Origin of the sequence: Nocardia aurea (assembly GCF_003123685.1) — a bacterium.
Lineage (GTDB): Bacteria > Actinomycetota > Actinomycetes > Mycobacteriales > Mycobacteriaceae > Nocardia > Nocardia aurea.
In genome coordinates this window covers 170,111-227,504 of record NZ_QCYJ01000172.1, presented here as the reverse complement: position 1 = coordinate 227,504, position 57,394 = coordinate 170,111, and the positions used below count along the sequence as shown (strand labels likewise).

At 67.5% G+C, this 57,394-nt stretch carries 55 protein-coding genes (2 of these 55 cut by a window edge); 33 read left to right on the top strand and 22 right to left on the bottom strand.

Translation table 11 applies throughout. The features are described from left to right. The 3 genes from DAT37_RS42260 to DAT37_RS42250 form a co-directional block, all read left to right on the top strand. Window positions 1–8,008, top strand: the 3' portion of a protein-coding gene (locus DAT37_RS42260) for a non-ribosomal peptide synthetase (RefSeq protein WP_232840328.1). It extends 5,636 nt beyond the left edge of the window; the window shows 8,008 of its 13,644 coding nt (coding positions 5,637–13,644); its start codon lies off the left edge, out of view; its stop codon occupies window positions 8,006–8,008. A 9-nt stretch (window positions 8,009–8,017) separates the two neighbouring features. Continuing rightward, window positions 8,018–9,013: an ATP-binding cassette domain-containing protein gene (locus tag DAT37_RS42255; RefSeq protein ID WP_109530568.1), complete on the top strand. Its 996-nt coding sequence runs from the start codon at window positions 8,018–8,020 to the stop codon at window positions 9,011–9,013. A 71-nt stretch (window positions 9,014–9,084) separates the two neighbouring features. After that, entirely contained in the window at window positions 9,085–9,900 is an 816-nt protein-coding gene (locus DAT37_RS42250) for an ABC transporter permease (RefSeq protein ID WP_198654721.1), read from the top strand. Between the two features lie 100 nt (window positions 9,901–10,000). Here DAT37_RS42250 and DAT37_RS42245 read toward each other — a convergent pair whose 3' ends face one another. Then, window positions 10,001–10,336, bottom strand: coding sequence for an RNA polymerase-binding protein RbpA (locus DAT37_RS42245; RefSeq protein WP_109530567.1), 336 nt, complete (start codon window positions 10,334–10,336; stop codon window positions 10,001–10,003). Between the two features lie 254 nt (window positions 10,337–10,590). Here DAT37_RS42245 and DAT37_RS42240 point away from each other — a divergent pair, with 254 nt between their 5' ends. Continuing rightward, window positions 10,591–10,944: a hypothetical protein gene (locus tag DAT37_RS42240; protein WP_109530646.1), complete on the top strand. Its 354-nt coding sequence runs from the start codon at window positions 10,591–10,593 to the stop codon at window positions 10,942–10,944. Here DAT37_RS42240 and DAT37_RS42235 read toward each other — a convergent pair. Together DAT37_RS42235 and DAT37_RS42230 are read right to left on the bottom strand one after the other, a co-directional pair. Beyond that, window positions 10,916–11,998, bottom strand: coding sequence for a hypothetical protein (locus tag DAT37_RS42235; protein ID WP_332873398.1), 1,083 nt, complete (start codon window positions 11,996–11,998; stop codon window positions 10,916–10,918). The genes DAT37_RS42240 and DAT37_RS42235 overlap by 29 nt on opposite strands. A 227-nt stretch (window positions 11,999–12,225) precedes the next feature. Then, window positions 12,226–12,960, bottom strand: coding sequence for a M23 family metallopeptidase (locus DAT37_RS42230; RefSeq protein WP_109530566.1), 735 nt, complete (start codon window positions 12,958–12,960; stop codon window positions 12,226–12,228). A gap of 183 nt (window positions 12,961–13,143) precedes the next feature. Between DAT37_RS42230 and DAT37_RS42225 the strand changes: the two genes are divergently transcribed. Then, the gene (locus DAT37_RS42225) at window positions 13,144–13,479 is read left to right on the top strand and encodes an ArsR/SmtB family transcription factor (RefSeq protein ID WP_109530565.1); all 336 of its coding nucleotides are present in this window, start codon (window positions 13,144–13,146) and stop codon (window positions 13,477–13,479) included. A 19-nt stretch (window positions 13,480–13,498) separates the two neighbouring features. Here the strand turns inward: DAT37_RS42225 and DAT37_RS42220 are convergent, their stop codons facing one another. Beyond that, window positions 13,499–14,479: a glycosyltransferase family 9 protein gene (locus tag DAT37_RS42220; protein ID WP_109530564.1), complete on the bottom strand. Its 981-nt coding sequence runs from the start codon at window positions 14,477–14,479 to the stop codon at window positions 13,499–13,501. 201 nt (window positions 14,480–14,680) lie between these two features. On the opposite strand from DAT37_RS42220, the gene DAT37_RS42215 reads away from it, so the two are divergent. From DAT37_RS42215 to DAT37_RS44675, 7 genes are all read left to right on the top strand, one after another. Beyond that, the gene (locus DAT37_RS42215; protein ID WP_109530563.1) at window positions 14,681–15,094 is read left to right on the top strand and encodes a VOC family protein; all 414 of its coding nucleotides are present in this window, start codon (window positions 14,681–14,683) and stop codon (window positions 15,092–15,094) included. An 88-nt stretch (window positions 15,095–15,182) separates the two neighbouring features. Beyond that, complete coding sequence (locus DAT37_RS42210; RefSeq protein ID WP_109530562.1) at window positions 15,183–15,761, top strand: HdeD family acid-resistance protein; 579 nt, start codon at window positions 15,183–15,185, stop codon at window positions 15,759–15,761. Between the two features lie 145 nt (window positions 15,762–15,906). Further along, window positions 15,907–17,310, top strand: a complete 1,404-nt coding sequence (locus DAT37_RS42205; RefSeq protein WP_109530561.1) for an amidohydrolase family protein — start codon at window positions 15,907–15,909, stop codon at window positions 17,308–17,310. A gap of 9 nt (window positions 17,311–17,319) precedes the next feature. After that, on the top strand, window positions 17,320–18,264 hold the full coding sequence (locus tag DAT37_RS42200) for an antibiotic biosynthesis monooxygenase (protein ID WP_109530560.1): 945 nt from the start codon (window positions 17,320–17,322) through the stop codon (window positions 18,262–18,264). A gap of 84 nt (window positions 18,265–18,348) precedes the next feature. Then, window positions 18,349–18,723 carry a hypothetical protein gene (locus DAT37_RS45970; protein WP_232840327.1) on the top strand — a complete coding sequence of 125 codons (375 nt, stop codon included), beginning with the start codon at window positions 18,349–18,351 and terminating at the stop codon, window positions 18,721–18,723. 15 nt (window positions 18,724–18,738) lie between these two features. Next, a complete protein-coding gene (locus DAT37_RS45965; RefSeq protein WP_232840326.1) occupies window positions 18,739–18,933 on the top strand; it encodes a hypothetical protein in 195 nt (64 codons plus the stop codon). Between the two features lie 50 nt (window positions 18,934–18,983). Next, window positions 18,984–19,127 carry a hypothetical protein gene (locus tag DAT37_RS44675; protein ID WP_157978982.1) on the top strand — a complete coding sequence of 48 codons (144 nt, stop codon included), beginning with the start codon at window positions 18,984–18,986 and terminating at the stop codon, window positions 19,125–19,127. Window positions 19,128–19,179: 52 nt separating this feature from the next. Here DAT37_RS44675 and DAT37_RS42190 read toward each other — a convergent pair whose 3' ends face one another. Together DAT37_RS42190 and DAT37_RS42185 are read right to left on the bottom strand one after the other, a co-directional pair. Then, entirely contained in the window at window positions 19,180–20,304 is a 1,125-nt protein-coding gene (locus DAT37_RS42190) for a fatty acid desaturase family protein (protein WP_232840325.1), read from the bottom strand. Between the two features lie 276 nt (window positions 20,305–20,580). Beyond that, on the bottom strand, window positions 20,581–22,203 hold the full coding sequence (locus tag DAT37_RS42185) for an alkaline phosphatase D family protein (RefSeq protein WP_109530558.1): 1,623 nt from the start codon (window positions 22,201–22,203) through the stop codon (window positions 20,581–20,583). A gap of 146 nt (window positions 22,204–22,349) precedes the next feature. On the opposite strand from DAT37_RS42185, the gene msrB reads away from it, so the two are divergent. From msrB to DAT37_RS42170, 3 genes are all read left to right on the top strand, one after another. Beyond that, window positions 22,350–22,802, top strand: a complete 453-nt coding sequence (gene msrB / locus DAT37_RS42180) for a peptide-methionine (R)-S-oxide reductase MsrB (protein ID WP_109530557.1) — start codon at window positions 22,350–22,352, stop codon at window positions 22,800–22,802. After that, entirely contained in the window at window positions 22,799–23,314 is a 516-nt protein-coding gene (gene msrA, locus DAT37_RS42175; protein ID WP_198654713.1) for a peptide-methionine (S)-S-oxide reductase MsrA, read from the top strand. The genes msrB and msrA overlap by 4 nt, the downstream gene beginning before the upstream one ends. Window positions 23,315–23,463: 149 nt before the next feature. Further along, window positions 23,464–24,108 (top strand): hypothetical protein, encoded by a 645-nt coding sequence (locus DAT37_RS42170; protein ID WP_109530556.1) that lies wholly within the window; start codon window positions 23,464–23,466, stop codon window positions 24,106–24,108. A gap of 246 nt (window positions 24,109–24,354) precedes the next feature. Here DAT37_RS42170 and DAT37_RS42165 read toward each other — a convergent pair whose 3' ends face one another. After that, complete coding sequence (locus tag DAT37_RS42165; RefSeq protein ID WP_232840324.1) at window positions 24,355–25,698, bottom strand: glycosyltransferase 87 family protein; 1,344 nt, start codon at window positions 25,696–25,698, stop codon at window positions 24,355–24,357. A 445-nt stretch (window positions 25,699–26,143) separates the two neighbouring features. Here DAT37_RS42165 and DAT37_RS42160 point away from each other — a divergent pair, with 445 nt between their 5' ends. The 10 genes from DAT37_RS42160 to DAT37_RS42115 all read left to right on the top strand — a co-directional run bounded on the left by DAT37_RS42160 (window position 26,144) and on the right by DAT37_RS42115 (window position 38,636). Continuing rightward, window positions 26,144–27,802, top strand: coding sequence for an ABC transporter substrate-binding protein (locus DAT37_RS42160; protein ID WP_109530555.1), 1,659 nt, complete (start codon window positions 26,144–26,146; stop codon window positions 27,800–27,802). Between the two features lie 5 nt (window positions 27,803–27,807). Further along, window positions 27,808–28,761, top strand: a complete 954-nt coding sequence (locus DAT37_RS42155) for an ABC transporter permease (protein WP_109530554.1) — start codon at window positions 27,808–27,810, stop codon at window positions 28,759–28,761. Then, entirely contained in the window at window positions 28,758–29,621 is an 864-nt protein-coding gene (locus DAT37_RS42150; RefSeq protein ID WP_109530553.1) for an ABC transporter permease, read from the top strand. Before DAT37_RS42155 ends, DAT37_RS42150 begins: the two co-directional genes overlap by 4 nt. Continuing rightward, window positions 29,621–31,258 carry a dipeptide ABC transporter ATP-binding protein gene (locus tag DAT37_RS42145; RefSeq protein WP_109530552.1) on the top strand — a complete coding sequence of 546 codons (1,638 nt, stop codon included), beginning with the start codon at window positions 29,621–29,623 and terminating at the stop codon, window positions 31,256–31,258. Before DAT37_RS42150 ends, DAT37_RS42145 begins: the two co-directional genes overlap by 1 nt. A gap of 97 nt (window positions 31,259–31,355) precedes the next feature. Next, window positions 31,356–32,549, top strand: a complete 1,194-nt coding sequence (locus tag DAT37_RS42140) for an acyl-CoA dehydrogenase family protein (protein ID WP_198654712.1) — start codon at window positions 31,356–31,358, stop codon at window positions 32,547–32,549. Then, complete coding sequence (locus DAT37_RS42135) at window positions 32,546–33,886, top strand: LLM class flavin-dependent oxidoreductase (RefSeq protein WP_109530550.1); 1,341 nt, start codon at window positions 32,546–32,548, stop codon at window positions 33,884–33,886. The genes DAT37_RS42140 and DAT37_RS42135 overlap by 4 nt, the downstream gene beginning before the upstream one ends. Continuing rightward, entirely contained in the window at window positions 33,886–35,229 is a 1,344-nt protein-coding gene (locus tag DAT37_RS42130) for an NtaA/DmoA family FMN-dependent monooxygenase (RefSeq protein ID WP_109530549.1), read from the top strand. The genes DAT37_RS42135 and DAT37_RS42130 overlap by 1 nt, the downstream gene beginning before the upstream one ends. A gap of 10 nt (window positions 35,230–35,239) precedes the next feature. Further along, entirely contained in the window at window positions 35,240–36,283 is a 1,044-nt protein-coding gene (locus DAT37_RS42125) for an aldo/keto reductase (RefSeq protein ID WP_109530548.1), read from the top strand. Beyond that, window positions 36,280–37,326: an aldo/keto reductase gene (locus DAT37_RS42120; protein WP_109530547.1), complete on the top strand. Its 1,047-nt coding sequence runs from the start codon at window positions 36,280–36,282 to the stop codon at window positions 37,324–37,326. Before DAT37_RS42125 ends, DAT37_RS42120 begins: the two co-directional genes overlap by 4 nt. Before the next feature lie 215 nt (window positions 37,327–37,541). Then, entirely contained in the window at window positions 37,542–38,636 is a 1,095-nt protein-coding gene (locus tag DAT37_RS42115) for a mechanosensitive ion channel family protein (protein WP_109530546.1), read from the top strand. 9 nt (window positions 38,637–38,645) lie between these two features. Here the strand turns inward: DAT37_RS42115 and DAT37_RS42110 are convergent, their stop codons facing one another. After that, window positions 38,646–39,566, bottom strand: a complete 921-nt coding sequence (locus DAT37_RS42110; protein ID WP_232840323.1) for a DAPG hydrolase family protein — start codon at window positions 39,564–39,566, stop codon at window positions 38,646–38,648. A gap of 155 nt (window positions 39,567–39,721) precedes the next feature. After that, the gene (locus DAT37_RS42105) at window positions 39,722–40,456 is read right to left on the bottom strand and encodes a glucose 1-dehydrogenase (protein WP_109530545.1); all 735 of its coding nucleotides are present in this window, start codon (window positions 40,454–40,456) and stop codon (window positions 39,722–39,724) included. Between the two features lie 111 nt (window positions 40,457–40,567). Between DAT37_RS42105 and DAT37_RS42100 the strand changes: the two genes are divergently transcribed. Continuing rightward, entirely contained in the window at window positions 40,568–41,665 is a 1,098-nt protein-coding gene (locus DAT37_RS42100) for an NAD(P)H-dependent amine dehydrogenase family protein (protein WP_109530544.1), read from the top strand. 52 nt (window positions 41,666–41,717) lie between these two features. On the opposite strand, the gene DAT37_RS42095 is transcribed toward DAT37_RS42100, so the two are convergent. Next, the gene (locus DAT37_RS42095; protein WP_109530543.1) at window positions 41,718–42,455 is read right to left on the bottom strand and encodes a sulfite exporter TauE/SafE family protein; all 738 of its coding nucleotides are present in this window, start codon (window positions 42,453–42,455) and stop codon (window positions 41,718–41,720) included. 437 nt (window positions 42,456–42,892) lie between these two features. Here DAT37_RS42095 and DAT37_RS42090 point away from each other — a divergent pair, with 437 nt between their 5' ends. Further along, window positions 42,893–43,231 (top strand): hypothetical protein, encoded by a 339-nt coding sequence (locus DAT37_RS42090; RefSeq protein ID WP_109530542.1) that lies wholly within the window; start codon window positions 42,893–42,895, stop codon window positions 43,229–43,231. 340 nt (window positions 43,232–43,571) lie between these two features. Here the strand turns inward: DAT37_RS42090 and DAT37_RS44670 are convergent, their stop codons facing one another. The 5 genes from DAT37_RS44670 to DAT37_RS42065 form a co-directional block, all read right to left on the bottom strand. Next, entirely contained in the window at window positions 43,572–43,826 is a 255-nt protein-coding gene (locus DAT37_RS44670) for a hypothetical protein (RefSeq protein WP_157978981.1), read from the bottom strand. A 204-nt stretch (window positions 43,827–44,030) separates the two neighbouring features. Then, complete coding sequence (locus tag DAT37_RS44665) at window positions 44,031–44,651, bottom strand: hypothetical protein (protein WP_157978980.1); 621 nt, start codon at window positions 44,649–44,651, stop codon at window positions 44,031–44,033. A gap of 543 nt (window positions 44,652–45,194) precedes the next feature. After that, window positions 45,195–45,737 (bottom strand): hypothetical protein, encoded by a 543-nt coding sequence (locus DAT37_RS42075; RefSeq protein WP_109530539.1) that lies wholly within the window; start codon window positions 45,735–45,737, stop codon window positions 45,195–45,197. Window positions 45,738–45,883: 146 nt separating this feature from the next. Further along, the gene (locus DAT37_RS42070) at window positions 45,884–46,429 is read right to left on the bottom strand and encodes a TetR/AcrR family transcriptional regulator (protein WP_109530538.1); all 546 of its coding nucleotides are present in this window, start codon (window positions 46,427–46,429) and stop codon (window positions 45,884–45,886) included. After that, entirely contained in the window at window positions 46,426–48,318 is a 1,893-nt protein-coding gene (locus tag DAT37_RS42065; protein ID WP_109530537.1) for an MFS transporter, read from the bottom strand. The genes DAT37_RS42070 and DAT37_RS42065 overlap by 4 nt, the downstream gene beginning before the upstream one ends. A 352-nt stretch (window positions 48,319–48,670) precedes the next feature. On the opposite strand from DAT37_RS42065, the gene DAT37_RS42060 reads away from it, so the two are divergent. Beyond that, complete coding sequence (locus DAT37_RS42060) at window positions 48,671–48,970, top strand: hypothetical protein (RefSeq protein ID WP_157978979.1); 300 nt, start codon at window positions 48,671–48,673, stop codon at window positions 48,968–48,970. Window positions 48,971–49,000: 30 nt separating this feature from the next. On the opposite strand, the gene DAT37_RS42055 is transcribed toward DAT37_RS42060, so the two are convergent. Then, window positions 49,001–49,792 (bottom strand): PucR family transcriptional regulator, encoded by a 792-nt coding sequence (locus DAT37_RS42055; RefSeq protein ID WP_157978978.1) that lies wholly within the window; start codon window positions 49,790–49,792, stop codon window positions 49,001–49,003. Between the two features lie 94 nt (window positions 49,793–49,886). After that, on the bottom strand, window positions 49,887–50,009 hold the full coding sequence (locus DAT37_RS42050) for a hypothetical protein (protein ID WP_408637497.1): 123 nt from the start codon (window positions 50,007–50,009) through the stop codon (window positions 49,887–49,889). Between the two features lie 456 nt (window positions 50,010–50,465). Here DAT37_RS42050 and DAT37_RS42045 point away from each other — a divergent pair, with 456 nt between their 5' ends. Further along, window positions 50,466–51,266, top strand: a complete 801-nt coding sequence (locus DAT37_RS42045; RefSeq protein ID WP_109530534.1) for an alpha/beta fold hydrolase — start codon at window positions 50,466–50,468, stop codon at window positions 51,264–51,266. Between the two features lie 209 nt (window positions 51,267–51,475). Here DAT37_RS42045 and DAT37_RS42040 read toward each other — a convergent pair whose 3' ends face one another. Beyond that, window positions 51,476–52,264 (bottom strand): oxygenase MpaB family protein, encoded by a 789-nt coding sequence (locus tag DAT37_RS42040; protein ID WP_109530533.1) that lies wholly within the window; start codon window positions 52,262–52,264, stop codon window positions 51,476–51,478. 23 nt (window positions 52,265–52,287) lie between these two features. After that, the gene (locus tag DAT37_RS42035; protein ID WP_109530532.1) at window positions 52,288–53,145 is read right to left on the bottom strand and encodes an oxygenase MpaB family protein; all 858 of its coding nucleotides are present in this window, start codon (window positions 53,143–53,145) and stop codon (window positions 52,288–52,290) included. Between DAT37_RS42035 and DAT37_RS44660 the strand changes: the two genes are divergently transcribed. Then, window positions 53,139–53,417: a hypothetical protein gene (locus DAT37_RS44660; protein WP_157978977.1), complete on the top strand. Its 279-nt coding sequence runs from the start codon at window positions 53,139–53,141 to the stop codon at window positions 53,415–53,417. The two genes, DAT37_RS42035 and DAT37_RS44660, sit on opposite strands and share 7 nt — an antisense overlap. After that, a complete protein-coding gene (locus DAT37_RS42030; RefSeq protein WP_232840322.1) occupies window positions 53,414–54,412 on the top strand; it encodes a phosphatase PAP2 family protein in 999 nt (332 codons plus the stop codon). The genes DAT37_RS44660 and DAT37_RS42030 overlap by 4 nt, the downstream gene beginning before the upstream one ends. A 7-nt stretch (window positions 54,413–54,419) precedes the next feature. Here the strand turns inward: DAT37_RS42030 and DAT37_RS42025 are convergent, their stop codons facing one another. Further along, window positions 54,420–54,986: a TetR family transcriptional regulator gene (locus DAT37_RS42025; RefSeq protein WP_232840321.1), complete on the bottom strand. Its 567-nt coding sequence runs from the start codon at window positions 54,984–54,986 to the stop codon at window positions 54,420–54,422. A gap of 82 nt (window positions 54,987–55,068) precedes the next feature. Here DAT37_RS42025 and DAT37_RS42020 point away from each other — a divergent pair, with 82 nt between their 5' ends. Together DAT37_RS42020 and DAT37_RS42015 are read left to right on the top strand one after the other, a co-directional pair. After that, window positions 55,069–55,545 (top strand): DUF4334 domain-containing protein, encoded by a 477-nt coding sequence (locus DAT37_RS42020; protein WP_109530642.1) that lies wholly within the window; start codon window positions 55,069–55,071, stop codon window positions 55,543–55,545. After that, window positions 55,539–56,627, top strand: coding sequence for an NAD(P)-dependent alcohol dehydrogenase (locus tag DAT37_RS42015; RefSeq protein ID WP_109530531.1), 1,089 nt, complete (start codon window positions 55,539–55,541; stop codon window positions 56,625–56,627). The genes DAT37_RS42020 and DAT37_RS42015 overlap by 7 nt, the downstream gene beginning before the upstream one ends. Before the next feature lie 6 nt (window positions 56,628–56,633). Here the strand turns inward: DAT37_RS42015 and DAT37_RS42010 are convergent, their stop codons facing one another. Together DAT37_RS42010 and DAT37_RS42005 are read right to left on the bottom strand one after the other, a co-directional pair. Continuing rightward, entirely contained in the window at window positions 56,634–57,092 is a 459-nt protein-coding gene (locus tag DAT37_RS42010) for a hypothetical protein (RefSeq protein WP_157978976.1), read from the bottom strand. Between the two features lie 78 nt (window positions 57,093–57,170). After that, window positions 57,171–57,394, bottom strand: partial view of an MFS transporter gene (locus DAT37_RS42005; protein ID WP_157978975.1) — the end only. The gene runs 1,252 nt beyond the window's last position; 224 of the gene's 1,476 nt are visible here — the last part of the coding sequence; its start codon lies off the right edge, out of view; its stop codon occupies window positions 57,171–57,173.

Sequence of the window (57,394 nt, the reverse complement as noted above, 5' to 3'; positions counted from 1 at the left end):
TCCGCTCGGACGGCGCGGCGAACGGATGTACCGCACCGGTGACCTGGTGGTGATCGATCACACCGGGCATCTGCGCTTTCTCGGCCGAGCCGACGATCAGGTCAAGATCCGTGGTTTCCGGATCGAACTCAGCGAGATCGACCATGTGCTGCGCGCGCATCCGGGGGTGCAGTTCGCGCTCACCATCGTGCACACCGACGAGCACGGCCAGCCCCGCCTCGCGGCCTATGTCACCGCGGACGACGGCGTCGACGCGATCGCCGTCGCCGATACCGCGCGTGCGCGGCTGCCCGGATACATGGTGCCCGCGTCGATCACCGTGCTCGACGACATGCCGGTCACGCCCGCGGGCAAACTCGACCGCAAGGCGTTGCCGGAGCCGGTCTTCGTCGCGATCGGCAGTTCGCGGGCACCGGAATCGGCCGCGGAGTTCCGCGTCGCCGCCGTCTTCGGCGAGGTGCTCGGCAGGCCGGTCGAGGGCGCGGAGGACAGTTTCTTCGACGTCGGCGGCAACTCGCTGCTGGCCACCCGCCTCGCCGCCGCGCTGCACACAGAATTCGGCGTCGATCTGCCGGTGCGGGAGATCTTCGAGGAGCCGACCGTGTCCGGGGTGGCCAGGCGGATAACGGAAGCGCCCCGGACGCAACGGATGGCGCTGGCGGTACACACCCCGCGCCCGGGACGCCTTCCACTGTCGCTGCCGCAGCAGCGACTGTGGTTCCTCAATCGATTCTCACCCGAATCGAGCGCCTACAACATCGCTTTCGTCATTCGCATCGATGGTGAACTCGATATCGACGCGCTCGGCGCCGCGCTGACCGATGTGGTCGACCGGCACGAGGTGTTGCGGACGATGTTCCCCGAGGACACCGAGGGGCCCCAGCAGGTCGTACTGCCGATCTCCGAGGCCGCGCCCGTCCTGCACCCGATCACGACCGACGACGAGGGCGCGCAGCGGGCACTGCACACCATGGCGCGCAGCGGATTCGACCTCACCCGCTCGACACCGCTGCGTATCTCGTTGCTGCGCACCGCATCCGACCGCCACCTGCTCGGCATCGTGATCCACCACATCGCCGCCGACGGGTGGTCGCTCGGTCCGCTGACCCGCGATCTCGCGGTCGCCTACGCGGCACGGCAGGGGGGCGCCGCGCCGGTCTGGGCGCCGCTTCCTGTGCAATACGCCGACTTCGGGCTGTGGCAGCGGGCCTGCCTGGGCGACGAATCGGATCCGGCGAGCGTCGCGAGCACACAGCTGGAATTCTGGCGCACCGCCCTCGCCGACGCGCCGGAGGAACTGCCGCTGCCCTACGACCGTCCGCGCCCGGCGCAACCGACGCACGCGGCGGGTTCGGTACGGCTGTCCGTCCCGGAGCCGGTGCGACACGGCCTGACCCGGCTGGCCGCCGAACAGGGCGTCAGCATGTTCATGGTCCTGCGTTCGACCCTGGCGGTCCTGCTGCGCGTCGTCACCGGCGGCCGCGACGTCGTGATCGGCACGCCGGTCGCGGGCCGCACCGACACCAAACTCGACGAGCTGGTCGGCATGTTCGTCAACACGCTGGTGCTGCGCTCCGATGTCGATCCCGACAGCTCCTTCGCCGCGCTGTTGAAGACCGATCGCGACACCGAACTCGCGGCCCTGGCCCACGCGGACCTCCCCTTCGAACGGGTCGTCGACGAATTGGGCAAACAGGCGGGCACGGGTAGCCGTCCGCCGCTGTTCCAGGTGGCGCTCACCGTGGACGACAACCCGGTGCCGTCGCTGCGTCTGCCGGGACTGGCGTTGCGCGCCGAGGAACTCGATATCGCGCTGGCCAAATTCGATCTCGAACTGCGTGTCACGAGCACCGGTGACCAGGCCGACCACGCGCTGGGATTCGAATTCCTCTACGCGGCCGAACTCTTCGACAACGCCACGATCGAGATACTGGCCGATCGCTTCCTGCGGGTGCTGTCGGCGGTCACCGGGAATCCGCGGGTGCTCATCCGCGATATCGACGCCAGGACCGAACAGGAACGCCGAACGCTCGCACCGGCTTCGGGCGGCCCGACCGTGCCCCCGCGCACACTCGCCGCCTACTTCACCGGAACCGCGCAGCGGTATCCGCAGCGCACCGCGGTCGTCTTCGCGTCCGCCGACGGCGAGGCACTGACCTACTCGGAGCTGGACCGCCGTTCGAACAGCATGGCGCGGGCCTTGATCGCGCGTGGCCTCGGCGCGGGCGATCGGGTGGCGCTGGGCCTGACCCGTTCCATCGAATCCGTCGTCACGATGCTGGCCGTCACCAAATCCGGCGCGGCGTTCGTCCCGGTCGACCCGAAGTACCCGGCCGACCGGATCAGGCACATGCTGACCGATTCCGGCTGCCTGGTCGGTCTCACCGATTCGACCTACGCCGACACCTTGCGCGCCGCGGGGCACGAACCGGGGACGACGGGCCCGGTCACCGACTGGCTGTTGCTCGACGAGCCGGGATTCGCGGCCGAACTCACGGCCCGTGACGGAAGCACCATCGAGGACGGCGAGCGTCTGCGCCCGGCCAGGATCGCCGATCTCGCGTACCTGGTGTACACCTCGGGTTCCACCGGCAAACCCAAGGGCGTCGCGGTCACCCACGCCGGGTTGTCCAATCTCGCCGACGAATTCAGCGAACGTCTGGACGTGGGACCGTTCGCGCGCACACTGCACTTCTCGTCGCCGAGTTTCGACGCGGCGATCCTGGACCTGCTGCTCGCGCTCGGCGCGGGCGCCGCGATGGTGATCTGCCCACCGGATATCTTCGGCGGCGACGAACTGGCCGAACTGCTCGAGGGCGAGCGGATCACCCATACGTTCATGACACCCGCCGCGCTGGCCACCATCGACCGCGATCGCTGGGAACTGCCGCATCTGCGCTCGCTGCTCATCGGCGGCGAGGCGTGCAGCCCCGATCTGGTGGCTCGGTGGGCGCCGGGCCGCAACCTCTTCAACGGGTACGGGCCGACCGAGACCACGGTCGTGGTCACCATGGCGCAGGTGGACGTCGGCCTCCCGATCACCATCGGTTCGCTGGTGCGCGGCGCGCACGCGGTGATCCTGGACGAGCGGATGCGTCCGGTGCCCGTCGGCGTCCCGGGTGATCTGTACCTGGGCGGACTCGGTGTGTCACGCGGCTATTTCGAGCGTCCCGCGCTGACCGCGGGCCGTTTCGTCGCCGACCCGTACGGGCCCGTCGGCGCGCGGATGTACCGCACCGGCGACGTCGTGCGCTGGGACTCGGCGGGGGAGATCGTCTACCTCGGCCGCAGCGACCACCAGGTGAAGATGCGCGGATTCCGCATCGAACTCGGCGAGATCACCTCCGCGCTGAGCGGACACCCCTCGGTCCGGTTCGCGCACACCGAGGTCCGCCGGATCAACGACGCGGACCGGATCGTGTCCTTCGTCCACCCGACCGACGAAGCGGCCGGGATCGACATCGACGCGGTACGCGCGCATGTCGCCGGACTGCTTCCGGTCCATATGGTTCCGGCCGCGATCACGCTGCTCGACCGGATTCCGCTGACCCCGACCGGAAAACTGGATATCGCCGCCCTGCCCGAGCCGACCTTCGGCGCCGCGCGGTCGGCCCGTGAACCCGCGACCGAGGCCGAGCGGCTCGTCGCCCGCATCATGGGCGAACTGGTCGGCGCGCAAACCGTGAACGCCGACGACAGCTTCTTCGAGATCGGTGGAAACTCGCTGCTGGCAACACAATTCGTCGCCAGGCTGGCGGCGGCCACCGATACCAGGATCGAGGTGCGCACGGTCTTCACCTCGCCCACCGTCGCCGAGATCGCCGCGCTGCTCGATCCGTCGACGACGGCGCGGGCGGAGGAGGAGCAGCGGGAGACCCGTCGCGACGATCGTCCGGCCCTGGTCCGCCGGGTCCGCCCGGAGCGCATCCCGCTGTCGGCGGCGCAGCAACGACTGTGGTTCCTCAACCGCTTCAACGACGGGGACGATTCCGATCACGCCGCGGGCGCGTACAACATCCCGGTCGTGCTGCGGCTGCGCGGCGCGCTCGACGCGCGGGCGCTGGTCGAGGCACTGCACGCGGTGCAGCGCAAACACGAGACGCTGCGCACGGTGTTCCCGGAGATCGCGGGCGCACCCGTGCAGCAGGTACTCGATCCGGTCGACGCGGCGATCACGCTGTCGCGCGTCACGGTCGCGGCCGACCGGGTCGTCGACGAGGTGCGTCGAGTCGCCTCGCCCGGATTCGACCTCGCCGACACGGTGCCGGTGCGAGCCGCGCTGATCACCGTCTCCGAGGACGCCTATGTCGACGCCGGGGTGGGTTACGAGCACGTGCTCGTGCTCGTCGTGCACCACATCGCGATGGACGGCTGGTCATTGGAACCCCTGGCCGCCGACTTCGTCGAGGCGTACAGCACGATCGTCAGCGGCGCGGAACCCGCGTGGCTCGCGCCGGAGGTGCAGTACGCCGATTACACCCTGTGGCAGCGCGACGTACTCGGCACCGAGGACGATCCCGATTCGGTGATCAGCAAGCAACTCGCCTACTGGCGCGAGACCCTCGCCGACAATCCGGAACTGCTGAGCGTGCCCGCTGACCGACCGCGTCCGCCGGTGCCCTCCTACCGTGGCGGCATCGTGGAATGCCCGATCGACGCCTACACCCACCGGGAACTGCAGACGGTCGCCAATGCCAACGGCGTCAGCATGTTCATGGTGCTGCACACCGCGCTGGCGGTGCTGTTGCACCGGATGACCGGGGTGGACGACATCACCGTCGGCACCCCGATCGCGGGGCGCGGACATCCCGCGCTCGACCGCATGATCGGCATGTTCGTCAACACGCTCGTGCTGCGCACGCGGGTACGCCCCGACGCGCCCTTCACCGATCTGCTCCGGGCCGTGCGCGATACCGACCTCGACGCGTTCGCCCACGCCGACCTGCCGTTCGAGCGCATGGTCGAGGTGCTCAATCCCGCGCGGTCGCGTTCACACCATCCGCTGTTCCAGGTGATGCTCTCGGTGCAGAACCAGCCGGTCGGCGCGGTCGAACTGCCGGGTCTGCGCATCGAGGCCGGCGATGTCGACACCGGCATCGCCAAATTCGATCTGCAGTTCACGCTGACCGAATCGCACAGCTTCACGGCGGGTCAGCGGCAGCCCGACGGTATCAACCTGGCGGTGAACTACGCCGCCGATCTGTTCGACGCCGCGACGGCGCACCGGCTCGCCAAGCGGCTGGCCCGCCTGCTGAGCGCGGTGGCGGCCGGTCCGGCCACACCGGTCGGCGATCTGGAACTGCTCGACCCGGCCGAATGGTCGGGGCTGGCCCCGGTCAGCGGCGCCGAGGCGGATCGACCGCTCACCCTGCCCGCGGTCTTCGCGGCCGCGGCCGCGGTCGATCGCGACGCCGTGGCACTGCGGTCGCACGGCACCAGGATCACCTACGACGCGCTCGATCGCTGGACCAACCGGCTCGCCCGCGTACTGATCGGCTACGGCGTCGGTCCGGAAACCCTGGTGGCGCTGGGCATTCCGCGCTCGGTGGAATCGGTGGCCTCGGTACTCGCCGTCGCCAAGGCGGGCGCGGCGTTCGTCCCGGTCGATCCGCTCTACCCGGCCAGTCGGATCAATCACATGCTGTCGGATTCCGGTGCGGCACTGGGCATCACCCTCGCTGACTACCGTGACGAACTGCCCTCCGACGACGCCGAGTGGATCGTGCTCGACGACAACGATTTCCGCGCCGCGGTCATGGCCGCCTCCGACGCGCCGATCACGCAGGCGCACCGGGTCACCGAGTTGCGGGTCGAGAATCCCGCCTACGTGATCTACACCTCCGGCTCGACCGGCACCCCGAAGGGCGTCGTCGTCACCCACGGCGGGCTGTCGAATTTCGCCGCGGAGACCGCGCAGCGTTTCGACGTCCGGCCCGGTTCGCGTGTCCTGCATTTCGCGACGCCGAGTTTCGACGCCGCCATGCTCGATCTGCTGCTGGCACTGGGCGGCGCGGCCACCCTGGCGATCACTCCGCCCGGCGTGGTCGGCGGCGCCGATCTCGCTCGCGTCTTCATCGAAGAGCGAATCACCCACGCCTTCATCACCACCTCGGCGCTCGGCACCGTCGACCCGGCCGGTGTCACGGAACTGGCGCACGTACTGGTCGGCGGAGAGGCGCTGCCGCCGGATCTGGTGACCCGCTGGGCGCCGGGACGCAATCTCTACAACGTGTACGGCCCGACCGAGACCACGATCGTCACGGTGATCGGTCAGCCGCAGGTGCCCGGTGGTCCGATCACCATCGGCGGCCCGATCCGCGGCGTCGGCGCCACCATCCTCGACGCGCGCATGCACCCGGCCCCGGTCGGTGTGACCGGCGAACTGCATCTGGCGGGTAACGCGCTCGCCCGCGGCTACCTCAACCGGCCCGGATTGACCGCGCAGCGGTTCATCGCCAACCCGTTCGGCAAGCCCGGCGAGCGGATGTACCGCACCGGTGACCTGGTGCGGTGGTTCGCCGGTGCGCGGCAGGCGCCGATGACGCGCGATCTCGCGCACGCCGCCGAGGAGGAACGCGCGATGCCTCGGGCCCGCGAGATCGAGTACGTCGGGCGTACCGACCATCAGGTGAAGATCCGGGGCTTCCGGATCGAACTCGGCGAGATCGACACGGCGCTTTCGCGTCACGATGCTGTTGAATTCTCGACCACCGTCGGCCATCGCACACCCGCGGGCGTCACCGCTCTGGTGGCGTATGTGAAACTTCGTCGCGGCAGCGGGGTCGCGGTCGCCGAACTCGTGTCGCACGTGTCGGCGCTGGTGCCGAATTACATGGTGCCGCAGTCGATCATGCTGCTGGACGAGGTGCCGCTCAGTCCGGTCGGCAAACTCGATCGCAAGGCGCTGCCCGAACCCGTCTTCAGCGCGACCGGCGGCTACCGGGCACCGAGCACGGCGACCGAAGCGGTGTTGTGCGCGGCGTTCGCCGAGGCGCTCGGCGCGGAGACCGTCGGCGTCGACGACGGCTTCTTCGAACTCGGCGGCAACTCCCTGCTGGCCACCAAGGTGGTGTCGTCGGTGCGCGAGGCCGGAATCGAACTGTCGGTGCAGATGATGTTCGGCGAGGCCACCCCGGCCGCGATCGCCGCCAGGATCGACGGCGACATCGATCCGGCCGTGGCCATGGCGGCGGCCCTGGCGCCGATGCTGCCGATCCGACCCACCACCGGATCGTCGCGGGCGCCGCTGTTCTGCGTGCATCCCGCGATCGGGTTGTCGTGGTGCTACTCGGGTCTGCTCGCCCATCTCACCCCGGACCGCCCGGTGTACGGATTGCAGTCCCCGCACGTGGCGGGGGAGCCGGGATTCGGGTCGATCGTCGAAGCCGCCGGACACTACGTGGACAGGATCAAGTCGATCCAGCCGTCCGGCCCCTACCACCTGCTCGGCTGGTCGCTCGGCGGTCTGATCGCCCACGAGGTGGCGGTGCAGTTGCAGCGGGCCGGAGACGAGGTGGCGATGCTGTCGATGATGGACAGCTACCAGCTCTCCGACGAACTGCTGGAACACGCGATCCCAGGCGTCGCCGAAATCGTCGCGGAATTCGGCAGCGACCTGCTCGACGGCGGCGAACTCGATCCGGGGATGGATCTGCGCGCGGCGGCGGATCTGCTCCGCTCGCGGCCGGGCCCGTTCGCGGCGCTCACCGTCGACCATCTGGAAAGGCTGTACGAGGGATACGCCAACGGCACGGTGCTCGCGCACGGTTTCCGTCCGCGCACCTTCGTCGGCGACCTCGTCTTCTTCAGCGCGGCGGACGACGAGATCAATCGGGCCGATCCGGCCCGCCGGGCGACGGCGTGGGAGTCCTTCGTCACCGGGACCGTCCACGATCACCCGCTCCCGTGCCGCCACGCGGCAATGACGACCCCCGAATCGCTCGCTGTCATCGGTCCGGTGCTGCACCGGCATCTGGACGGCGCCGCCGGAACCGCAAAGGACAGGTGAGGTGCGCTCATGAGTTTCGCCGTAGAAGTGCAGGGACTGTCGAAGAATTTCGGCAAGGTCCGCGTACTCGACGATATCGACCTGCAAATCCCCGCGGGCACCGTCATGGGCCTGCTCGGACCCAACGGCGCCGGTAAGACCACGACCGTCCGGATCGTCACCACACTGCTCGCGCCGTGCGCGGGATCGGTGCATGTGGCCGGTGTCGACGTCCTGCGCGATCCGGCCGGAGCGCGACGGCGTATCGGGCTCTCTGGCCAGTACGCCGCGGTGGACGGCAACCTGACCGGATACGAGAACCTGCGCATGGTTTCCCGGCTGTACGGCATGTCGCAGCGGCAGGCCTCGGCGCGGGCGGCCGAACTGCTCACCGCCTTCGGCCTCGACCACGCGGCGCATCGCCGCGCGGGCACCTACTCCGGAGGTATGGCGCGCCGCCTGGACCTGGCGGGCGCGCTGGTGGCCCGGCCCGCCGTGGTCGTGCTCGACGAGCCGACCACCGGACTCGATCCACGCGGACGCCTCGATATGTGGCAGGTCATCGGTGATCTCGTCGACGACGGCACCACCGTGCTGCTGACCACCCAGTACCTGGAAGAGGCCGATCTGCTGGCCGACCGGATCACCGTCATCGACAAGGGCAAGGTCATCGCCAGGGGTTCGGCCGACGAGCTGAAGACCTCTATCGGCGGCGACCGGCTGACCGTCACCCTGGCCGCCGGTCAGCGGATGGCGCCCGCGTTGCGGGTACTCGCCCAGGTCGGGGTCGGCGAACCGCTGCACGAGCCGGGCACCGACGAGGCGTCGGTGGTCGTCGGCGACGGATCGCGCACCATGGTCGAGGCGCTGCGCAGACTCGACGACGCGGGCGTGTGCGTCCTCGACGCGAATGTGCACCGGCCGAGCCTGGACGACGTATTCCTTTCTCTCACCGGAACTCCCGCCGACGACGCGGTCGCGCGGGAACCGGAAACCGATGACGTACAAGAGGAGATCATGTCGTGAGTGTCGCCGGTACCGTCGTGAAAGACGAAGCGCCGCGCGCGGATTCCGCCGTCGATACGGCGAAGACGCGGGTGAACACCGAGATCACCGCGCCGCGCGTGCGGGTCTTCCGTGACAGCGCGATCGTGGCCTACCGCAATCTGCTGACGATCCTGCGGGTGCCGACGCTGCTCGTGACCGCGACGATCCAGCCGCTGATGTTCGTCTTCCTCTTCGCCTACATCTTCGGGGCGTCGCTGGGCGGCAGTCAGTACCGCGAATTCCTGCTCGCGGGCATCTTCGCGCAGACCGTCGCCTTCAACGCCGCGTTCACCACCGTCGGTCTCGCGGGCGATCTGCATCAGGGCATCATCGACCGCATGCGCACGCTGCCGATGTCACGGCTCGCGGTGCTGATGGGACGCACGCTGTCCGATCTGGTGGTCAACATCTTGAGCTTGATCGTCATGGTCGGCTGCGGCTACGTGGTCGGCTGGCGGATCAACGGCAGTGTCGCCGACGCGGCGCTCGCCTTCGGCGTCATCCTGCTCTTCGCGTTCGCGATGTCGTGGGTCGGTGCGCTGACCGGGCTGATGTCGCCCACCGTCGAGGTGGCGCAGAGCGCGGGGCTGATCTGGTTGTTCCCGCTGTCGTTCATCTCCTCGGCGTTCATCTCCGCCGAGACGCTGCCGGGCCCGCTGCGCACCATCGCCGAGTGGAATCCGATCACCGCGGTCGCGGGAGCCGGACGCACACTCTTCGACAACGGCGCGCCGCCCACCTTCACACCCGCCAGCGGGTGGGCCGCCGATCACTGCGTCTCCTATGCGATCGCCTGTTCGCTGGTGATCCTGGCCGTCGCCGTGCCGCTTGCCCTGTTGCAGTACCGCAAGGTCGCCAGTCACTGATCGTCCGCCGAGGTGACGGGCGGAGGCGTCCGAATACGAGAAAGGCCGCGTCCCCGAGGGGAGCGGCCTTTTTCCGACTGTCTACCGACGCCGGACGCGATCAGACGCGGCGACGAGTCTTCAGCAGGTCGAGCCGCTCCTTGAGCAGCTCCTCCAACTCGTCCTTGCTGCGACGCTCGAGCAGCATATCCCAGTGTGTGCGCGGCGGCTTGACCTTCTTGGTCTCCTGGGTGGTGCCCTCGAGCAGGATGCCCTCCTGGCCGTTGCGGCACAGCCAGTTCGGGGGGATCTCGGCATCGTCGGCGAAGGGAACGTCGAATTCCTCGCCGTTGTCGGTGCGGTACCGGGCGATCCGACGCGGCGCCAAGTCGTGGTCGCGATCGGTCTCGTAGCTCACCGCTCCGAGCCGACTGCCCCGGAGTACGCGATCTGCCATGGTGTGCCTCTCCCTGTGTGCTCGAGTCCGTGTTGCGTTGCGGGTCGTGTTCGGACGAGCACGTCGCGCGCTCACCGGACCTTCGGTACAACGAACGGGTCTGCCTGAATAGTTCCCGCCCCGGCGACGGTGAACCGTGCAATTGTAGTGGTCGCGCCCCGTTCGTGTGCACTCGCCCCGGGATATGTCCTGGATTGCCAAGCCTCACAACGGCAATTACCACCGCTCCCGCGCGCGGCGCTATCGTGTGCGACGTGCCACACACGCCCAGGTCAGGCAATGCCACCGCTCAACGTCAACTGTCCTGCCTGTGGTGCGGGCGCGAAATAGTCGAATCGGAGGCAGGCCGCCGTCGCCGGTACTGCAGGCAGTCGTGCCGTCAGCGCGCCTACGAGAATCGCAACAGCCTCAAGGGGACCGGCATTCCGGACGATTCGGTCGTGCTCAGCGCCCAGGAGGCCGCGGACCTGGCCGATCGCTGGTTCGCGGCGCGCTGCGCGGCCGAGGACGTCGCGATCGCGATCGAGGAGGGCGCCGAACACGCCGAACTCGCCGCGTTGAGCAAGACCCTGCTCGAACTCACCCGAGAGGCCGAACGACTGCGCTGAGCGCGGGCGCCGTGTCGGGTTCCGCGCGGATCAGGTCGCGACCGCGCAGGTAGACCAGGACCGTCAGTCCCGCGACCACGGCCACCAGTCCGGCGAATACCCCGAGGGTCGTGTCGTCGGGATGTATCAGCGACTGGGCGCGCATCGCCTGCCAGAAGACCAGTGCGAACAGACCCGTATAGCCGAACGCGAGCACGCCGATCAGTTCGGCGCGCGTGCGTTCGGCGCGTAACCAGGGCTGACGCGGTGCCAGCCACGCCGTGACGAGGACGGCGAGCAGCAGTATCTGGATGCCGTGCAGCCCGACGAAATGCGCGATCCTGAGGTCGCCGCCGGTCGTGCTCCAGTGCGTGATCGGCATACCGTCCGCGTCGCGAACGGCCTCGGTGCGGGACGCGGGATCGATCACCGTGTGCCCGGCGACCAATTCGACGACCTGGCCGTAGGCATCGAGCACCCGCTGTTTGCCGGTGAATCCCATCAGATACGCCTGGAACATCCCGAGTGCCGCCAGCGCCATTCCGGCGTGGATCGCGCGCGCGGTCGGCCGGTCGACCAGTCGCTGCCACGAGAGGATGACCACGATGGCGAGGTTCGCCAGGAACAACCCCGGCACGCCGGACATGAAGATCTGCTGTCCGATGACGTTGACCGCGTCGGACTCGGAACCGTTGAAATGGCTGAAGGTGCCGCGCGCGGCCTGCACGACGATGAACCCGACATCGACGACGCCGGTCACCGCGAAGACGGTGCCGAGCCACCAGGTCGCGCGACTGCCGCGGTGCGGCAACGACAGCAACCACGCCAGTGTCAGGCCGTACGCGGCGAAGGCGAACCCGAATTTCAGTGGTTTGACCCAGACCGACTCACCGAGCAGCACGCGGTCGTCGACCAGCGTGCCGAGGAGGGATGCGACGACCAGCGTCGTCATCAGGGCGACCATGGCCAGTAGCGGACGGTGCGGACGACCGCCTCGGGGGATGAGGGCGGGAATGCGGTGATACCGCCCCGGTGCGGAATCCGTTACGGCGGAATCGATATCACTGCTCGGCATAGACCGAAACTAGGAATCGCGCCCGCGCGAAGGCATCCCGCCGCGGGACCATTCGACGGTGATACCGCAGTACTGGTTCGGCGCGCGGGCTACACCGAGGTATCGGATCGGGGCAAGAGACGACGAATGCCCGCGAACGTCGTTGTTCGCGAGCACTCATCAGGGCGCTGAGAACCGCTCGGTGCCTGCTCGCCCCTCATCGAACGCGCGGGCAGTCATCCGGGAAATCAGGCCGGGAATCGGAAGGCGTCGATGCCGCGCTGGGCGAGCCAGGGCAGTGGGTCGATCTTGCCCGCCTCGGGGTCGTGGACTTCGTAGTGCAGGTGCGGGCCGGTGGACTGGCCGCGATTGCCGACCGTCGCGATGATGTCGCCCGCGCGCACTTCCTGGCCGACGGAGGCGAGGATGTCGTTGACGTGTCCGTAGACCCCGACGGTGCCGTCGTCCTGTTGCACGCGCACCCACAGGCCGAAACCGGTGGCCGGTCCCGCCTCGATGACGACGCCGTCGGTGACGGTCGCGATGGGCGCGCCGAGCGGTTCGCCGAAATCGATGCCGGCGTGCATCTCGCCCCAGCGCATCCCGAAGTTGGAGGTCAGGATGCCGCCCACCGGACGGACCGTCTTGGGTCGCGCGGCCTCGACGGCGATGGGGTCCGGTTCGGGGATGCGATTCTGTTCGGCGATGCGGTGCTGGTCCCAGAGTGCGGGGTCGGGAGCCGACTGCGGTATCTCGGGCTGGGCGAAGGCGACGTTCTCGGCCGGTGCGGCGAGGGTGTCGGCGGTGGTGGTGAGCGGGCCGGTCGCCACGGCGGCGTCGGCGCCGTGCTTGTCGGCGCCGATGAGCACGCTGAGTGCGGCGCTGATGACGGCGGACACGGCGACTACGCGAGTCGCGGTGCGGTGACGGCGGGGGAGGTCCGCGCCGGGCCGAAGCGAAGGTAACAGATCGGTCACGGGCATGACTCGAACGTACGGGACGTCTTCCAGGTCGCAGTAATCTTGTGGCTACCATCACGGACCGGTAAAAGCCCAGCTGGAAGGTCACGGCCGGGTAACAGAAATGCCGGGATGGTGGCTTGAGCTGGGAGTTTGCCGATTTGTCGCGAATTGACCAGCGACCTTCCGGTTGGTCACACTCGTTAAGTGCCGACTAATGGAGTGCGCGCGCTGCAAGCCCTCGCCGACCCCACCCGGCGCGCGATCTTCGAGGCGCTGCCCCCGTCACCCCGGTCGGTCGGCGAGCTGGCCGCGGCCATCGGCGTCACCAGCTCCGCGATCTCTCAGCATCTGCGGGTGCTGCGCGATGCCCGCCTGGTCATGGTGCGTGCCGACGGCACCCGCCGCCTCTACTCGCTCGACCCGCGCGGCCTCGGCGACGCCCGCGACTATCTCGAACAGTTCTGGCCGAGCGCCCTCGCCGCCTACGCCGCGGCACTCAGCGAAGCGCGGATCGGCGCGGAGCCCGGGGCCGACGGCTGAACGGCCGAGGCCCGACCGGTCAGCCGACGCGGCGATACGGGGCGCGCCCGGATTCCGTCCCCGGGCCGGTCTGCCGCGCGAGTTGTTTGTCGGCCGCGTCCACGACCTCGTCGACACCGATGCGCAACAGTCCGGCGTCGGGTGTCTGGGCGTCCGGGTCACCGAGCTGTCCCGCCCACAACACCGCGTGCCTGGCGAGCAGATGCTGCGGCGGACCGTTCCAGTGCGGCGGGGTCGGGCCGAACAGCAGTACCGTCCTGGTGCCGAACGCGACGGCCAGACGAGAGACACCGGTATCACCGGAGATGACCAGCGCCGCCTCGGCGACGGTGGCGGACACTTCGATCAGATTCTGCTCACCCGCGAGAACCCGCCCGACCGGCAGTCCGGCGCGCGCGGCGATACTCAACGCCAGGTCGCGTTCGGATTCGTCACCGGTGAGCACCACATCTCGGCCGAGGACGAGCAGGTGACGCACCACGGCGGCGAACCGCTCGGCGGGCCAGCGGCGCGCGGGCGCGCTCGCCCCGACGTGGACGACGACGCAGTCGCGATGACTGATCGTGGACACCGGCGGCAGCAGACCGAGATTGCGCCGGTCCGCGCCGATACCGCCGGATTCGAGCAGGCGGCACCAGCGTTCCACCTCGTGGGTGTCGGTGTGCCACACCGGGCCCGCGAGATCGGGGAACGCCGGATCGCGGTAACTCAGGATGCGCTTGGCCTCGGTTCTGCTCAGCGCGGCGATGCTCTCGGCGTCGGGACCGTGCAGATTGATCGCCAGTTCGGGCGGCGGGCCCTCCCAGCGCAACGCGGCGGGCTCCGAAGTGGGCACCAGGGTGTCCACGGACGCGATGAGGTCGATGATCGGCTTGAGGCGCTGCGGCGCGGCGAGCACGATGTGGTCGCGCGGCTGGGCCCGTCGCAGCGCACGAAGCGCCGGGACCGCGGTGAGCAACTCACCCAGCCCGCGTGCCTGCAGCACGAGTACTACCGCCACCCTCTACTCCTAGCCACCCGAAACCCGTCGACCGCCGCGCCCCGTCGCACCCGGTCGGTGCATACGACGAGAGTCACGAGTGATTACTTCCCCCGGCGCGGATCCGGTAAACGTCGGACGTGGCGGGGCGTCATCGATCGCGCGGGGTCCGCGCGGCGGTAATCTCGCAGGTGACGGCACCTACAGCTGAAGGAGCATTCCATGGTCTCCAGGCTCAATCCGTACATCTCTTTCGGCGAGACCGCGCGCGCGGCGCTCGAGTTCTATCGCGATGTGTTCGGCGGCACGCTGACCGTCAACACGTTCGGCGATTTCGGTGACAAGGAGGCGGAGGGCGCCGATCTGGTCATGCACGGCATGCTCGAAACCCCCGGCGGATTCACGTTGATGGCGGCCGACACTCCGCCCGGCATGGAGTACACGCCGGGCAGCAGTATTTCGGTCAGCCTCAGCGGCGACGACGCCGCCGAATTGCGCGGCTACTGGGAGAAATTGATATCCGGGGGCACCGTCGCGGTGCCGCTGGAGAAACAGATGTGGGGCGACGAATTCGGCATGTGTCTCGACCGTTTCGGAATCTCCTGGATGGTCAACATCTCGGCGGAATCCGCGTAGTCGGGCCGGTCAGAGTGGGAGACACCACTCGGCGAGTTCATCAGCAAATCGTCAGATAACTTTTGCTCCGAGGCATAGCATCGGGGTCATGACCACAAATAGCGTGCTGGAGGGCCCTCTCGCGTCGCTGGCGAAGAGTGCCTGGCAATCGGTTCTGGTCATCGGCGTCCTGTCGGTGATCCTCGGCATCATGATGTTGGTGTGGCCCGGCCCCACCCTGGTGGTCGCCGGCATTCTCTTCGGTATCTATCTGGTCGTGACCGGCGTCCTGCAACTGGTCGCGGCGTTCGGCACCAGCGTGAGCGGGGGCATGCGGGTGCTGCTGTTCGTCACCGGCGTGCTGTGCATCATCGTCGGGATCTTCTGCTTCCGAGACGAACTCGCCTCGATCATGCTGCTCGGCCTGTGGATCGGCATCGGCTGGCTGTTCCGTGGCATCGCGATCCTGATGGGCGCGATCTCGGAGCCGGTGCCGGGTCGCGGGTGGCAGATCTTCTTCGGCATCCTCACGGCGATCGCCGGCGTGGTGCTGATCGTATGGCCGATCACCTCGACGACGACGCTGGTGCTCGTCGCGGGCATCTGGCTGATCGTGCTCGGCGTCATGGAGGTGATCACGTCCTTCGGCATCAGGAAGGACGCGAAGGGTATTCCGGCCGGTGTCTGATCGCCGGTCGTAGCGGGCGCTCCGGCCGGTGATCGATATCGGCCGGACCGTTTGCGCGCACCCGGTCGAAAGCTTCGCCGTACAGCTGCCGACAGTTGTCGGCGATTCGCTGGCTAATGGTTGGCAAATATGCTGTGCTCGCTACGTGAACCAAGTCCACTTGGGGCACGTATTCCACCTCGCCGGACGTCCCACCGTCCAGGACGCGGCGGATGCGCTGGTCTCCCTTCCGAATGGCGCGCTGATCGTCGCCGGCGACGGTCGAATCGTCTACTGCGGTGACAGTGACGACATTCCCGCCGAATTCCGGGGGGACGAGATCATCGATCACCGTCCCGGATTTCTGTTACCGGGTTTCGTCGACACCCACATCCATTTCCCCCAGACCTTCGCGGGCGACGCCTACGGCGGCGGTCAACTGCTCGAATGGCTCGACCAGTGCATCTATCCGGCCGAATCCCGATTCGCCGATCCCGAATACGCGCGGATCGCCGCCGCCGAATTCTGTGCACGGCGCATCGCGGCGGGCACAACGGCCGCGATGGTATTCGGCTCGGCTTTCCGGCACGCCCAGGACGCGCTGTTCGCCGAAACGCATCGCCGAGGTCTGCGCGTGGTCAGCGGCCGCGGCATCCAGACCACCGGCGGCGAATCGGTGGCCCCGCTGCTGATCGACGAACAGGACGTGGTCCGGCTGACGCGCGCGGAAATCGACGCCTGGCACGGCGCCGATACCGGTGACGTCGACACCGCGCTGCTGCACGTCGCGGTGATCCCCCGATTCTCGCTCTCGGTGACCAGGCAGACGCTGTTCGAACTCGGAGAACTGTACGAGTCGGTCCGCGAGCGCGGCGTGTACTTCCACACCCATCTCAACGAGAACAATCGGCCGGGCACCGGCGAGGTCGACACCACCAAGACGGTCTACGGGGTCGATTCCTATCTCGACACCTACGACGGGAGATTCCTGCCCGGGTCGGCGGTGGGCGGACGGAGCATGCTGGGACGGCGCAGCATCTTCGCGCATTCGGTGCACTGTCAGGACAGCGAACTCGCGCGGCTGGCCGCCACCGGCAGTTCGATCGCGCACTGTCCGGTCTCGCAGCAATTCCTGGGTTCGGGGACGATGCCGTGGAAGCGGACGATCGCCGCGGGCGTGAACGTGGCCGTCGGCACCGATTTCGGCGGTGGCGACGAATGGTCGATTCCCCGGGTGCTGTCGGCGGCGTTCAAGGTCCACATCTCCGAACCCGGCGCGGACGCGATATCGATGCATCCGGCGCAGATGTTGTTCACCGGAACGCTGGCCGGGGCACGCGCCCTGGACATGGAGAACCGGTTCGGCAATTTCGATATCGGCAAGGAAGCGGATTTCCTGGTCGTCGATCCGGCGGGAACCCCGGCGCTCGCGGGCAGGCTGACACACGGTGTCCGGGCCGACGATCCGGTCCTGGCCCGGGACCAGACCCTGTTCACCCTGCTCATGGGGATGGACGAGACCGCGATCGCCCGGGTCTACGTGCAGGGTCGTCGGATCGACGACGACTAGCGTGCGCCGATGAACGCGACCGCGGTCACCGTATTCCACCGCCCGGCCGACGCGACGGCGTTCCGTACCTGGCTGGCGCGGCTGGCCGAAATCGCCGCAGCCGCCGACGGATTCGTGGAGGCGTGCCGTGCGGCGGACGCCGAGCCGCCGTTGGAACCGGGATTGAGCGTCACCTTCCGCACCGCGCGGGCGGCCGACGAATTCCTGGATTCGCCGCGCCGGGCCGCGGTGCTGGCCGAGGGGGAATCGCTCGGATTCCACCGTCGCAGCACCGACCTGATCATCGTCGACGGGCAATTGCCGCCACCGGGCGTCGGCGTGTTCCAGCACACGGTGTCGCCGGGCAAGGAATCCGATTTCGTGGCGACCGAAGCGCGACTGGTGACGTTGAGCGCCACTTTCCCCGGATTCGACGGCGCCGCCCTCTTCCACGCCGGCGGCGCGGGTCGCTGGTGTTCGGTGCTGCGGTTCCGGACGCCCGAACACCTGTCGGCGTGGATGCGTTCGGAACAGCGCGCCGCCGCGCTGCCCGCCCTGCGCTCGGAACTCGCCGAGGATTTCTCGGTGGTCGCGCACACCACGCCGTTCGGATCGACCCTGCGCACCGTCGACGGGCAAACCCGCGTGACCCCCACGTGGAAGATCGCCATGCTCGTGCTGCTCGTGCTCTATCCGACGGTCATGACGCTGTCCCGATTCCTCGGGCCGATCCTCGACGCGGCGGGCGCACCGCCCTGGCTTGCCATGTGGCTGAGCCAGATCGTCAGCGTCGCCCTGATGAGCTGGATCCTGTCGCCCGCGGTCGCCGTGTGCTTCCGTCGCTGGCTGGACCCGGTCGACGGTGCGGGCAAGCGGGTCGGCGCGCTCGGCGCGGCGGTCGTCGCCGCGGTCTACGCGCTGACTCTGCTGCTCTTCGCGTCGGTCAAGTGGCTCCAGTACTGGGACTACACCTGAGACGACCATGCCGGGGCAGATCCGCGCTCATCCCGGTTGCCCAGCGGTCGGCCGAATGTCGGTGTCCGCGTTTACCATCCATGGGTGCCAATTTCCCGTGACGCCCTGGTCGGCTATGCCGAGCGCGATCTCGAAGCCGATCTGACCCGATGGTTCCCCGACCGGCCGCCGGTCGAGATCCCCGAGGACACCCGCCCGATCACCGATTTCCGGCGGCGGCTGGCCGCCGAACACGCGACGGCGCTCGGGGCGCTGGATCGTCTCGTGCGTTCGGGCGGCATGCCGCAGGTTCTCGACATCCACGACTGGAGTTACGGTTTCGACTTCGCGGGCAACGACTGCGGAATTCGCGACAGCGACTACGAGACCGAGCTCACCGACGACGACATCTACTCGATCGGCGCGGACGGCGGCGGCAACCTGTACGCCGTGCTGACCAACGGTCAGATCGCCGTCTGATTCCACGAAGAGGAAGTGCTGGAAGGCAATACGCGTTTCGACGATCTCGACGTCTTCCTGTGGCACACGGTCCGCTACCACGCCGTCCGTGCCGGGAAACTCGAGCGCGCCGAGGTGGAAGCGGATTTCCTCGCGCTCGGCCAGGACGGCGCCCTGGTGCCGGAACTCGGACTGCTCCACACCATGTTCCCCAGGGAGCAATTCGCCTGAGCGCGGCCGGATCTCGTATCCTGAGAACACTTCGAGGGTGGGAGCAGGCCGTGAAGCGTTTCGTATTCCTGATCATCGCGATCGTCGTCGCCGCGTCGACACTCGACTACGTCGGATCCTCGGGCTACTACGGGCTGGTCGTGGTGGGCGGGATAATCGCCGCGTTCCTGCTGTTCGAGAAGGCGGTGAGCTGACCGGCGCGAGTGACCGTGCGGGTCGCCCGGCACAGGTCCGGGCGACCGTCGATCACACGCCCGCGTGGGCTTCGGCGTTCGCCACCGCGCCCGGTCGCGCGAATCTGCCCGCGGCGTCGAGCGCGGCGAGCGCCTGGGCGTAGGAGGCGATCAGGCCGGTCTGGAGATAGGGGATGTCGCGTTCGGCGCAGAACTGCTCCACGATCGGCTGAGCCCGGCGCAGGTTGGGGCGCGGCATGGACGGGAACAGGTGATGTTCGATCTGATAGTTCAGCCCGCCCATCGCCGTATCGATGACCGGTCCGCCGATGACATTGCGGGAAGTGAGGACCTGCCTGCGCAGGAAATCCACGGAATTGCCCGGTCGCAGCACTTCCATGCCCTTGTGGTTCGGGGCGAAGGTGCAGCCCATGTAGAAGCCGAAAAGCCCCTGTTGGACGGCGATGAACACCAGGGCGTTCGCCGGTGACAGCACCAGGAAGACCGTCGCGAGATATCCCACGAAATGGGCGGCGAGCAACACGCCCTCCCAGACCCGGTTCGGGATCGGCCAGCGCAGTACCGCCCTGACGCTCGCGAAGTGCAGACTGCCCGCTTCCAGCAGCAGCAGCGGGAAGAACAGCCACGCCTGGTATCGGAAGATGAATCGCCGGAAGGTGCGGTCGGTCCGGGCGCGTTCGCCGGAATAGGCGAGCACACCCATCACATCGGGGTCGGCGCCCTCGGTATTGGGGTGGGCGTGGTGGCGATTGTGATTGGCCACCCACCAGCCGATGCTCAAGCCGATAGCGAGATTCCCCGCGATCGCCCCGAACACGTAATTGGCTCTGCGGTTGGCGAAGATCTGCTTGTGGCCCGCGTCGTGTCCGAGGAACGCGAGCTGGGCGAAGACCGCCGCGAGGAAGGCGGCGACGCCGAGTTGCCACCACGAATCGCCCAGCAGGACGAACGCCGTCCAGCCGCCGACGAACGCCAGCGCCGTCAGCGCGATGCGCCAGGTGTAGTACCGCGAACGCCGATCCAACAGTCCGGCCTCGCGAACACGGCGCAGCAGGACCGAGAATTCGCTGCCACGCGCCTTGGTCCGCGGCCCGGTCGATATCGGTGACTGTTCGTTCGCGTCGTCGCGGTCCTCCGCGACCAGCGCGCTCGTCCCGGCGCCGGAACTCGGCGTCACCCGATCGGCAGTGCTGTCAATTACCACGGGTGGCCTGCACATCCCTATGCGTCATTGTCGGTTCAGGCCGCGACTGTCCCTCCGTCGAGCCTGCGCAGACCCTAGCGGGCCGCGGGAAATACGCAAATCGCACCCCGCGCCTCCGACACCAGTATCCAGCGAATACACCACCGTCGGGTGAACTCCAGGTCGCTCGATGACACATTCCGGTGACGTTTCCGCTGTCGGAGGTCGCCGAGGAGCCCTCCGAACCCGGCGCGGACCCGCTGAGCGCCCTCACCGACCCTTCGGCGGCGCCGTGCCGGGTGACGGCAACGCCACGTCGGCCACCTGGAACAGTCCTTTCCGCTCGCTCACCGTTTCCAGGGTGAAGCGCGCGGATCTGCCGGTGATGTGCAGACAGCCGATCGAATTGCCGAAATGCGGCCCGCTCACCTTGTTCCACCGGACCGGATCCGGGGAGATCCCGCGCCGGTCCGCCAGCCATCGCAACGCCGAGGCGAGCGGTTTCGCCCACGACAGCGCGAACGCGGGGCGCATGTACCGGGGTGGATCGTTGTGCACGGGGGAGCACACCAGTTGCAGCACATCGGATTCGGTCGGATCGGGGTAGCCGGCGCGCGCGGCGTAGCTGTGGTGCACATCCCCCGACAGCACGCAGATCGTGCTCGGTGCGCCGGGCGCGGTGCCGATCCGGTGGATCAGATCCGCGAGTTGTTCGAACGACGCGCGGAACGCGGGCCAGTGTTCGAGATCGGCCGCCTGCCTGACCTTCTCCCCGAGCCGTCCCCGCCATCCGGGCAGACCGGCCGCGCGCTCGTTGAGCGACTGGAAGTGGCTCAGGGAAGGAGGCATCAGCCACGGCAGCGACGATCCGATCAGCAGGTGGTCGATATCGCCCGCGGCGTTGTCCTCGATCCAGGCGAATTCCTCGGCGCCGACCATGAGCCGCTGACCGTCGAGGATGCGGCCGTTGCGGGTATCGATCACCAGCAGGCGGATCCGGCCGAAATCGCGTCGGTAACTCCACCGGGTGGGTTTACGGCCGTCGAGTTCCTTGTCGGCCCGCCCGGCGAAATCCTCCAGCAGGTCGCGCACGTCACCGTCGGCCGCGCTGATCTCGCGGAACAGTTCGTCGTCAGCCAATTCCGCCGGTCCGAAATTGCCGAGATGCTGGTAGACCCAGTACGAGGCGAGTCCGGCGCGAATGCGTCTGTCCCACCACGGTTTCTCCGCCATCTGCGCGCGCCAGGTCAGCGAGGTGTTCCAATCGTCGCGCACATCGTGGTCGTCGAAGATCATCGAGGTCGGCACCGTCGACATCAGCCAGCGGATCTCCGGATCCGACCACGACTCGTGATAGAGCTCGCCGTACTCCCGGAACGAGACCACCTCGTCCCGCGGTTCCTCCTCGCCACGTCGCCGCGCGAGCCATTCCCGCATATGCGGCGTCGGCTCGTCGGCGTAGACCTGGTCACCCAGCAGTACCAGCGCGTCGGGCCACCGATCCTCGGGCAGCAGCTTCATCCGCAACGCGTAGGCGTCCAGCGCGTCGGGGCCGAGTCGGTCGGCCTCCAGCGCGCCGGGAGCGGACTTGGCGGCCCGGCACGAGCCGAACAGGATCGTCTCGACGGTCCCCGTGCGGATACGGCTCGGCGGGAAATCCGACCCGGGTTCCGGCCACACCACCGCCCCGTCGAGACGCACCTCGTACCGGATCGACGCGTCGGGTTCGAGACCGTCGATGACGACCAACGCGAAATGCTGCTCGCCGACCCGGAACGTCCTGGCGCTTCGCCCCAGGATCACCACGTCGCACGAATCGCTCGTTTCCACCCAGACGGTCGCCGATGTCGCGTCGACGTGACGCAACACCGGGCCGAGCACCAACTCCGGCATGTGAACGACGTTACGTCGCCCGGTCGCGCGAGGCGCGGCGAAAGCCGATGCCGGATCGGAGATGACGGAAATGTGACGTCCCCGGGCGGCGGGGACTTTCCGCGCGGGGGAGCTCGTTGTACCGGTAGTCGATATGAGGAGGTCATGTGGCACAGGAATACAACCGGAATCCCGCGGCGGCGGCCCTGTCGCCGGAGCAGTACCACGTCACCCAGGAGAACGGCACCGAACGGCCGTTCACCGGTGAGTACTGGGACAATCACGAGCCGGGTATCTACGTCGACGTGGTATCGGGTGAGCCGTTGTTCGCCTCGGTCGACAAATTCGACAGCGGATCGGGATGGCCGAGTTTCACCAAGCCGATCGATGCCGCGAACGTGGTCGAGAAGCGCGACCTCAGTCATCTGATGGTCCGCACCGAGGTGCGTTCGACCCACGGTGACAGCCACCTCGGGCATGTGTTCACCGACGGGCCGCGCGAGGCGGGCGGGCTGCGATACTGCATCAACTCGGCGGCGCTGCGCTTCATCCGCCTCGACGACCTCGAGGCGCAGGGTTACGGGCAGTACCGGACTATTTTCACGAAGGAGGACGCGTGAGCGAGACGCGGAAGGCGATTCTGGCCGGTGGATGTTTCTGGGGCATGCAGGACCTGATCCGCAAGCGCCCCGGAGTGGTGTCGACGCGGGTCGGCTACACCGGAGGACAGAACGACCACCCCACCTACCGCAACCATCCCGGTCACGCGGAGGCCGTGGAGATCGAGTACGACCCCGCGCGGACCGACTACCGGGCGCTGCTGGAGTTCCTGTTCCAGATCCACGATCCGACCACCAAGGATCGCCAGGGCAACGACATCGGCTCCAGCTACCGGTCGGCGATCTTCTACCTCGACGACGAGCAGAAGAGCGTCGCCCTCGACACCATCGCCGACGTGGACGCCTCCGGCCTGTGGCCGGGCAAGGTGGTCACCGAGGTGACCCCGGCGGGTGCGTTCTGGGACGCCGAGCCCGAGCACCAGGACTACCTGGAGAAGTTCCCGAACGGCTACACCTGCCACTACCCGCGCCCGGACTGGAAGCTGCCCAAGCGGCAGACCACCGGTTCGTGATGTTCCGGTAGACACGAGAACGACCGCGCCACCCGATCGGGTGGCGCGGTTTTTCGTCGGACGCCGTCCATCACCCGTGGCGCGGTGGACGATCCCGGCCGCACCGAAGGCGCCCGGAGTTCGTCGGCGGGCGCTGATATCGTCCGGCCATGCTGATCGACGGGGCGGGGCAGGCCGCGCACGGAGTGGAATCGACCGAGCGCGTGATCGAGATCGTGCGGCGGGATCCCGACGCGTCCGTACTCGACTATCGGAACATCCCGTGGGTCGCCGGAACGCGACGTCCGATATCGCCGGATATGTTGGGGGAGTTGGCTTTTCCCTCTGGAAGGCCGCTGTCGCCGAGTCTTCGGGCGTGGCTGGCCTTCGACACGACATTGCTCGAGCGCCACGGGTGGTTCGACGCGGACGGAGGTCTCGCCCCGCGCCCGCTGGACGAGTTGGTCGACGCGGAACTGGGTCCGCCGTGGGCGTCGGAGTTCGCCCCGCTGGCGCGACGCTTCCCCGAATGTTTCCTCCTGCCGGGCGGTTCGGACTCCCGCCGGGTACTGGCCGTGGGCGATCCCGATTCCACGGGGGAGTATCCGGTGCTCGCCGTCGACGTGGACGATCTGCCGTTCGTCGGCCTCATGTATCCCGGATTCGACGTCTACCTGGCGCACACCGCGGGGTTGTTCACCGCCGAATTCCCGACGTATACGGCCCTTTCCGATCACGAGGTGTACGGCCGCCGCATGCGCGAACACGCGAGGCTGCGATTCGGCGGCGACTCCTGTGCCGAGTGGCCCTTCTGAGGTTGGGCGAGTGAGCCGCCGGGGCAGCGGCGTCCGATTCATTCCCGCGCCCGGCCACGCGACTGTTCCGAGGGCGTGCCGCGCGCCTGACGACGGCTCGCCGCGCGCCAGTCCGGACGGCTCGTCGCGCTCGTTCTCGACGTGGTCCAGCCTCCGATGGCTCGCGACTCGCCTGACAAGGCAGCGCGCCGCGCACTGTACTCGGCGACGGTCACCAACGACTCCGGTTCCGAAGCCCGCCCGGTCTCAGCCGACCTTCGCCCGTTCCGCGACGCTCGCCCCGGCGGGAGCAGGTTCGCCGCCCGGGACCCCTCCGTCCGCCTCGGGCGCCTCGGCACCACCCCGCCCGGAGGCGCCGCGCAGGAACAGCGCGGCCGCGCCGAACAGGACGAGTGTCATCACCAGGTACGCGTTGCGGAACACCACTTCGAACGGCCCGCGGATGTCGAGGACGGTATCCATGCTCGGTCCGAAGTAGTGCAGCAGTCCGCCGGACACCGTGACGCCCGCGCCGACCAGCAGCAGCGGAGCGAGTACGCCGCGACGCCGCACCGCCACCTCGCCGAGGCAGATCAGCAGCGGCGCGACCCACACCCAGTGGTGCACCCAGCTGTACGGTGACACCGCCGTGGTGGTCAGACCGCAGAGCACGACCGCGTGCAGTTCGTATCCCCGCAGCGACAGCCGCCGCGCCAGGTAGAGGCAGAGCGCCGCCACCGCGGCCGCGCCCGCCAGCCACAGCAGCTGGTGGCCGCCGTCGACGCCCACCGCCCTGGCGATCAGGCCGCGCAGCGATTCGTTGGACAGATTCTCCGGCAGCCCGACGCGTGCCGGGTCGGCGAACGCTCCGCTCCAGAAGGTCAGCGAGTCCTTCGGCAGCGCGGCGAACCCGAGCAGGACCGTCGCGGCGAACGAGCCGGTCGCGACGGCGGCGGCCCGGTAGCGGCGGGTGACCAGCAGGTAGAGCACGAAGAACGCGGGGGTCAGTTTGATCCCGGCGGCGATACCGGTGAGGACGCCCTTGCCGCGCGCGGAATCCGGGAGTGCCATATCCGCGAGTACGAGCAGCAGCAGAAGTATGTTGATCTGCCCGAAGCCCATGGTGCTGCGCACCGGCTCACACCACAGCAATATTCCGGCGATCCCGACGCCCGCGAATGCCAGGCGCAGGTCGCGGCGGTAACCGAGCATCCACAGCGCGGCCGAGGACGAGGCCGCGAGCATCGCGAAATTGCCGAACCCGCCCACGAACGTGTAGAGGTCGCCGCGCAGCCCGCCCAACGGGACGAACAGCAGCGCGGCGAACGGTGTGTAGACGAATTCCCACACACCGCGGGTATTACCGAGCAGCGGGGTGTCGTAGACGGAATCGCCGTCCGCGACCCGGTTGCCCGCGATCTGATACACGCTCAGATCCTTGAGGTGCATGAGCACCTGCGGCAGGTCGAGCACCAGTTTCAGGTACCAGCCGCCCGCGATCGCGCCGACGACGAGAATCGCCAGGTACGCGGGGGTGCCGAGGGAACGTCGTCGTGGTGAGTCCGGGGCCGAGACGGTTGCTTCGGCTTCGGCGATCATCGACAACGGCACGCTCACTCCCTGCGTTCGGCTTCTGATTCGCGTTCCCACGCTAGCCGCACGGTGCGTATCGCGACCGCGCGGCGGGGTCTTCGCCATTCTGGCAAACATTCAGCACATTCTCCTGTCCGGTCCTTCACCAAAACTGAATGAATCTCGTAGGAAAGCTTGGTTGTTCTCCACTCGACCGCTGTGCACACTCACTTCGGAGCGCAGAGGCGCGTTCGATTCGAAGATCACGAAGGGAGCGGCACATGAACGTCGGGCATTCCACGTCCTGCCGCTCGTTCTCCCGGTGCGTCCGCTGTGCGGCCGCCCGCTGTTGTCGCTGATCGCCTCGCCCCGCCCCCGTCCGACTGCCGCCTTCGGGCCGTCACCTTCGGTCTGTCACAGCCACCGTCCTTCCTGCCTTCGCGTGGAGTTCGCACGTGAGGTCGATTACCCAGGAGTTCCCCAGATGTCACGAAGTTTGTTCGTCCGAGCCACGGTGCTCGCGACGGCGACGGCGATCGCCGCCGCCGTACTGACCGGATGCGCGGCCTCCGGCAACCGGGTGACCGGGGCCGATGACAGTGCCACCCCGGTGGCGGGCGGCTCGTTGCGTTTCGCCGTGCTCGACGCTCCGGCGAATCTGGACCCGCATTCGGGCAGCTCCTACCCCGAATCGCTGATCACCAGCAATATCACCGACAAATTGACCTACCAGAATCCCGAGACCGGCGCGATCGAGCCGTGGCTGGCGAAATCGTGGGAGATCGACGACCGGCTCACCGAATTCACCTTCCACCTGCGCGACGATGTGACCTTCAGCGACGGAAGCAAATTCACCGCCGATTCGGTCAAGGAGAATTTCGACCTGCTCGGGCGGGGGAACAAGGAACTCGGCATCATTCCGGTCACCGCCTACTGGGTGGGTTACCGCGATACCGTCGTCGTCGACCCGCTGACCGTGAAGGTGAGTTTCGACCGACCGAACGCCGGTTTCCTGCAAGCGCTCTCGCTCTACTTCTCCGGAATCGTCGGGCATTCGACACTGCAATTGCCCAAGGATCAGCGCGGCCTCGCGCGGAATCTCGTGACGACCGGGCCGTTCACCGTCACCGAACACGTCTACCAGCAGAAGACCGTGCTGAAGAAGCGCGCCGGATACAACTGGGCGCCCGCGAGCCGCAAACACAGCGGCGAGGCCTATCTCGACACCGTCGAGATCGACGTCATCCCCGAGGCGGGAGTGCGGACCGGCTCGTTGCGGTCGGGCCAGGTGGACGCCATTCTCGACGTGAACAACACCGACGAGACCCCGCTGCGCAACGAGGGCTATCGCATCGTCCCCCAACTCATTCCGGGGCGCGATATCTCGTTGGATCTCAAGACCGATCTGTTCCCGACCAATGATCGCGCGGTCAGGGAAGCGGTCAAACTCGGCTGGAATCGTGACGCGCTGGCCAAGACGGTGCTGACCGACAGCTACAAGGTGTCGAGTTCGGTGATCTCCTCGCGGGTTCCCGGCTACGTCGATTTCAGCGCGGAATTGAAACAGGATCAGAAGAAGGCCGAGCAGATCCTGGAGTCGGCCGGTTGGACGAAGGGTTCGGACGGAATCCGGGTGGACCGGGACGGCAGGCGACTCGAACTGTCGCTGCTCGGGATCAACAACCTGGTCAACAACAAGCCCGCCTACGAACTGATCCAGCAGGATCTGCGCAAGATCGGCATCGATCTGAAGCTGAACGTGCTGCCCATTCCCGACTACACCGCGGCGGCGACCCAGCAGCAGCGCTGGAATATCCAGGTCGCCAATCAGAGTCGCGCCGATGTGGCGGTACTCGAGCAGGTGTATTCGCCGCAGTACGGCAACATGTCCAAACTCGCGCAGACCGATCCCCTCTACCAGCAGGCGATCACGGCCCTCAGCGCCGTGAGCACAACCCTGGACCCCGGCCGCCGGGCCGCCGCCGCCGAAGCGGCGCAACGGTTCCTGCTGGTGGATCAGGTGCTGACCGTCCCGGTCTACAACCCGGCCCAGGTGACCGCGGCCAGCCCCAAGGTGCACAACATCGGCTACGAGGCGCAGTCGCGCAATGTCTTCTACGACACCTGGATCGAGCCGAGGTAGCCCCCATGGTCCGGTATGTGTTCGCCAAGCTGGGGCAGGCGGTCTTCGTGGTGTGGGGCGCCTACACCGTGACCTTCGTGCTGCTCTACGTGCTGCCCTACGACGCGGTCGACGTGCTGTTCGACCCCACCCAGGGCGATCTGATCACCGAGCAGGACAAGTCGAACGCCCGCGAGTACTACGGGCTGGATCAACATCTGATCGGCCAGTACCTGCACCGTCTGTTCGATGCCGTCCAGGGAGATTTCGGGGCGTCGACCCGCAGCGGTGAACAGGTGTTGCCGCTGATGATGTCGGTGCTCCCGCAGACCGCGGCGCTGGCGGGTTTCGCCCTGGTGCTCGCCGTGGTGATCGCTCTCGCGGTGGCGTTGACGGCGGGCTACACCCGCACCCGCAGGGTCGCGGATCTGGTCGCGAGCCTGCCCGCGGCGGGTGTCTCGGTACCGGTGTTCCTGGTGGGATTGGCGCTGCTGCAAGTGTTCTCGTTCCAGCTCGGCTGGTTCCCGCCGATCGGCAACGACGGGTTCGCCTCGCTGGTCCTGCCCGCGATCACCCTGGCGCTCCCGGTCTCCGCGCCGATCGGGCAGTTGCTGATCAAGAATTTCGATTCGGGATTGCGATCCGGCTATGTCACTGTGTCGGTCGCCAAGGGGGCGACCAGGTTGTGGGTGCTGGTCCGCGAGGTGTTGAAGAACGCGGGACTGCCCGCGCTGACCATCGCCGGTGTCACCTTCGGCAATCTGCTCGCGGGCGCCGTGATCGTCGAAACCGTCTTCTCCCGTTCGGGTCTGGGCAGGCTGACCGAGACCGCCGTTCGCACCCAGGACGTTCCGCTCGTGCAGGCGGTGGTGGTTTTCGCCGCCGTGATCTTCGTGGTGGTGAATTTCGCGGTCGACCTCGTCTACCCGTTGCTGGATCCCCGGCTGCGGACCCGCCTGCGGACAGGGGTACCGGCATGACCGTTCTGGAGATACCCGCCGATACCACCGCCGTCGCCGCCGAGCAGCGGGTGCGCCGGGTGGCGCGCGCGGTCGTCGCGGCGCCGGGACTGACGCTGTCCTGGCTGGTGATCGCGACCGTCGTCGCCTGGGCACTCGCACCGTCCTGGTTCACCGCGTTCGACCCGAACGAAGGCGATTCGGACGCCAGTTTCCAGGCGCCGAGCCCGGCGCACTGGTTCGGCACCGACCGACTCGGCCGGGATCTGCTGGCCCGCACCATCCACGGCACCTCGACCACGGTGAGCGCGACCCTGATCGCGGTCGCCCTCGGTTTCGTGATCGGCGCGTCGATCGGGCTGTTCAGCGGATTCGTCGGAGGTCGGGTCGACGCGGTCGTCATGCGTTTCGTCGACGTGCTGCTCGCGATTCCCGCGCTGCTGCTCGCCATGACGGTGGTGACCGCGCTCGGCTACGGCACCCTCAATATCGCGGTGGCCGTCGGTATCTCGGCGGTGGCCGCGTTCGCGCGGGTGATGCGCTCGGAAGTGCTGAAGGTGGCGCGCAGCGACTACGTCGAAGCCGCCTACGGGTCCGGCGCGGGATTCGGCCGGGTGGTCCTGCGCCACGTGCTGCCCAATTCCGTCTCGGCGGTGCTGTCGCTGGCGGCGCTGGAATGCGGCACGGCGGTGCTCGCGGTCGCGGCACTGGGCTTCCTCGGTTACGGCGCACCGCCACCGGAGCCGGAATGGGGACTCGCGGTGGCCGAAGGCCGAGATTTCCTGGCGACCTACCCGTGGATCTCCATCCTGCCCGGCGTGCTGATCGCCGTAGTCGTGTTGTCCACCAACAGGATCGGCCGATCGCTAGGAGAGTTGTGATGAGCGCGAACGAACCCCTGCTCCGGGTCCAGGATCTGAGCGTGCGATACCGGCCCGGGGCCGACAACGCCGTCGACGGCGTGTCGCTGGTCGTGCGGCCGGGCGAATTCGTCTCCATCGTCGGCGAATCCGGATCCGGTAAGAGCACGACCATCCACGCCGCCCTGCATCTGCTGCCACCCGGTGCGCGAGCACGTGCCACCGCACTCGAACTCGACGGCCGCGACACCACGGGGTGGAACGACCGCAAACTGGCTCGGCTGCGCGGGCCGTTCGTCGGATTCGTGCCGCAGGATCCCGGCACCTCCCTCAATCCCGTCAAACGGGTGGGCACGCAGGTGCTGGAGGCATTGCGGTTGCATCGGCGGATGGCCTCGGGCCCGGGGCGGGAACTGGCCATGGCCAAACTCGAGCTTGCGGGTCTGCCGGACCCGGAGCGCGTGTACGAGCGGTATCCGCACGAACTGTCCGGCGGGATGAAACAGCGCGTGCTCATCGCGATCGCCCTCGCCAACGATCCCGCGCTGCTGGTCGCCGACGAGCCGACCTCGGCGCTGGACGTGACGGTGCAGAAGGTCATCCTCGATCACCTGGCCGGGTTGCGCACCACGCTCGGCCTCGGAGTCCTGTTGGTCACCCACGATCTCGGCGTGGCCGCGGAACGTTCGGACCGGCTGCTGGTGATGCAGCACGGGCGGATCGTCGAGCAGGGGAGTGTCGAACAGATACTCACCGACCCTCGCGAGGAGTACACCCGCAGGCTGGTCGCGACCGCGCCGTCGCGGCACAGCGTGCGATTGCGGCCCAGCCGGAAACGGGGGTCGGTCGCGGTGTCGGAGCCGTCGGGCCCACCGTTGCTGAGCCTGCGGGGGCTGACCAAAACCTTCGGTTCCGCGGGATTCCGCGCCGTCGACGACGTTCGTATCGACGTCGCCGCCGGATCGACCCACGCCATCGTGGGGGAGTCCGGTGCGGGAAAATCGACCGTCGCGCGTATCGCCGTCGGTTTCACCGCGCCCGACAGCGGTTCGGTCTGGTTCGACGGACAGCAGATCAGCGGGCGTTCACGCAGGCAGTGGCGGGTGGTGCGCCAGGGCATCCAGTTCGTCTACCAGAATCCGTACTCCTCACTCGATCCGCGATTCGACGTCGAACAGGTCATCGCCGAACCGCTGGTGACATTCGGTCTGGTCGACGGTCGGGCGCGACGGCGCGAACGGGTGGTCGAACTTCTGGATTCGGTGGCGCTCGAGCGCGCGCACCTGAGCCGCAAACCCGCCGAACTGTCCGGCGGGCAACGACAGCGGGTCGCCATCGCGCGGGCGCTGGCGGCCGGTCCCCGCGTATTGGTGCTGGACGAGGCGGTCTCGGCGCTGGACGTGTCGGTGCAGGCGCAGATTCTGCAACTGCTGGTCGATCTGCAACACGAACAGGGGCTGACCTATCTGTTCATCACCCACGATCTGGGCGTGGTGCGACTGGTCGCCGACGAGGTCACCGTGATGCGCGCGGGGCGTGTCGTCGAATCGGGCGCCGTGGCCTCGGTTTTCGCCGCGCCGGAACACGAGTACACCGAGCGGCTGCTGGCCGCGGTGCCCGGTGTCGGTGCGCGGACGCCCGAACTGGTTCGGGTCTGAGAGCGCGGGTGCCCACCGTGAGAACCGAATGAAATCCACCGCGGGACCTTCGCGCCGCCCGCATCCGAGACGACAGCGACAGGAAGGCGAACCGCCGATGACAGCCGTGGTAACCGAGCGGACCGCGCACGGACTCGACGACGCCGCGTTCACCGCGGCGCTGGCGGTGATCGCCGAACGCGCGGAGGAACACGACCGCACCGGGGCATTCCCGTTCGCGGCCTTCCGCGCCCTGACCGAGATCGGCGCGCCCGCCCTGGTCGTGCCGGCCGAATTCGGCGGCGGGGGAGCGGGGATCGCCGAAGCCGTCGAGGTGATCGAGAGAATCGGCGCCGCCGACCCGTCGGTCGGACTGATTCTGCAATGGAACTACACCAACCACCTGGGGCTGGCGCGTGCCGACAGCCCGTGGCCCGCGGAACTGAAGGAACAGGTGTTCCGCTCGGCGGCCGAGTCCGGCGCGTTGATCAACGGCCTCGCGGTCGAACGCGAACTCGGCAGCCTCTCGCGCGGTGGTCTGCCCGCGACGACCGCCACCAGACTGGCATCCGGCGACTGGCGTATCGACGGCGAAAAAGCCTATGCCACCGGCATTTCGGGCCTGAGCTGGTTCACGGTCACGACGACGACCGCGGAACCGAGCCCTCGCATCGCCACCTTCCTGCTCGACCGCTCCGCCACGAACTGGCGTATCGAGAAGACTTGGAACCACCTCGGACTGCGCGCCTCCGACACCCAGTCGGTGGTCTTCGAGGGCACCGTGGTGCCGCACGCGCGTCTGGTGGAACTGCGCGATCCGGCCGACGGCGCCGGGAAACCACGCAGGCCGGGACGGCAGGCACTGCCGCTGCTGCTGGCCGCGAACTACAACGGTGTCGCGGTCGCCGCGCGGGACTGGCTGGTCCGCTACCTGCACACCAGGGTGCCGACCGCGCTGGGCGCGTCGCTGGCGACGGTGCCGCGCTATCACGATCGGGTCGGCGAGATCGAGGCGTGGATCCAGACCAGCCGCGCGCTGCTTCGCCAAGGCGTCGCCGCGCTGAGCACCGACCCCGACGGTCCGCTGCCGGGGCTGGCCAAACACGTCGCCACCACCACCGCCATCCGCGTCACCGAATCCGCGCTCGACCTGACCGGCAACCCCGGCCTCGATCGGCAGTATCCGCTGGAACGGCACCACCGCGACGCCATGGTCGGCCGAATCCACACCCCGCAGAGCGATTTCGTGCTGGCGAACCTCGGTCGCGCCGCGATCGCGGCGGGCCGTGACCCCCAGGAGAAACAGGTATGACCCGACGGCAGGTCCATCTGAACGTCAATATCCTCAACGCCGGTGTCTTCGGCGGCTCGTGGCGCTTCCCCGGCACCGACCCGGTCGCGAGTTTCACCCTCGACCACTACGTGCGCATCGCCAAGCGCGCAGAGGAGGCGACCTTCGACGCCGTCTTCCTCGCCGACGGTCCCGCGATCCGGGAAGACCTGCGCTACCGGCCCTTCAACAGCCTGGAACCCTCGGTGGTGCTGGCCGCGGTGGCCGCGGCCACCCGTAGGGTCGGGCTGATCGCGACGCTGTCGTCGAGCTACAACGATCCCTACGACGTCGCCCGCCGATTCGCTTCGCTCGATCAGCTCAGCGGCGGACGTTCGGGCTGGAATGTGGTGACGACCGCGGGCACCGAGGCCGCCGCCAATTTCGGCTACGACGCCGAACCCGAACACGCCGCCCGCTACGAGCGCGCGGCCGAATTCGTCGAGGTCGTCCGAAAGCTCTGGAACAGTTGGGAACCCGACGCCCTGCTCGGTGACAAGGCGAATCGCCGCTTCGCCGATCCGGGCAAGATCCATCCGGCCGCGCACCACGGCGCCCGTTTCGATGTCGAGGGCGCGCTCAATGTGCCGCGTTCACCCCAGGGTGAGCCGGTGGTGGTGCAGGCGGGTGCGTCCAAGGACGGGCGCGCGCTGGCGGCGCGGGTCGGCGAGGTGATCTTCACCGCGGCCCAGACCGAGGGCGAGGCCGACGAGTACTACCGCGATATCAAGTCACGCGCGGTGGCGCTGGGACGGCGTGCCGAGGACGTGGTCATCCTGCCTGGACTGTCCACGGTGATCGGCGCGACCGAGGCGCAGGCCGCCGAACGTCGCGAACTGCTCGCCGAACTGGTGCCGCCGGAATACGCGCTGGCCCGGCTGGCGAGCCAACTCGGCGTCGAGCAGGACGCGCTCGCGCTGGACTCGCCGCTGCCGTGGCACCTGCTGGCCGATCCCGACGAGGCGGGCGGATCGCAGACCTTCTACAAGATCGCGCTCGGCCTCGCGCGGCGCGAGAACCTGACCGTGCGGCAATTGCTGCGCCGACTCGGCGGCGGGGCCGGACACCGCATCGTCACCGGCACACCCGAGCAGATCGCCGACGCGATCATCGACTGGGTCGACAAGGGCATCGCCGACGGATTCAACCTGATGCCCGATGTCCTGCCCGGCGGCTTCGACGATTTCGTCGACGGCGTCGTGCCGATCCTGCGTCGGCGCGGTGTCTTCCGCACCGAGTACTCCGGGACCACCCTGCGCGACCATCTCGGGCTTCGCACCCCGGACCATGTCGCGCGTCGACACGAGGGAGCCGCGTGATGAGCCGACGACTACGGTTCTTCGTCAATATCGGCAGCGCCGGATATCACCGGGCCGCATGGCTGGAACCGGGACTGCCCGCCGACGCCTTCATCCGGCTCGACCACTACCGGCGTGTCGCCGAGATCGCCGAGCGCGGCGCACTCGACGGGCTGCTCTTCCCCGATATCCCGGTCCAGCAGCCCGGCATCGCCCGTGCGCCCGCCGCCACCCTCGACCCGATCCTGCTCGCGGCCGCGCTGTCGGTCTCGACCGAACGGATCGGACTCGTCCCCACCGCGAGCACCTCGCTGAACCTGCCCTACAACCTCGCGCGCCGTATCCTTTCGCTCGATCACGCGACGGGCGGGCGGGCCGGATGGAACGCGGTCACCACCTTCGAACCGAATGCCGCGCGCAACTTCGGGATTCGTCAGCTGCCCGAACGCGACGAGCGCTACCGGCGTGCCGCCGAATACGTCGAACTCACCGAGAAGCTCTGGGACAGTTGGGAAGCCGACGCGATCATCGGTGACCAGGAGTCCGGCCGGTTCGCCGATCCCGAACGGGTGCACGCGGTGCGCCACCGCGGTGAATTCTATTCGGTGGCGGGGCCGTTGAACGTCACCCGGTCGCCGCAGGGCAGACCCGTCCTCGTGCAGGCCGGCGCCTCACCGCAGGGCAGGGCCTTCGCGGCCGCGCACGCCGAGGTGATCTACACGACCCAGCTGAGTCTGTCCGCCGCCCGGGAATTCGCCGAGGAGATCCGCGCGACGGCCACCTATTCGGGTCGCGACGGCGATGCCATCCGTATCCTCCCCGGCCTGATCCCGGTACTCGGCGCGACCGAGGCCGAAGCTCGCGACCGCTTCGACGAACTCCAGGGCAGGCTGCACCCCGACAGTTCGCCGGTCCGGGAACTGGCCGCCTGGCTCGGCTACCCGGACGCCGAGATCGATCTGGACGCGCCACTGCCGCGGCGGCTGACCGTCCTGCCCGAAGGGCGAATCGGTCCGCAGGGTTTCTTCAACTCGCTGACCAGGTATGCCACCGAGACCGGTTATCCGGTTCGACGTCTGCTGACCGAATTCCTCGGCGGGCACCGGGTGGTGGCGGGCACCCCGAAATCGGTGGCCGACCACATCGAATTGTGGTTCCGCAACGCGGGGATCGACGGTTTCACGATCATTCCCGCGGTGCTGCCCTCGCACCTGGAGGATTTCGTCGACCAGGTGGTGCCGGAGCTGCGCCGTCGCGGTCTGTTCCGTCACGAGTACGAGCACGAGACCCTGCGCGGTCACCTCGGTCTCCCGGAACCGGCGAACTCCTTTGCCCGCGAGACAGTTTCCACGACAAGAAAGTGACGGATCCACGATGACACATCGCTATCTGGGCCGGACCGGAGTCCTGGTCAGCCCACTCACCCTGGGCGCCATGAATTTCGGCGCCTGGGCCAACCGGGACCACGACGACGCCGCGCGGATCATCCACCGGGCACTCGACGCGGGGATCAACGTGGTCGACACCGCCGACGTCTACTCCCAGGGCGAGAACGAGGAGATCGTCGGCAAGGCGCTGGCCGGTCGCCGCTCGGAAGTAGTGCTGGCCAGTAAATTCCACGGTCAGATCGGCACCGATCCCAATACCAGGGGTAATTCGCGGCGCTGGATCGTGCGCGCGGTGGAGGACAGCCTGCGCCGCCTCGGCACCGATCACCTGGACCTCTACCAGGTGCACCGGCCCGACCCCGAGGTGCCGATCGAGGAGACGTTGCGCGCACTCGACGACCTCGTCGCCGCGGGCAAGATCCGCTACTACGGCACCACCACTTTCGAACCGCACCAACTGGTCGAGGCGCAGTGGGTCGCCCAGGATCGCAACCTGAACCGGCCGGTCACCGAACAGCCGCCGTATTCGATTCTCGCCAGGGGCGCGGAGCGCGCCACCCTGCCGATCGCGCAACAGTACGGCCTCGGGGTCCTGACCTGGAGTCCGCTCGCGGGCGGGTGGCTGTCCGGGCGATACCGGGCGGGGGAGGCCGCGACCGAATCCAGCCGGATCGACCGGCAGCCACACCGTCACGATCCGGAACTGGCCGCCAACCAGCGCAAACGGGCCGCCGCCGAGGAACTGGCCAAACTCGCCGACGACGCGGGCCTGACGCTGGTCCACTTGGCGCTGGCCTTCGTCCTCCAGCATCCCGCGGTGAGCACCGTCATCATCGGCCCGCGCACCCTCGACCACCTGGAAACCCAACTCGGGGCGGTCGACGTACGACTGGATGCCGAGATCCTCGATCGCATCGACCAGATCGTCGCGCCCGGGGTGACGATCAGCCCCGCGGACGAGGGCTATCTGCCGCCTTCGCTCACCGATGCCGCCACCCGCCGCCGCGACCCCGCAGGAGTTCTCCGATGAGCCTGTCCGACCTCCGCCCGCTCGGCCGCACCGGTGTGCGGATAAGCCCCTACGTGTTGGGCGCCATGAATTTCGGCACACGCGGCAGCACCACCCACGAGGAATCCGTCGGCCTGATCCACCGCGCGCTCGACGCCGGGATCAATGCCATCGACACTGCCGACACCTATTCGCGCGGGGAGTCGGAGGTGATCGTCGGCAAGGCGCTGCGCGGTCGCCGCGACACCGTGATCCTGGCCAGCAAATTCCACAATGCCGTCGACGACGATCCCACCCACCGGGGCAATTCGCGGCGCTGGATCGCGCGCGCCGTGGAGGATTCGCTGCGCCGACTCGATACCGATCACCTCGACCTCTACCAGGTGCACCGGCCCGAATCGGTGACCGCGATCGAGGAAACCGTCGGCGCGCTGGACGACCTGGTGCGCGCGGGCAAGATCCGCTACTACGGCACCTCGGCCTTCTCGCCCGCCGAACTCGTCGAGGCGCAGTGGGTCGCCGACCGGCGCAAACTGAATCGTCCCGCTACCGAGCAGGTTCCGTATTCGCCGCTGGTACGCGGTATCGAACGTGAGACCCTGCCCGTCGCGCGCAAATACGGACTCGGCGTGATCACCTACGGTCCGCTCGCCGCGGGCTGGCTGTCCGGCAAGTACCGGATCGGAGCGCAGCAACCGCATTCGCACCGGGCCGACCTGATCCCGGGACGTTTCGACATCGACTCGCCGAACAACGCCGCCAAACTCGCCGCCGCCGACGCGCTGGCCGTACTCGCGCAACAGTCGGGGCTGTCCCTGATCGAGCTGTCGGTCGGCTTCGTTCTCGCCCACCGCGACGTCACCGCCGCCATCATCGGCCCGCGCACCGAGGAGCACCTGGACGCCTACCTGCGCGCCGCCGAGGTGACACTCGGAGCGGACGTGCTCGACCGCATCGACGAGATCGTCGCGCCGGGCACGATCTTCAGCGAACGCGATACGGGGGCGATTCCCCGCGCCCTCGCCGAACCCGCCCTGCGCAGGTCGGTCGTCGCGGCGCGATAGTTCCCCGCGGCGACGGCGTCGACCGCCATCCGTGCTGACCTGCGTCGACGGCGATCCCGAGGCGAAACCCGTTGGCACGGTGGCATTCGCCACATCGCCGGTGCCGTAGATCTCCGTCACGAGCGGGTAAGCGATTGCCTGTTGCGAGTCGACGACGAGTGGTCACGGCCGCGCGCATCGCGGCGCGGCGGTGACCACGGGAGGAGTTCGAACTCTTGGAGGAAGTACTACGGCCACTCATCGTCGTGGCGGGAACCGTCGCGATCACCGTGATCGCGGGCCTACTGATCGACCGGCTGCTGCGCCTGGCCGCACGCCGTCATCCCGATACCCACCTTCCGCTGCTTCTGCGAAGACTCCAGTTGCCCCTGCAACTGCTGCTGGGAACGCTGGCGTTGCAGGCGACCTATCCGCTGGCGCACCTGGACCCGCACCAGGACACCTTCATCAGGAAGACGCTCGCCGCGGTGACGATCATCGCCGTGGCCTGGCTGGCGATCCGCGCCGCGGACGCGGTGGCGGAGAATATGCTGCGCCGCTATTCCCGACGGACCAGCGAGATCTCGCGCGTGCGGCAATTGCGCACTCAGCTCGGTCTGGTGCGCCGCATCGTCACCTCGGTACTGGTGGTCACGACGGTGGCGGTGGCGATTCTGCTGCTGATCCCCAGTATGCGGGCGCTGGGCACCTCGATGCTTGCCTCGGCGGGTGTCATCGGCATCATCGCCGGTGTGGCGGCCCAGTCGACGCTGAGCAATCTGATGGCCGGGTTGCAGATCGCCTTCGGCGATTCGGTGAAGATCGGCGACACCGTGGTGGTGGAGGGCGAATGGGGTGTGGTCGAGGAGATCACCCTGGCCTTCCTCACGGTGCGGATCTGGGACGACCGCCGACTGACCATGCCGGTCTCCTACTTCAACAGCAAACCGTACGAGAACTGGTCACGCGGCGGCGCGCAGATCACCGGCACCGTGTTCCTGCATCTCGACCACAGCACGCCGATCACCCTGTTACGCGAACACCTGCACGAGTACCTGCGCGAGCGCAGGGAATGGGACGGCCGCTCCTGGGGGCTGGTCGTCACCGACAGCACGCCGACGAATATCGTCGTGCGCGCCATCATGTCGGCCGCCGACGCCGACGATGTCTGGGATCTGCGCTGTGCCGTCCGCGAGGAACTGCTCGGCTGGCTCGGGCGCACCCATCCGCAGGCGCTGCCCAAGATACCGACCGCACTGGCCGGACCGGCCGACGGCGATTACCGGATGGCGATGAGCGCCAACGGTTCCCGTGGTGAATCCGACGAATGACGTACGGCTCTACCGGAACTCGCGGTAGAGCTCGGGCAGGAACCGCGCGAGATGGTTCATCTCCTGACCGCAGTGCAGCAGCAGATCCCGCGCCGCGTCCAGATCGGCCGCGATATCCCTCGGATCGACCGAGGGGCCGCGGCCGACGGCGTCGGCGGCCCTGGCCAGGTCCGGGACCCGCAGACTCCACATATTGAGGTAGAAGCGGCTGCGCATCTCGCATCCGCCGGGGATCGGCCTGACCTGGTGGGCCAGCCGGCCGACGTCCAGCGGGGCGACACTGCTGCCGACCCGGCCGAAGACGACGGTCTGTCCTTCGGGGACGTCGAATCCGTGCGCGATCGGGTCCTGGAACGCGATGGCCAGCTGTTGCAGTTTGGGGCCGATGTACTCGTCGACGTAGGAGATGTTGCCGACATATCGTTCGCGGTCCGGCAGGGGTGCGGCGGTGCGGTCGGCGGCGATGGCCGCGTACAGGTGCGCGTCGGGATGCCACAGTTTGTAGCGCGCCGATTCCGAGGAATGCCAGCCGAACCACCAGTCCCACATGGCGGCGGTGACGCGGGGCATCTCGGTGCGCACCGCGACCCAGGCCTGGCCGGAAGCCGTCCGCCCGTATCCGGTTTCGATCGGCGACGACCCGGTCGCGGCGAGATCGGCGCGCAGCGCCGAGAAGTCGGGGATGTCGGCGGCGGGCGTCGGCGGGCCCGCGTAGGCGGCCGATACCGGCGCGGGTTCGGGCGCGGTGCGGTCGGCCATGTATTTCGCGTACGGCCGGGTGCGGTCGTGGTCGGAATAGCCGCGATATCGGGTATTCGGCGCATCGGGTTCGGCATTCGCCGCGCCGACGCCGCCGGTGACCACAGCGCCGGCCACGGCGGCCCCGAGGGAAAGTGTCACTCTGCGTGTCAGGTACCTCTGTCTCGCCACCCGTCGAGATTAGTCACGCCGTGCGCCCGACGACCGGAGTTACCAACAGTTCACAACGGGACCGCCCGTGGCGCGGCACATCTCGCGGACATGTCACTGGCACGACGTCGGCCCGGCAATCGTGCCGCCGGGCGGATCTGCCGTGGCGCTCGGGATCACTTGTGTGGAACGGCCGTGACCAAGCCGCCGTCCACGATGAATTCCGAGCCGGTGGAGTAGGAGGATTCGTCGCTGGCGAGGAACAGGACGAAGGTGGCGACCTCCTCCGGTTCGGCGGGGCGGCCGAGCGGGATCGTCACCAGGTCGTCGGGGATATTCGCCGTCATGGGGGTGCGGATCAGCCCCGGGTGCAGTGAGTTCACCCGGATCTTGTGTGGCGCGAGTTCCAGCGCGGCCGATTTCGCCAGTCCGCGCACGCCCCACTTCGAGGCCACATAGCCGTGTGCCCACGGCGCGCCGCGCAGCCCCTCGATGGACGACACGTTGATGATCGAACCGCCGCCCGCCGCGATCATCGGTTCGACGACCGCGCGTATGCCGAGGAACGTGCCGGTGAGGTTCACATCGAGGATCTTGCGCCACTTGTTCAGGTCGAAACGTTGCAGCGCGCCGCCGTTGATGATGCCCGCGTTGTTGACCAGGACGTCGACCTTGCCGAATTCGCGCACCGCCGCCTCGACGGCGGCGGTCCAGTCGTCGGGCTCGCTGACGTCGAGGTGGATGTAGCGCGCGGCCTCGCCGAGGGATTCGGCCAGTGCCTTGCCTTCGTCGTCGAGGATGTCGCCGATGACGACGCGCGCTCCCTCCGCCACGAGCAGGCGCGCGTGCGCCGCGCCCATTCCCTGCGAACCACCGCTGATGATTGCGACTTTGCCATCTACACGTCCCATGAACGTCACGCTAGCATACGAACTGGAACGTGTTCCAGACACTTGTCCGGAACAATGGGATCTGCGGAACCGTCCGCCGATTCGTCGGAACTTTCCAGGAGGAGCTCCCGAATGTCTGTCCGAGTAGCGCACGTCGGCACCGGCAATGTCGGCAGGTTGGCGTTGGCCGGAATTCTGACGCACCCGGAACTCGAATTGACCGGGGTGTGCGTGTCGACCGAGCACAAGGTGGGCAAGGACGCCGCCGAACTCGCCGGACTCGACACCGACACCGGCATCGTCGCGGTCGGCGATCTGGACGAGGTGCTCGCCACGCGACCCGACTGCGTCGTGTACTGCGCGATGGGCGACACCAGGTTGCACGAGGCCATCGACGACTGTCGCCGGATCCTCGCCGCCGGGGTCGATGTCGTCGGATCGGCGCCGGGACTGCTCCAGTATCCGTGGGGCGTGCTGCCGAAGAAATATCTCGCCGGAATCGAAGAGGCGGCGGCACAGGGGAACGCGAGTCTGTTCATCACCGGGGTCGACCCGGGTTTCGCCAACGATCTGATCCCGCTGGCCTTCGCGAGCACTTGCCAGCGCATCGAACAGGTGCGCTGTATGGAGATCGCCGACTACGCCACCTACGACGGGTCGACCGTCATGTTCGACGTGATGGGTTTCGGCAAATCGCTCGACGAGGTGCCGATGCTGTTGCGGCCCGGCGTGCTGAGTATCGCGTGGGGGCCCGCGATCCGGCAGTTGGCGGCCGGTCTCGGCATCACGGTCGACGAGATCACCGAAACCTACGAGCGGGTGCCCGCCGACGAGCCGTTCGACATCGCGGTGGGCACCGTCCCGCGCGGTGGGCTCGCTGCGCTGCGGTTCGAGGTGATCGGACTGGTCGGCGGACATCCGGCGATCGTCATCGAACACGTCACCCGCCTGCGCGACGACCTGTGCCCCGACTGGCCGCGCCCCGCGCAGCCCGGCGGCTCGTACCGGGTCGAGATCACCGGCGAACCGTCCTACGCGGTCGACATCTGCCCGACCAGCCTGGTCGGCGACCACAATCACGCCGCGATCGTGGCCGCGGCGGGGCGGATCGTCAACGCGGTGCCCGCGGTCGTGGCCGCGGCCCCCGGTGTCCGCACGACCCTCGACCTGCCGTTCATCACCGGAAAAGGGGTGTTCACCGTGCCCGCCGCGTCCCGACCGATCGGATAGCCGGACGCCCGCGCACCGCGGCCGCCGTCGTCCGTGCGATGGGTGACGGCGGTCAGGTCAGTGCCAGATAGGCGGCCAGGCCGACCCCGCAGATCGCCACCGCCACCCGCACGACCGTCGGCGGCAGTACCTTGACCACCGGGGGTCCGCACCAGCCGCCCGCGAATGCGCCGATCGCCATCGCGGCGGCCGCGAGCCAGTGCACCGGACCGAAAAGCGCGAAGCCGATCGCCGCGACGAGGTTGGCGACCACCGTCAGATAACTCTTCAGAATGCTCGCCCGCCAGATGTGCTCGGACGTGCAGACCAGGATCAGCGCCAGGAACATCACACCGACGCCCGCGCCGAAATAGCCGCCGTACACCGCGATCGCCATCATGCCCAGCGGATACAGGCGCGGGAACTCCCGGTCACCCGCCAGTTCGCGCAGTTTGGGTTGCAGCAGCAGGCTCACCGACGCCGCCGCGAGCAGGAACGGTACCGCGATCTCGAACGCGTCGGCCGGGGTGAGCAGCAACAATGCCGCGCCCGCGATCCCGCCCGCCGCCGAACAGGCCGCCCAGAGCACGAGTTTGCGGCCGTCCTTGGCCAGCGCCGCACCCGAATTCGCGGTGGAGCCGACCCCGACCGCCACCATCGCCACGGTATTGGTGACATTGGCCGCCACCGGCGGCAGGCCCGCGGCCAGCAACGCCGGATAGGAGATGAGCGAGGCGATTCCGGTCACGTACCCGACCAGGCCCGCGAAGAATCCCGCGACGACGACCAGAAGGAAGGTGAGCACAGTCAACGCGGATTCTCCGGTGTTCGATGGGCGGATCACGGCGAAGGCCCCGCACCTCGGGATCACCGAGTGGCGGGGCCTCTTGCGCAGCGAACTATACGGGCGGGTAACCGGAGGGCTGCCCTCGGCTGTTCGAGTACGCGCTGATCGGTCATGCGCGCGGATCGCGCAGTGTGACGCAGTCGATCGATCCTCGCCCTCGACGGCGCCGAATGGGTAGATGAGCGCCCCGCTCACCGCCTCTTTTCCCCGCGCACGGTCGTCACCGCTGTCGCACGCGCACGGATGAACGCGGACAGTTTCGCGGGGTGCGGATCGACCGCGCCGACCCGATTCCGTGATCGTCCCTGCCGTCGAATGTTTCGAATTCCTCGGCTCGGCGGTGACGTCCTTGTCGACCGCGCGGGCACCTGCCGAACGCACCTGACCTGAGGAGATCCCCGATGATTCGGGTACACACCGCTCTGCTTGCCTGTGCCGCGACAGCCTGTGCGGTCGCCGCCGCCGCTCCGGTCACCCGGGCTGCCGTCCTGATCGACTCGACGACGAGCACCACCGTGATCCTGACTCCCGCCGAAGCCTCCGCCCTCTCGGTCGGAAATATCGGCGGCATCCTCGGCCAACTGCCACCGACCTTCACCCCCGAGGCGAAGACCAGCCTCGGCCACACCCTCACGCGACTGGCCGGTCAGGCCGCCGCCGACCAGCACTCGACGATGATCATCGTCATCGAAGGCCCGCTCACCGCACCGACCGCGGTGTCGGTCGGCGTGCTGTCCTGAACGAATGATTCGGGGCGGCTACCGCATGAAAACCCGCAGTGCGTAGCAGGGAGCCGAGGTGGACCAACGCCGCGTGTCAGCTACGCCGACGCCTGGTCGCGGTGCCAACGCTGGTGTAATCGGCACCGTTGCGCGCCCATTCGACACCGTCGCCGCATACCGGGTCGTGGTCGACCAAGGAAGCGCCCGGCACGACGAATCCGTATACGCGTGCACCACCTTCGAGTTGTGGGCGGCGATGATCTCGCGCGCTCATCGGGACCGGAAAGTGCCTGACTCGACCCAGCTTCCCGCTGGTGGGCACGGTGGTCGCGCGGGGATGGGCTCTATCTATGAAAGGTCAGTCTTCGAGCGATACGATCAAGTCGCCTTGTCCGGCATGAGGTGAAATCTCTCCGCAAAATACCATCGAGTGTCGATTCGGTCCCGATCTGTGGAAGCCCAGCGCCTTGACCGCTCCAGTGAAGCGGCTGCCGTCCGACTTCCTCAGCTCTACGGCGTCGCCGACATTCATTTCACCTCTGATGTGACCCACAATAAACGGTTCTGGCATAAAACTGACGGGTAATATCTCGATAATTGTGAACACGGCCACTACTTTCCTCGATCGTAATAGTCGTCGCAGAATGTTTCGTCGACCATAGGCCTCCTTATCATGGGAAACTGCATCATCTGAGTAGCGATGGAGACCGCGATCTTGTCCGTAGCCGTTCTGTTCCTGAGATGCTGCCGATCCGATCTCAGGCACTCTCGAGGAGACGGCTGCGCGCGGATCGCGCCGTGCATTGGCTCATCTTGTTCATGGTGCAATTCCCTGAGGTCCGGGCAGGTTGCGAATTCGCATGTCGTGCGCCGACCTCACGCCCTGATTCCGGAGTGCGGTGATGAACAGGGTCAAAAGGGTTGCATACATCACTGAATAGAGCGCACCTACTGTAATCACCTGGGGATCAAAGAGTCCGCTTCGTTTGTAGATGACAACCACGCACGCGGCGGAAAATGACGCACCAATTGCTAACGGAGTTCCGAACATCGCGGAGGCTGTGCAGTATGTCCAACGGCTCGGCGGAGTGGCATAGTGTGCTCTGATGCCAAGGTATTTTAACGCCTCGGGTGGGTACCCGACATTTGATAAGAGGTCTTCCTGCAGTCGCGAAGCGGATCTAGCTGTAGCGCCGCCCACGCGCCAGCGACCCAGCCACACGATCAGTATCGCAGCGACCGGAATCGGGAGTAAGGTGAAGTGATAGTTATCGAGACGTAGATCTGATTTAGTAGCCCAAACAGCGCCCACTCCGAAAACATATGCAATACCGATACTTGCAAGATTCATGAGTTGGGTATCAATTGCAGTCAACTCTGCTCTGTCTGCCAGGTAGACTGCCGCCAGCGCGTCAACCTGCCCCTTATCGTTTTCCATCCCCGAGGCCCTTCGCGGCATAAATTCCAAGCATAGGTCTGAACAAATCCAATGGGCGGGTAACCCGCTCAACTGGCCAACCGGCTTTGTCGTCGGTCAGCGTACCGGCTACTGCGCTTCTTCGCCGCGCAACTATGCGAACGACGGAATCGTCGGCTTCTTATCGACTGACCAGTTTGTTGATTCGTCTCAAAATCTATGGCAACGATCTCGAGCCGGACCACAGGCATGACGTGGAGTTCGACACCTTCGAACAGATCGCCGCATAGTGAGGACGTATCCGGGGATTGGATGGAATACAATTCTGTGATACGCAGCTGCCCGAGTCCAGAGCCCTTCGTGTCGTCGCACGTCAACCACATTGATCAATGCGTGAGACAGCTTCGAAATGTGCGGGTCTGGTAAAACTTGGAGTCCTGATGTGGGGCTGCTGCACGGCTTTGGTGACAGCGATCTGGCTTGCCGTGAGGTGGGCCGGAACTCGGCAGGCCCACCTCATCTGGGCATCCGCGACGGGAGCACGCCGGACAGCCGATTCGGCGGCTAGTTGAGCGGAGCCGACCGCCACCAATTCACGACCTGATCGATGGTGCCGACGATGCCGTCGGTGTACAGCAGGATTTGACCGCGGTCTCCGTCGCCGGCGAAGACGGTGACCATTTTGGGGCCGCTGTCTTCGAAGGTGAAGTTGACGTAGGGCTTGCCGCCGTTGACGTCGATGGATTTCGCCGCACCGGCGGGCAGGCTGTTCAGCGCGGCCGCGGCCTCGAGGGGAGAAGCGTAGATATAGAAGGTGTAGAACGGGTCGGCGTTGCCCGCGCCACCGAAGCAGTCCCACTGGTTCGCCCAGTTGCCGAAATTCGGTGTGCCCGCGGTGATGTAGGGCGGGGCGCTCGGGGAGTAGGCCCCGCACGTGGCGTTGTTGTAGCCGACTTCACCGGAAGCATCGGCGGGCACCATGCGAGGGAAGGCGCGACTGATCGAGTCCGACGTCGGTGCGACATCCGCTCGGGCCGTCGACGCCCCCACGACTCCCGTACTCAGTGCGACCAACGTCGCCGCGACCATCGTGATCAGTGCCTTCATCGAGCTTCCTCCCCGGTTCATGTCGATACGGGGGTCAACCTACAATCGTCCGGCTACCACGTCAAAACGCAATGACACTGCCGCGCAGAACAATCCACGGGATCTCGGTGGGCCGGAGTCGGTGGCCGATGGTGCATGGAAGACGGTCACAGGTCGTTGTCGATGATGGCTTGCACGGCTGCTCCGTAGCGGGTGATGAGGGTTTCGGGATCGATGTTCTCGGGGCCGAGCAGACCGAGGTGGCGCAGGCCTGCGGCGAGGCCGAGGAGTTCGAGCATGACGAGCTGGGCGCGGACGCGGTGTTCGGTGGTGTCGTGGATGCGGCGGGCGATGGCGTCGAGGTAGCGGTCGCGGGTGGCGGTGCGGGTGTGTGCGGGGTCGGCGGATTCGTGGATGAGGAGGGGGGCCATGGCCCACGGCTCCGGTTCGTCGTTGTCGCGTCGGTCGACGATGCGGCGTACCAGTTGGATGCCGATCGGTTCTTCGGCGGGCGGCGGTTCTTCCAGTCCGGCCGCCGAGGGGTCGGCAACGGCGAAGAGTTCGGCTTTGCTTCCGGTCAGTTTCATGACCAGTGCGGGCGAGCAGCCGGCCACGGCGGCGATGTCCTTGATGGTGGTCGCGGTGTAGCCGCGACGGGCGAACAGGTCACGCGCGGCGGCGACGACGGTTTCGCGGGTGGAGGTTTCGCTCATCGGGCACCGACCGGTTGTGGGTCGTGGGCGAGGTCGAAGTCGACCACGGCGGGACGGGTCAGGACCACGACGTGGCGGGTGGCGGTGCGACGGTCGGTGCCGAGCGCGGTGACCAGGTAGCGACCGCTGGGGGGTTGGGCGAGTTCGTAACTGCCGTCCTCGGCGGTGACGGTGGCGGCGACGTATTCGCCGGTGGTCTTGACCAGGCTGACCACCGCGCCCGTACAGGGGTCGGCGCCGACGGTGACGTGGCCGTGCAGACTCAGTTGTTCGGTGAGCACCACGTGATGGCGTTCGGCGTCGGTGGTGAAGTCGACCACCTCGGAGCGTGGCGCCCATCCGTCGGCGCCGGTGATCATCAGGTAGGGCCCGGCTGAGGGAAGTACGACGGTGAATTCGCCGGTGTGGTCGGCACGGCTCCAGTCCACCGGTTCTCCGGCGGTGTCCAGGACGGTGACGACCGCGTGGCGGATCGGCTGTCCGCCGGCGCGGTGAACGACACCGGTGACGACCAGTTCGTCGGGTGGTTGTCGGTCGTCGTTCGTGGTGTCGGCGGTGTCGGTGTGTGGGATGAACGCCGCGACGGCCATCGTCGCCAGGGCGGCGGTCGCGGCGAAGGCGAAGATGAGCTGGAAGGCGGTCAGCGACGGGTAGTGCCGTCCGGCGACGGTGATGGTGAGTGTGGTCAACAGTGCGGAGATGAGCGCGCTCGAGATGGAGGTACCGATCGATCGCATGAGGGTGTTGAGGCCGTTGGCCGAGGCGGTTTCGGTGATCGGGACCGAGCCCATGATGAGCATCGGCATGGCCGAGTAGGCGATCGCGGTGCCGACGGTGACGAGCATGGAGCCGAGCACGATCAGCGGAACCGACCCGGTGAGCAGTATCCGCAGGAGGTAGGCGAGCCCGAGTAGGGCGGTTCCGGCGATCAGAGTGTGTTTGGCGCCGATTCGCTGGATCATGCGCGCCGAGACCGGTGCGAAGGCGACCATCATCAATCCGGCGGGCATCATGCACAGCCCCGCGGTCAGTACCGAGAGTCCGAAGCCGTAACCGGTGGCGGTGGTCATCGCCAACTGTTGGGTGGTGGTCAGCATGTTGGCATACATCGAGATGCCGCAGAGCAGGCCGCAGATATTGGTCAGCAGCACGGGTCTGCGAGCGGAGGTGCGTAGGTCGACCATCGGTTGTCCGACGCGGAGTTCGAACGGGAACCAGGCCGCGAAGGCGAGGATCGCGATCACCGCCCCGATCAGGGTCGGTGGGCTGGTCCACCCCCAGGTGCTGCCTTTGGAGATGGCCAGCAGCATGGTGACCAGTGCGATCGACAGCAGTACCGCCCCGCCGAAGTCGAATCGTCCCGGGTTGCGGACCGCGGATTCGGGGACCACCAGCAGTACCGCGACGAACAGTACCGTCGCCGCTGCCGCCGACAGCCAGAAGATCGACTGCCAGCCCAGGTGCTCGTAGAGTATCCCCGGTAGCGGAAGTCCCAGTGCCGCACCGACACCCAGTGTCGCGCTCATGATGGCGGTCGCGCCGGCGACGCGGGCTTTGGGTAGTTCGTCGCGCAGAATCGCGATGCCGATGGGCACCAGTGCCGAGGCCAACCCTTGCAGTCCGCGCCCGACCAGGACCGTCAGGAATGTTCCGCCGATCGCGGCGACTGCCGATCCGGCGACGATCGTGGCGAGTGAGACCAGCATCATCAGTCGCTTGCCGAACATGTCGGCCAACCGCGACAGGATCGGTGTGGCCACCGCGGCGGTCAGCAGCGTCACGGTGACCAGCCACGAGGCGCTGGCGTAGTCGACGTTCAGGATCCCCGGAAATTCGCCGAGCAGCGGAACGACCAGGGTGTGCTGCAGCGCTACCACCACGCCCGACATGCACAAGACGATTGTCAGCGCGCGACTCGGCGGCGATTTGGTAGGACTGTGCACGAGGCCTCCGATTCACAGGGATGGCCTCATTCATACCATCGAGGTGAACGTGCGTTCACCCCCGGAGGTGGCTGACGCTCATCAGCTCGGGCGGCGCCTCGGCCGGTCGTCGCGCCCGGGGAACTGTTCAGTCGGCGACGGCAGTGCGGGGAGGAAGTCGCGGGGGGGTGCGGGGTGAAGAGAATGGTGTCACCTCGCAACCATCCGCAGTTAGCCAAGTGTTAACTATGATTGTTACCACAGGGAAATCGGTGGCTAGGAAATCCATTCTTCTTTACCGTTGCTGATGCGTGCCGTGATGGTTTCGTTATCAGACTACGGAAAGAAGATCCGCATGTTCTCTCGCAAGATCGTTGTCGGCACTGTCGCCACTGCCGCATTGTTCCTCGCTCCGGTCGCCGTGGCCTCTGCCGCCGACTCGCCCGCCACCGGCTCGGCGGGCCTGGCCTCGGGGTCGGCCGATGGCGGCTCGTCCTCCGGTTCGGCCACTTTGGACTCCGGCAGCTCTGCCATCAACAACGGCACCTCCGCCGTCGTCAACATCATCGAGGCCATCACCGGTGTCAGGGACCTGAATTCGGCCCCGCCCGCCTCCTGATCCGGCTTCGACGCAAAGAATTCGCTGTGATCATCCGCGCCCTGTCGAGTCGTGATATCCGACGCTGTCGGCTCCCGCGACGGGCCTCGTCTCGAGAAAAGTGTGCACGAGTAGCGCTGATCGCAGCCGCCACATGCCCTCGGGGTGAACCGGATTCGATCCGGTGAGTCGTGTGATCTGGCTGAGCCGGTAGTCGACGGTGTTGGGGTGTACTTTCAGGCTCCGAGCCGTGCATCCACGACTTCCGTTGCTGGCTATGTAGCTTCGCAACGTTTCTCGTAGTTTGCTCCGAGAGTTCAGTTGCGCGATCTCGGCCGCGAGACGGTCGCGCGCCGGTCCTGGCCGAGTCAGTTGGTATTCGAGCGCCAGATCCTGGAACCGATACAGTCCGGGGCGCAATCCCAATCGCAAGACGATTTCGAGCAATTCGTCCGCATGGGTCACGGCGGTGGGCAGCTGATCGCATGCGGCGAAAGTGATTGTGGCAGCAAAAGTATCCTGCATGTTTTCGGCGATCACGGACACCATCCGCCCGATGTGGGCGTCGGACGAATCCGCGACGGGGATCAGTGCGGTAGCCTCCCGGATCCCCCAGTGAATTCGCGTTTCGCTGCCGAAATCCGCCTCGAGCGCGTGTTCGACCCGCCGCAGCCTGTCCGGGGGCTTCCGGTCGGGTCCGCTCGACTCCATCGGAGGTGGCGTCGGTAGCGCAATCGCCAGGACCGCGATCGACCCGATGGCCCTCACCGGATGTCGCGGGCTTTCGAATCGGCGGTCCGAGAAGGGGAGCAGCGTCGCGGTGGCGGGGAGGAGTTCTGTCATTCGGGATACCTCGGCGAGATGTGAACCACCCTCTTGCGCTGACGCGGGAAGTGTCGGGTTTCGAGCACACGTCCGACCGCTGGTCGAAACGGGCTCAGTGGAGATGGCCGAGCAGTGCGCCGACCTCGCCCGACGGCAGAGTGATAGCGACATCCTGCCGAATTCGCTGGGAACCCGAGGATTTGGTGACACCCTCGGTCCTGACCTCGACGTCCACGCCAACCTCCACACGATCTGCACTCGACCATCGACACCCCTGGTGGACGCCGGATCCGCGCGGATGGGCGCGCCCGAGTCGGCGAGGACATGTGATAGATCATGAACAATGAATTACTTATATCATAGTTATACCTAATAGAGCATGTAGCTGCTGTGAAATAGTAACTAACTTATCGCGTTCGAATCGAGTGACTCGCGGTGACCGGCATCTGCCGTCGTCCGATGGCAAGCCCTGCGCTCCACGCCGCGGCGCTCGCCCTCACCTGCGCCGGTCTCGTCGACGCCACCCCGGGCGGCCGTCGCCGGGGCGGAGTCGTCTGCGAAACGGTGGTAGGCCGGTGCCGCGACGGACGCCGGTGATCGCAGTTTGTAATTCTTGATTCTCAGCTGTGGCACGCACTGAAACGTGTTGATACGGCTTCAAGTTACCGATGGATCTCCTAGGATCGCCATCATGAATCCTCGAAGAATCGGAACGTTGGTCGCCGCCGCCTTCCTCGCCCTCTCCGGATTGGCCACGGCGGCACCGGCACAGGCCGCCGATCGGCCGACCGTGGTGCTGGTGCACGGCGCCTTCGCCGACTCCTCCGGCTGGGCCGATGTCGCGGCGCGGCTCACCGCTGACGGCTATCCGGTGCGCACGTTCGACAATCCGCTGCGGGGACCCGCCTACGACTCGCGCGCGCTCGAACAGTTCCTGGCCGCGGTCGCCGGGCCGATCGTCCTCGTGGGTCACTCCTACGGCGGGGTCGTCATCACGAACACCCACGACCCGGACGTGCGAGCCAATGTCTACATCGCGGCCTTCGCGCCGGAGCGGGGCCAGCGGATGCTGGAGTTGCTCAATCCGATCCTCTACCCCGGTAGCCTGCTTCTGCCGCCCGCGCTGCTTGCGGGGCCGGTGCCCGACCCCGCAAGCCCGGCCGGAGTGAACCTGGACGCCTTCGTCACGGAGCCGTTCTTCCGCGAGGTCTTCTGCCAGGATGTGGCACCGGCCAAGGCGGCGGAGATGTTTCGGCACCAGAGGTCGGCAGCGGTGGTGACCAATGTGGAACCGACCGAGAACCCCTCGTGGGCAACGACTCCCAGCTGGTACCTGGTGTCCGGACAGGACCGGGTGATCCCCCCGGCGCTACAGCGCGCCACCGCCGCGCGGGTGGCGCCGGACCGCACCCGCGAAGTCGACGCCTCGCATGCCTCGTTTGCGTCACAGCCGAGCGCGGTCGCCGACATCGTGCGGGCTGCGGCAGGCTGACCCGAGCCGACCCGCGCGGGATTGGCGTACCCGAATTCGACACGGGAACATGCGAAGCCGGAGCGAAAAGGGTATGTATCCGGCAGGGACCTCCCGTGGCGAACAGGTCCGGCGCGTCACGGCTCGACGCGAATATGCTCGCTTCGCTGACGAACTCGACGTGGAGCCGGACCGTGGGTGCGAGTGTGGCCGGGATGAACCACCGTCGATCAGTCCGACAGCGTCAGCTGACCATTGTCCGGGGTGCGGGCTTGCGGCAGACGACGCATGCGCCGAGGTGCGAGTGCGGCGCCCGCGCGGACGGTGCGCGCGTACACGGACAGCACCGCCCTGTCGGCGGCGCTGACGTCGATGTCGAGCAGATCCCGTGCCCGGTCGTGCGACAGAGCGCGAACCGCCCCGTCCGGCAACCACTTCGGTGTCCAGGCGTCGGGTCGCAACGCCTGCGAGACCAGATGGTCACCATGCGCGGTGCGCCGCAGCAGGCCGTCGCAGGCCTGGTCGAAGTAGGTGGTGAACTCCGACCATGTGGTCGGCACGCCACGGGTCGAGATGCCGTAGCGGCGGTACCACGCGAGGCATTCGAGGTAGAGACGTTCACGCTGCGGCGCGGACAGCGGCCTCGAGAAGGTATCGATCGAGGTGAACAGCGCGTCGACGTAGGTCGCGTGCTGGAAGAAGAAGATCTCCGGGTTCAACGCGTGATATCGGCGGCCGAGGTTGTCGCGTCCCTTGACGTGTTCGTGGCCGACGCGGATGACCGAGCGCAGATCTCGGCGCGAGTAGGCGATGGTGATCATGGTCGACACCGCGCGCTTCTTGTGCTCCCACAATCCGGTTCGGGTATGTGACGCGAGAGCCGCGGCGATGGCCGGATGCAGAATCTGTAGCGTCACCGCGCGCGGCAACGTCAGCACGAACCGACGGTCTCCCAGATGCCGGTGCAGCAGCGAGTTCTCGAGTAGAGGGTCCGGCTCGACGGGTGTACGTCGTGGCATCGTCGACGCTGTTCCGACGGATCTCAGACCAGAGGCTTTCCCTGTGCGCGTCGCCGTCGCATATCGTGCAGGTGGGTCTGGAACGGGTAGAGGCGGAATCGTTCGGGCAGTGCGAAACATACCGCGCCGATCGCTCGCATCGTCACCTCGAATACTCGCTGCCTGCGCGGACTCCACGCCAGTCCGAGTTCGTCGCGGAAGCGCTGGGGCAGATATCCGGTCGTGAAGAAACGGTTGATCCGCCACAGCGCCATACGTTCCACGCGACTGTAGGGGCCCAGCCCGATCACCTGCTCGAGCAGATACCGCTTGACCTCGTCGTCGAAGGCGATCGCGGTCAGCCCGGCCTCCCAGTACTCGGCGAACGCCGCCCGGTCACTCGGCCACATCTCCGGGCGCACCTGCAGCGTTGTGCCGAACGCGGCGGACTCTCGGTACAGGTCGTCGGCGACGTCGTCGTCGAGGCCGCCGCGCAGGAACACCAGGGAGTCCAGCGTGCCCTTGTACAGGCATGCGGCCACCCACAGTTGCAGCGTCGGATCGAAGGCGTTGTATTTCACCGCGGCGCCCGGACGCGAGCGGACCTGTCGGTGGGCGGTGTTGACAGCCTCCCGGAACGCCTCGCGATCGTCGTCGGTACCCAGCATCGCCACCGCCAGATACGTCAGTGTCGTCTTGCCTCGCTTGCGGGGCCGCAGATCGAAACGTCCACTGTCCACCGGGGATTCGACGACGCCGCGACCGACCGGCGGCTTGCCGAGTTGCATCACGACATTCGCCGGGCCGCCGAGCAGCGCCGCGGGGCCCGCCATGTAGCGGCGTCGACGCTCGGCGGCGTCGTCGGCTGTATCGGCGGGTACGGCACGGATCGGACGTGACATCGCAACTCCACGGTTGTGAGAGAGAATTGCACAAACTATCTCATTCACTCATCGAAGTAGCAATGCCTGGGCGCGATTTCGTCATCGCCGGGCCGGTCAGCGGACAGGTGGCGGCTTCGGTAGGCGTTTTGTCCCGAATGGGCGATTCATGTGGCGGTGAGGAAACCGGTGGTAGCGGCCGCTTTTGCGGCCCTGATTCCGCGCCCGAGAATCTCGCGGCGCAACGCTCGGAACGCAAGATGGTGAATCGACGTGGAACACTGGGTGAATGACGGGGTTGTCCACCGAAATCACTCGGACAGCGGTATCCGAGGAAGAGTATCCGCGCGGGACGCGGCGCATGCTGCGCGTCGCGGTTCGGTACGCGTACCTGATCGCGCTCGTCGCGGCGGTTCTCACCGGCCTCATTCCGGGGGGTCGGTTGACCGAGGTGGCGTGGATCCTGACCGGAATCATCGCGTTCAGCATCGACCGGCCGTGGCGCGATCATGTGCGGGTCGTGGTGGACTGGCTGCCGCTGGTGGCGGTGCTGCTGGTGTACGACTTCACCCGTGATCTGGCCGATACGGTCGGGATGCCGCTGCGCATGCACGAACTGGTGACGGTGGAGCGTTGGTTCTTCGACGGCGCGTTGCCCACGGTGTGGCTGCAACAGCATCTCGCCGAGGACGGCCAGCCCTGGTGGACGCCGATCATCGGCATCGTCTACACCACTCATTTCATCGTCCCGTGGGCGGTGGCGGCGATATTCTACCTGTATTCGCGGCCGATGTGGGCGCGGTACATGCGCCGCATCCTCGTGCTGTCGTATCTCGCGCTGGTCACCTACATCCTCGTGCCCGCCGCCCCGCCGTGGTACGCGAGTCGTGAGGGCGCGATCGACGAGGAGGTCCGGCGGATCTCAGGTTTCGGGCTGGGCATGGTGTCGCCGGACGTGAGCGCGAAATGGCTGGAGGATCAGGGTAATTACGTCGCGGCCCTGCCGTCGCTGCATACCGCCTTCGCCGTGCTGGTGACCGTGACGCTCTGGCCGCTGGTGCGCCGGTGGTGGCTGCGAGTCCCGTTGGCTCTGTTTCCGTTCGCCATGGCGTTCACCCTGGTCTACGGCGGTGAGCACTATGTCATCGACGTGCTGCTCGGCTACCTGTACGTCGGCATCACCATCGTGGTGGTGGCGATGTGGGAGCGATACCGGGCCGGTCGCGCCTCCGTGGGGGAGGACGATGACGAGGTGGTGGAGGAGAGTCGCGTCGGGGCACGCGCCTGACCCGTTCTCACCCCTGGTCGGGTGACACCAGTCGCCGCGCCGCGAGCACCAGTGCGGCGCGGCGTTCGGCGATATTGTGCTTGCCGTCGTCCCTCGTCGCGTGTGCGGCGGCGGTGCGGGCCAGATCGGTGAGCATGACGATCAGGGTGATCGGCTGGAAATCGGTCGTCACCAGACCGTCGCGCTGGCCGCGTTCGACCTCGGTGATCTTGGCGGCGATCACGCGCCGGACGACCTGTTCGGCTTCGGGAATGTGGAGCCGTTCCACATCGGCCCAGGCCTGTAGCCGGGCGTTGTCCGGATATCGGAGGTAGTGGTCGAACAACCGTCCGACGTAACCGGGTAGGTCGGCGGCGTGCAACGCGGTCTCGGCGGTGGTGTGGTCGGCCCACTGCTCGGTGACCGCGGTGTAGAGCGCGTCCTTGCTGGCGAAATAGGCGTAGAGCCGGTCCTTGCTGGCCTTGGCCGCCGCGGCGATGCGATTGATCCGCGCGCCCGCGACGCCGTACTGCGCGAATTCGGCCTTGGCGGCGACGAGGATCCGTTCCCTGGTGGCATGACCGGCGGCGCGCATTGCGGCATCCTATCTTGCCGAACCGTTTGGTTCGTGGTTAAGGTTCACGAACCGGATGGTTCTGAAAGGGAAGGTGTCGCCGATGGCTGTATCTGTGGAGTCCTGGAGGGAACTGGCCGCCAGGGAATCGGGGGTGGCGACCGCGGACCTGGACGCGCTGTGGGCGCAACTGCCGACCGTGCGGGCCGAGGAGATCCTCGGACGTTGGCGCGGCGCGGCCTTCGCCACGGGACACCCGCTGTGCCGGGCGCTGCCCGCCAGTCGCTGGTACGGCAAGAATTTCCATTCGCTGACCCGCGCGGAACCGTTGATCTGCCGGGCCGAGGACGGGTCGCTGTTCTCGAATGTCGAACTCGGCGGCGGCGAGGCCAGCCTGTGGAATATCGAATTCCGCGGTGAGGTCACCGCGACGATGGTCTACGACGGACGTCCGGTCTTCGACCATTTCAAGCGTCTGGACGAGTCGACCCTGATGGGCATCATGAACGGCCGCCCCGATCTGGTGCTCGCCGAGGGCGAATACTTCTACTTCCTGCTCGAGCGGGACGGCGAGTGCTGACCACCGCGCTGCTGTCACGTGACCCCGCCGCGCCGTTCAGCCTCGAGGGCGTCGAGGTCGACTCCCCGCGTGACGACGAGATCCTGGTCCGCGTCGAGGCCGTCGGCATCTGCCACACCGATCTCGTCACCCGCGCGGCGGGTGGACCGGATCGGCCGGTACTTCTCGGACACGAGGGCGCGGGCGTCGTCGAGGCGGTCGGCGCCGAGGTCGGCGGGGTGCGTCCGGGCGATCGGGTCGTCCTGAGTTTCCGCTCCTGCGGTGAGTGCGCGAGCTGTCGCGGAGGGCGCCTGGCCTATTGCCGACGTTCAGTGGCCCTGAATCAGTTCGGCGGCCGGTCCGACAAGTCGCCGAGGGTCACCGCCGCCGGTGCGCGGGTGCGCGACGGATTCTTCGGCCAGTCCAGTTTCGCCGGCTACGCCTTGAGCACCCGGGACAATACGGTGGTCGTCGACGCCGCCACCGATCCGGTGCTCGCCGCGCCGCTGGGCTGCGGATTCCAGACCGGCGCGGGCGCCGTGCTCAACGTCCTGCGTCCCGAACCCGAAGCGGCCCTGGTCGTCTACGGCGCGGGCGCCGTCGGTATGGCCGGTGTGCTCGCCGCGCGCGCGTCGGGTGTCGAGCAGATCATCGTGGTCGAACCGAACGGACCGCGCCGCGAACTCGCGCTCACCCTCGGAGCCGTCACCGCGATCGATCCGGCCGGGGGCGAGACCACCGCGGTGATCCGCGATCTGACCCGGGGCGGAGCGACGCACGCGCTCGACACCACCGGATCGGCGACCGTGCTCGCCGACGCCGCCGCGGCGCTCGCGGTCGGCGGGACGGTGGTCGCGGTGGGCTTGGGTGCGGGCATCCCCGCCATCGATATTCGCGATATCGTCCTCGGCGGCAAAACCGTGCGCGGTTGCCTCGAAGGTGACGCCGACCCGCATACCTTCATCCCGCTGCTGCTCGAACTGCACGCGGCGGGCCGGTTCCCGATCGAGCGACTGGTGGCCGGATATCGGCACGCCGAGATCGAGGCCGCGTTGGCGGATCAGCGCGCGGGCCATGTCGTGAAGCCGGTGCTGACCTGGTGAGGTGGCCTATCGGCTGACGGTCGGATCGATCACCAGCTGGAATCCGGGGGTGTCGATCCGGATCGGCGGCAGTGCGGTCGCGGTCGACCCGGGATCGCCCACGGCACCGAATACGCAGTGGCCGTTGGGATTCAGCACCGTCGTCGTGGCGTCGACCGGAGACGGCAGCCTCACCCGCGCCGCGCCTCGGATCTCGAGGCCGGTGTTCGCCGGCGCCGGTACCAGGTCGTGCACCCAGGGCGCGAGGTAGGGATGGGCGACGACGACGGTGGTGTCGGGTGCGTGCCACACGTCGAGATCGGGCACCTGGATCGGGGAGGCGCCGGGGGTGAGGTTGTCGGACGGGTCGTCGCCCGCTCCGTTCGCGACCTGTGCGTAATCCGGTGTCAACGTGTCGGCTCCGGCGATCCCCGCGCTCCACAGGCAGGCGGCGACCGCGGCGGACACGGCGAAAGCGATCCTCATACCGCGATTGTCGTCACCGGGGATCGAGGGGAACAAGGTTTGCGCTCGCGGTGATCGGTTCGCGGCGACCTTCGTCGGTCAGGCGACGCCGGACGAGTCCATTCCCGGCTCCGGAGTCTCGGGCACGGTCGGGGGCGCGTCGGTGCGGAAGTATCGCGAGAACGACGCGGCGGTCGCCACCGCCGAGGCGGCGGCGCAGAGGATCGTCGCCCACCGCAACGATGCCGACGAGGCCGTGCCGCCGAAGGCGAGCAGTACCCCGGTGCACAGTGCGATGCACACGGTCGCCGAAAGGCGTTGCG

Bases quoted from the DNA above. Each gene is read 5' to 3' on its own strand.
- DAT37_RS42150 (WP_109530553.1), top strand. From the start codon at position 28,758: ATGACCGTTCTGGAGATACCCGCCGATACCACCGCCGTCGCCGCCGAG.
- DAT37_RS42125 (WP_109530548.1), top strand. From the start codon at position 35,240: ATGACACATCGCTATCTGGGCCGGACCGGAGTCCTGGTCAGCCCACTC.
- DAT37_RS44665 (WP_157978980.1), bottom strand. From the start codon at position 44,651: ATGGAAAACGATAAGGGGCAGGTTGACGCGCTGGCGGCAGTCTACCTG.
- DAT37_RS42090 (WP_109530542.1), top strand. From the start codon at position 42,893: ATGATTCGGGTACACACCGCTCTGCTTGCCTGTGCCGCGACAGCCTGT.
- DAT37_RS42020 (WP_109530642.1), top strand. From the start codon at position 55,069: ATGGCTGTATCTGTGGAGTCCTGGAGGGAACTGGCCGCCAGGGAATCG.
- DAT37_RS42065 (WP_109530537.1), bottom strand. From the start codon at position 48,318: ATGTCGGGCGTGGTGGTAGCGCTGCAGCACACCCTGGTCGTTCCGCTG.
- DAT37_RS42235 (WP_332873398.1), bottom strand. From the start codon at position 11,998: ATGCCGAGCAGTGATATCGATTCCGCCGTAACGGATTCCGCACCGGGG.
- DAT37_RS42160 (WP_109530555.1), top strand. From the start codon at position 26,144: ATGTCACGAAGTTTGTTCGTCCGAGCCACGGTGCTCGCGACGGCGACG.
- DAT37_RS42105 (WP_109530545.1), bottom strand. From the start codon at position 40,456: ATGGGACGTGTAGATGGCAAAGTCGCAATCATCAGCGGTGGTTCGCAG.
- DAT37_RS42070 (WP_109530538.1), bottom strand. From the start codon at position 46,429: ATGAGCGAAACCTCCACCCGCGAAACCGTCGTCGCCGCCGCGCGTGAC.
- DAT37_RS42185 (WP_109530558.1), bottom strand. From the start codon at position 22,203: ATGCCGGAGTTGGTGCTCGGCCCGGTGTTGCGTCACGTCGACGCGACA.
- DAT37_RS42155 (WP_109530554.1), top strand. From the start codon at position 27,808: ATGGTCCGGTATGTGTTCGCCAAGCTGGGGCAGGCGGTCTTCGTGGTG.
- DAT37_RS42135 (WP_109530550.1), top strand. From the start codon at position 32,546: ATGACCCGACGGCAGGTCCATCTGAACGTCAATATCCTCAACGCCGGT.
- DAT37_RS42100 (WP_109530544.1), top strand. From the start codon at position 40,568: ATGTCTGTCCGAGTAGCGCACGTCGGCACCGGCAATGTCGGCAGGTTG.
- DAT37_RS42200 (WP_109530560.1), top strand. From the start codon at position 17,320: ATGAACGCGACCGCGGTCACCGTATTCCACCGCCCGGCCGACGCGACG.
- DAT37_RS42170 (WP_109530556.1), top strand. From the start codon at position 23,464: ATGCTGATCGACGGGGCGGGGCAGGCCGCGCACGGAGTGGAATCGACC.
- DAT37_RS42245 (WP_109530567.1), bottom strand. From the start codon at position 10,336: ATGGCAGATCGCGTACTCCGGGGCAGTCGGCTCGGAGCGGTGAGCTAC.
- DAT37_RS42045 (WP_109530534.1), top strand. From the start codon at position 50,466: ATGAATCCTCGAAGAATCGGAACGTTGGTCGCCGCCGCCTTCCTCGCC.
- DAT37_RS42055 (WP_157978978.1), bottom strand. From the start codon at position 49,792: ATGACAGAACTCCTCCCCGCCACCGCGACGCTGCTCCCCTTCTCGGAC.
- DAT37_RS42075 (WP_109530539.1), bottom strand. From the start codon at position 45,737: ATGAAGGCACTGATCACGATGGTCGCGGCGACGTTGGTCGCACTGAGT.
- DAT37_RS42035 (WP_109530532.1), bottom strand. From the start codon at position 53,145: ATGTCACGTCCGATCCGTGCCGTACCCGCCGATACAGCCGACGACGCC.
- DAT37_RS42145 (WP_109530552.1), top strand. From the start codon at position 29,621: ATGAGCGCGAACGAACCCCTGCTCCGGGTCCAGGATCTGAGCGTGCGA.
- DAT37_RS42040 (WP_109530533.1), bottom strand. From the start codon at position 52,264: ATGCCACGACGTACACCCGTCGAGCCGGACCCTCTACTCGAGAACTCG.
- DAT37_RS42025 (WP_232840321.1), bottom strand. From the start codon at position 54,986: ATGCGCGCCGCCGGTCATGCCACCAGGGAACGGATCCTCGTCGCCGCC.
- DAT37_RS42130 (WP_109530549.1), top strand. From the start codon at position 33,886: ATGAGCCGACGACTACGGTTCTTCGTCAATATCGGCAGCGCCGGATAT.
- DAT37_RS42010 (WP_157978976.1), bottom strand. From the start codon at position 57,092: ATGAGGATCGCTTTCGCCGTGTCCGCCGCGGTCGCCGCCTGCCTGTGG.
- DAT37_RS42230 (WP_109530566.1), bottom strand. From the start codon at position 12,960: ATGCCCGTGACCGATCTGTTACCTTCGCTTCGGCCCGGCGCGGACCTC.
- DAT37_RS42215 (WP_109530563.1), top strand. From the start codon at position 14,681: ATGGTCTCCAGGCTCAATCCGTACATCTCTTTCGGCGAGACCGCGCGC.
- DAT37_RS42060 (WP_157978979.1), top strand. From the start codon at position 48,671: ATGGTTTCGTTATCAGACTACGGAAAGAAGATCCGCATGTTCTCTCGC.
- DAT37_RS42255 (WP_109530568.1), top strand. From the start codon at position 8,018: ATGAGTTTCGCCGTAGAAGTGCAGGGACTGTCGAAGAATTTCGGCAAG.
- DAT37_RS42210 (WP_109530562.1), top strand. From the start codon at position 15,183: ATGACCACAAATAGCGTGCTGGAGGGCCCTCTCGCGTCGCTGGCGAAG.
- DAT37_RS42140 (WP_198654712.1), top strand. From the start codon at position 31,356: ATGACAGCCGTGGTAACCGAGCGGACCGCGCACGGACTCGACGACGCC.
- DAT37_RS42120 (WP_109530547.1), top strand. From the start codon at position 36,280: ATGAGCCTGTCCGACCTCCGCCCGCTCGGCCGCACCGGTGTGCGGATA.
- DAT37_RS42030 (WP_232840322.1), top strand. From the start codon at position 53,414: ATGACGGGGTTGTCCACCGAAATCACTCGGACAGCGGTATCCGAGGAA.